Below are 57,671 nucleotides of genomic sequence, written 5' to 3' on the forward strand. Positions count from 1 at the left end.
GTGTGGACCGCCAACCAGGCCCACCTCACACTGCTCAACGACATCGCCACCGAGTACAAAGCCGCCCACCCGGACATCACCGAGATCAAGTTCGACTCCGTCCCCGCCGACGGCTACACCACCACCCTCACCACCCAGATCGCCGGCGGCAACGCACCCGACCTCGCCTGGCTGCTCGAAGAATCCGCCCCCGACTTCGTCTCCTCCGGCGCCCTCGCCCCCATCAAGACCAAGATCGACAAAGCCGACGAACTCCTCCCCTCCGCCACCAAACTGTGGGAGAAGGACGGCGAGCTCTACGCCTACCCGTTCTCAACCTCCCCCTTCGGCCTGTTCGTCAACACCGACCTCGTCACACAACTACCCACGACCTGGGAACAAGCCGTCGCAGCGGCCGCGGGCAAGAACCTCGTGTTACCCGACTTCAAATACCAGAACTGGGCCGTGCTCTCGGCGATCTGGCGCGGCTGGGGCGCCACCGCCTGGAGCGACGACGGCAAGACCTGCGGGTTCGCCAGCCCCGAGATGAACGACGCCATGACGTTCATCCACAAGGCGATCTTCACCGACAACGCCATCCCCGGTCCCGGCACCACCGTCGACTTCTTCGCCGGCAACGCCGCCATGGCCGTCAGCCAGATCTCCCGCGCCGGCGGACTGAAAGACGCCAAGTTCGGCTGGACCCTCCTGCCCCTGCCCAAGGGCCCCAAGGGCGACTACGCCGTCATCGGGCAAGCCGGAGTCGGCGTGCTGAAACGCTCGAAGAACGCCGACGCCGCCGCCGACTTCCTCGGCTTCCTCACCAACACCACCAACTCCGCGAAACTCGCCCAGTTCTTCCCACCGGCACGCTCGTCGCTGCTCAACGCCCAAACCCTGGCCAAGAGCAACCCCCTGATCAAACCCGAACAACTGCAGGCGGTCGTCATCGACGGCATCAGCAAGGGCGTCGTCAAACCCAGCCACCGAGGCCAGGAAGAGCTCAACCAGACCATCCGCGCGGCACTCGACCCGCTGTGGAAGCCGGACGCCAACATCGGACAGGTACTCGACGGCGTGTGCGCGAAAATCAAGCCGTTGCTGGAACAGCACCCGTGATGTCGGACGTGTTCATGCAAAGCGTTTCCAACGCGGGAAACAACGTCTTCACCCACTAGCTGCGCTTTCCACTTGCTTTGCCCACCCAAAGGGGTCGCGGCGTTGATGAGTTACGTTGGACTGATAGATTCTTCTGCCGGAAACGACCTGCCACAACTGCGGTGGCACCAGCCGTCTGCCCATGCCGGAATCGCCGAGGTGCCCGGTGCGCCAGGTTTGTTCCACACCACGAATGCGAACGGTTCCGGCAGCAAGCCGCTCCGGCGTGCCGCCGACCGGGTCCGGGAGCTGGTCGAACTGCTGGGCGTGCAGGACGTCACGGTGCGCCCCGACGCCTACGTCGAGGTTTTCGGTCACGACTCCACCGTGGCCTACCCGCAGGTCGAGGTGGGCGGTGACGTCTTCCCGGTCCACGTCAAGGCCGCGCGGAACCGGCCGTTCGACGGCGCCGGGGTGGCGAGCGTCAACGTCGTGTCCGGTGTGTGCCTGTTCAGCGATCGGCGGCTGCGGGTCCTCGACGTGACCGGACGTGACGTGGGCCTGTTGCGACCGCGGCCGGAGCCCCTGGCGGAGAAGATCATCGAGCTTCGGGTCGACAGCCGGCTCTCGCTCTACGAGTACGAGTCGAGCCTGCGGCAGATGCGACTGGTCCGCGGGATTCTGGCGGGCCTGCCGACGTCGACGCCGGTCTCGGTGCTGCTCGACCTGCCCAGGGCCCAGTACTACCTCTTCCTCGCCGACGCGCTGAGGCGCTGCATGGTCGGCCCCGAGCTGGCTCAGGCGTGGTTCGACGAGGTGGACACGCGCAGGCAGCGCGTGGCGGAGCTGATGGCCGATGAGATCACCCGCCCCGGCACGGGCGGCGTCACGATCCGGCTGGCGACCGCGTTCGACGGCCTGGCCGACCACGTGCGCTCGGTGGTCGCCACGGGTGGTGTTCCCGAACTGGAGGACTGCGTGGCCGTGGTCGACGCGGGTGGTGATCATGTGTGGCGGTTGCTCAGGACGGTGTGGAGCCCACGCACGTTCCACGAGCTCGGACACGCCGGCTACACGATCGAGAAGCTGCGGGCGTCGCTGACCGTCGAGGGGGCTCCGCCGAGCCTGGGCCTGATGGTCGACAGCGTCTCCGAGCGACGGGGCCACGCCGCGGCCGAGTCGGTCCAGCGGGACCTCGCACGCCGCCATCCCGGCCTCTCGTTCACGATGGCCGGTCTGTACTCGCTGGAGAAGCTGATGGCGGCTGGAGACTCCCGGCGGTCGAGATCGTTGTTCTTCAACGACCCCGGCACGGTCGCCGTCGGTGCCGCGGGCGAGGAGGTGGACCTCCTGCGGCTGACGCGGGACAGCCACCGCCGGAGCACGACCTGACTCGTCACCCACAGTCATCCGCACGTCGTGGTGGTGCTGCTCAGCCGCGACCAAGTGAATCATTTGCCGTAACGGGAAAACCCGCGGTGCGTCCTCTATGCGGTCCGCCGGGTCCAAGCGCAGGCCGGTGCAACGGGACAACCCGCATTCGGGCGGTTCGAACCCGAGAACCGAAATTCACACTTTGCGGTGCTTTCTGGTTATTCGTGCACTTCTCCGGACTACGGTGGCCGTTGTCCGGGGACGGGAGCTTCCCGTTCCGTTCACGTTCATCCGGAAAGATGGTTCAGCGAATGCAGAAGAACGCCCTCGAACGCGTCTCGGTCGTCTTCGCCCTGTTCGACCGCAACGGGGACGGCCACCTGCAGGCCGAGGACTTCGAGATCATGGCCGACGACGTCGTGGCGGCGGCACCGCGGTCCAGCGACGGGGCCAAGGACGCGATGCGCAGCGCGTTCGAGCGCTACTGGTCCACCCTGGTCACCGAGCTGGACACCGATCGCGACGGGTCGATCACCTTCGAGGAGTTCGCGGACTGCGTGCTGGAACCGGAGCGGTTCCACGACACGGTCGGCGAGTTCGCCGAGGCGCTCGCCGCGCTGGGTGACCCGGACGGCGACGGGCTCGTCGAACGGCCCGTCTTCCTGGCGCTGATGACCGCGATCGGCTTCGAGCAGGACGCCATCCACGCGCTGTTCGACGCCTTCGGCCCGTCCGAGTCCGACCAGATCACCGTGTCGACCTGGGTTGCCGGGATCAAGGACTACTACAGCCCCACCAAGACCGGCATCCCGGGCGACCAGCTGGTCGGCGGCAGGGCCTGAGCGACGGACGGGCAGGAGAGGAACACCTTGGTCCCCACCATCGGACTCGCTGTCGGCCGCGGCACCGGGCCGGAGCTCGCCGACGTGTTCGAACGCGTCCTCGCCACGCTCGGAGAAGCGTGGTCGGTGCGCATCGGGCTCACCCGTTCCCCACGGCTCTACCACTCGTACTTCTCCCTCAGGGCCGAGGCGAGCGGGGTCGAGGAGGTCCGGCTGCTCACGGAGCAGGACGCCCGCCACTACGAGGAGTTCTGCCGCGAGCAGGCACGCGCGGGCACCACCGCGATCTTCCGCACCGCGATCAACGCGCAGTCGCTGTACCTGGTCCGCGAACGGCTCCAGGCGGTCAAGGTCGACCTGATCGCCGGGCAGGGCACGGAGCTCCTCCTGGTCCGCGACGAAGCACAGGGCTTCTACACGGGCGAGAACCACCACGAGCCCGGCATCGTGCGCCGTACCACGACCTTCAGCGCGGAGATCACCGAACGGGTCGTCCTCACCGCCCTCCGGCAGGCCGAGCGGTACTGGCCCGGCGAGCCGGTCGGGCCCGTCGTCATGGCGTACAAGTTCCACCTGCTCGACGGGGCGCTGGGCGAGTGGGTGGCCGACATCGGCGCCCGGCACGGCGTGGAGCTCCGGCTGGCACAGCCGGACACGGTCAACCGCAACATCATCGAGCACGGCCTGCCCGCCCGCAGCGTCGTCATCGGCGCCAACGAGTGGGCCGACATCATGCACGTCGTCCTGCTGGACAGGCTGGGCTGCGAGCGCCAGGAGAACCGCTGCACCGAGAACGTCCACCTGCACCCCGCGGTGAGCAACCTGGTGGAGTACCAGACGGTCCACGGCTCGGCCGACGACCTGGAGGGCCTGGGCGTCGTCAACCCGACAGCGACCATCCGGGCGGCAGCGGCTGTCGCGGAGCGGCACGCCGGCTGCGCCGGAGCGGTCGCGCGGGTGGAAAGCGCTCTCACCGTTGTGTCGAACCAGGGTGTCCGCACCCCTGATCTCGGCGGGCGGCACTCGACCGGCGAGGTGGTGGCCGCGGTGCTCGAACTGCTGCGGGAGCCGGGCCCGCGGGGCCGGCACGCGGCGGTGGCGCGGGCGGGCGAGGAATGACGGCGACGGCGCTCGTCGTCATCGACCTCCAGAACGACTTCTGCTCGGGCCCGGCCGTGGCCGCCCGCTACCGCGGCGATCCCGCGGTCCTGGACGCCGTGACCGCCAACGCCGCCCGCGCCGTCACCGTGGCGAGGGAACGTGCGGTGGAGGTCGTCTTCGTGCGGTTCCACGGCGACGTCGAGCACCAGGGGCCGAGCTGGCGGCGGCGTGACCAGGTGCTCGGCAAGCTCCCCAAGTGCCGGGAGGGCACCTGGGGAGCCGAGTTCCACCGCGTGCGGCCCGCGCCGGGTGAACACGTGTTCACCAAGAACGCGCGGTTCGACGCGTTCCTCAGCGCGGGCTTCGAGGAGCACCTGCGGCGTACCGGCGTCGAGCACCTGGTGTTCGCGGGTCTCTACGCCGACGTCTGCGTGGACACCACGGCGCGAACGGCGTTCCAGCAAGGCTTCCACGTGAGCGTGCTGACCGACTGCACGACGAGCCTGCACCTGGCGGACGAGACGGTCCAACGGTTCATGAGCACCGTCTACGGCGCCCGGCTGACGACGCTCGACGACCCGGAGGTGTGGTCGGTGCCCGCCGCCGCGCGGTGCGACCAGGAAAGGCAGGACAGGTGCCCGGTACCGAACACGGCAGCCGGACCGTAGAACACGGGGTCGCGCGCACCGCGTTGATGGTCGCCGCGGCCCGCGCCATCGAGACCCACCGGTCCGACTCCCTCGCGCGTGACGACTACGCCGAGCACTTCGTGCGTGCCGCCGGCACGTGCGAGGGCTGGCCGCTGCGCCCGCACGAGGTCCCGGCCGGTGACGCCGACCCGTTGTGGGGCAGGCTCGGGCGGTACTTCGGCCTGCGCACGAGGGTGCTCGACGACTTCGTCCTGCGGACGGCCCGTGCCGGAGCACGGCAGGCGGTGCTGCTGGGCGCCGGTCTGGACACGCGTGCCTTCCGCCTCGACTGGCCGCCGGACTGCGTCGTGTTCGAGCTCGACCAGGACCCTGTGCTGCGCTTCAAGCAGGACGTCCTCGACGGCCTGCGGCCGGTTCCGCGGGCCCGGCGCATCCCGATCGCGACCGACCTGCGCGGCGACTGGAAGACACCGCTGTGCGCCGCGGGGTTCGACCCCACCGCTGCGAGCGTCTGGCTCGCCGAAGGCCTGATGCTGTACCTGCCCAGCGACGCGGAACGCCGCCTGATCGACGTCGTGGCGAGGCTCGGCGTGCGGGGCAGCTCCATCGCGTTCGAGGTCAAGCTCGGCAGCGAACGGCCCGAAGTCCGTTCCAGCGCTGTGTACTCGGCGGCGAAGCAGCGGATCGGCGTCGACCTGCTCACGCTGTTCGACGCGGAACCGCGCCCCGACTCGGCCGGGTACCTCGCGAGCACGGGCTGGGTCACGAGAGTGACGACGCCGTTCGACTTCACCAGGAGGTTCGGGCGCGGCCCCGAGCCGGAGACCGACGACGCGCTGGCGAGCAACCGGTGGATCTTCGCGACGAAACGCTGAGCGTGACGGTTCTCCGTGCTACCAGCTGAGCGGCATCGGTTCCCACGTGGTCCGCACCAGCGGGTCCTCGACGGTCAGGTGTTCGCCTGACCGGTGGTCGGCCGCACCCTCGACGACGCGGCGCAGCACGGAGGCCGCCTCGGCAGCGGGTGTGCCGCGTCCGGCAGCACAGCTCAGCACGGTGACACCGTGTCCGCGGTGCTCCGCCGCCAGGCCCTCCGTCAGCTTGACCACCGCGGCCGCCGACACCGAGGAGGCGGTCGCGTGGTACGACCCGTCTTCTCCCCGGTGGCTCACGACGTTGACGATTCGCCCCCGCTTGCGCGGCACCATCCGCCTGAGCACCGCGGCCGTCGTCAACGCCGTGCCGCGGAGGTCGACCTCGACCGCCCGCCACCAGTCGTCCTGACCGATCTCCCAGGCCGCACCGGTCACACCGACGTTGTTCACCAGCACGTCGAGCGGTCCGAACGCGGCTTCCGCCGCGGCCACCGCCGCCTCCACCGAGGCCGGGTCGGTGCAGTCCACGGTCACCGCGGCGACGGCGAGCAGTTCGCCGCGGACCTGCCGCAGTGCCGCGGAGTCCGGCCCGGTGATGACCACCGCCGCTCCGGCGCGGCACAGCTCCTCCGCGAGGACGCGGCCGAAACCCGTCGCACCACCCGTGATCAGCACCCTCATCGCGTTCCTCCGGCACGGCCGTCGGTCAACTCGCGGACCAGCGCCTTGCCCATGGCGGAACGCGGAATCCGGTCCACCGCGCTGATCGAGCGGATCTTCTTGTAGGGCGCGACCCGGCTCGCCACGAAGTCGGTCACCTCGGACAGCGCCACCGGCCCGGTCAGCACGACGAACGCGACGGGGATCTCGCCCGCGACCTCGTCCGGTGCCCCGGTCACGACGGCGTCGGCGACGTCGGGGTGGCTGAGCAGCACGGCTTCCAGTTCAGCAGGCGCGATCTGGTGTCCCTTGTACTTGATGAGCTGCTTGATGCGGCCGATGATCGTGACGTGGCCGTCCGGCTCGCGCCGGGCGATGTCACCGGTGTGCAGCCAGTGCTCCTCGTCGGCGAGACTGCGCACGGTGCCGTCGTCGTCCAGGTAGCCGGGTGACACCTGCGGGCCGCGCACCCAGATCTCCCCCGTCTCCCCGCCCACCCCGGTCTCCGGGTCCACCAACCGGATCTCGGTGTCGGGCAGCGCCCTGCCGATCGAGGCCGGCACCGGCGGGCTGCCGTCGGGCGGGGCGAAGGTGCACCCCGCCTCCGTCATGCCGTAGCCCTGCACCACCGGCACACCGAGCACGCGGGCACAGCTCCGGGCGACGTCCGCGGGGAGCGGGGCGCCACCTGAGTAGACCAGGCGCAGGCTGCTCGTGTCGCGGCCGCCGGTGCCGCCGAGCCGGGCGAGCTCCGCGAGGAGGCTCGGCACCAGGTACGCCACGGTGACCTTCCGCGTCTCGATGACCTCCACCAGGTCGCTGACGCTGAACGGGGTGTGGACCGTGACGAGCGTGCCGCCCGCGCGAAGCGTGGGGTTCATCGCCATCTGCATGCCGTAGATGTGCCGGAACGGTGTCGTGGCGAGCACGACGTCGTCGGCGGTGAGCCGGTGCACCGCGTCGATCTGGTCCAGGTTGGACACCAGGTTGCGGTGCGTGAGCACGATCTGCTTCGGGAGCCCGAGGGAGCCGCTCGACGTGGCGAGCAACGCCGGCCGTTCGTCCCCGGCGGCCGGGGACGCGTCGGCGGCCAGCCCGTCGAGCCACCGGTGCCAGCTGATCGTCCCGTCGCCGGACGGGAGCTCGTCCACCACGACGACGCTGCGCACGGACGCGGCCGACGGGAGAGCGGACAGCTGCCGCCACGCCTTCGCCGAGGTGACCACGTGGGCGGCACGGCACCGTTCGAGCACCGGCTGCCACTCCTCCGGGGTGCCGAGCGGTTCGAGCGGGAGCACGACGCCACCGGCGAGCAGGGTGCCGTGGTAGGCCACGACGAACTCGGCCGTGTTGTCGCACACGAGTGCAACGACCTCGTCCGGACCGTGGAGCCGGGGACGCAGCGCGGCGGCGAACCGTTCGACGGCTTGCTTCAACTCCGGATACCGGTAGGAACGTCCGCTGCTGTGCTCGATGAGCGCTGTGCGCCGGGAGGTGGTGTCCTGCCAGACCGACTCGGCGAGGTTGCTCGTCCAGTGCCCGGATGTCGTCATGCCTTCTCCTGCTGCTCGCACACGGCCACGTCGAGGAACCCCGCCGCTCCAGAACGCGGCCCGGTGGGACGTTGCCGACACTAGGGGCAGGACCGGGCAGAACACCCCTGTGGACTTCCGCAATTGTCGCTCGTCCGGGCGCGGCGGCTCCTGTGCCCGGCACCCGCCGGGTCGCTGCGCGAGCGACGTTCCAGCGCGTGGAACGAATGGCAGACAGCACGCGTCCGCAGACACACAATCAGCCGGTGGGCGTCGAAGAGCGCAGCACCTACCGCCGCTCGGTGGATCACGTCCTCCAGGTCGTGGTCACCGGTGGGGTTGCGGCAGGCGGGCACCGATGACCACGCAGGTGTTGCGCGGTCCCCGTCCCATGCCGGTCACCTGGCGAGTTCGTCTCAACCCCATCACCCACTGGAGCTCGCATGTCGACGATCCACGACGTCGTCACCCACGACGTGACCCTGCCGGGCAGGCTCGACGCGGCAGCGCTGGAGCGAGCGAGCGGGTTGCTCCACGTCGGGTTGTCCGAGTCCGCCCGCGGTGAGCTCGAACGCTGCCGCAGGTTCGTCGACTCGGTCGTCGCCGACGGGCACGAGGTGTACGGCGCCACCACGGGGTTCGGTCCGCTGGTGACGTTCGCCGGCCGGGAGACCGCGGCCGAGCAGTGCGACAACACTCTGCAGCACCTCACCGCCGGCCAAGGTGCCGACCTGCCGATCCCGGTGGTGCGGGCGACGATCCTGGCTCGGCTGGCGTCGCTGACGAAGGCCAGGTCCGGCGTGACACCGTCTGTTGTGGACGGTCTGATGGCGGTGCTGCGCACGACGTTCACCCCGGCGGTGCCGACCTACGGGTCGGTCGGGGCCAGCGGCGACCTCGTCCCGCTGGCCCACGTCGCGCAGGCGCTGCGCGGAACCGGACACGCCTATGTGGACGGTGTGCGGCTGCCCGCGGCCGAGGCGCTGCGGGCGGCCGGTCTCACGCCGCTGGTGCTCGACGGGCGCGACGCGCTCGCCCTGGTCAACGGCACCTCGCTGACCGCCGCCACCGCGGGCCTCGCGTGGCGGTCCATCGGCCGGTCGCTGCACGCCGCCACCGCGTTGAGCGCGTTGCTGGCCGACCTGCTCGGCAGCACCACCGCGTTCCTCGACCACCGGCTGCTCGCCGCGTTCGGCCACCCGGCCGCCGGTGAGGTCGGCGCACGGATGGCCACGATGCTCGACGGAACGCGTCCGACCGGGCTGCGGCCGTTGCAGGAGCCGTACTCCATCCGCTGCACCCCTCAGCTGCTCGGCGCCGCGACGTCGGCGCACCGGTACGCGGGCGAGGTGGTGCACGACGACCTGAACGGGGTCAGCGACAACCCGTTGTTCTTCGTCGACGACGAGGCGGTCGCGCACGGCGGCAACTTCTTCGGCCAGCCCTGCTCGTTCGTGAGCGACCTGCTCACCACGGTCGCGGTGCAGGTCGGCAACCTCGCCGAGCGGCAGCTGGACCTGCTCGTCGACCCCAACCGGAACACCGGGCTCCCGCCGATGCTGTCACCGCGTCCCGGTGTGCACCACGGGGTCCAGGGCGTGCAGCTGGCGTCGACGGCGATCGTGGCGGCGATGCGCCGGCAGGCGATGCCCGCCAGCGTGCAGAGCCTCCCGACGAACCTGCACAACCAGGACGTCGTCCCGTTCGGCACGCAGGCCGCACAGAACGCGTGGGAGACCGCGCGGTTGCTGCGACACCTGCAGGGCGGGCTGGCGGTCGCGTTGCGGCAGGCGGTGCACCTGCGCGACGGCCGGCCCACCGCGCCGTTCTGCATCGGCCTCGCCGACCGGCTGGCCGACGCGATCCCGCCGATCGAGCAGGACCGGCCGCTGGACGCCGACGTGCGCCTGGCCGCCGACGTCGTGGACGCCCACCTCGCCGGGACAGCCGGCTCCGAAGATTCCTGGACGTGAGACCCGGCCTCGGCGTGCTGTCGGTGCTTCCCGGCGGCGGCACGGCCACAGCATGGAACAAGGGCCTCTGAGCCGCATCAACCGTGGAGGTCAGGCATGAACGTGGCAGTGAACGGCGCTACCCAGGTGGACAAGCGGATCCGGTTGACGCCCGAGATCCTCGACTACGTCCTGCACTGCACCGAGCAGCCGGTGCCCGTGCAGCAGTGGCTGATCGACACCACGACCGCGCTCGGACAGGTCGCCGAGATGCAGATCGCCCACGAGCAGGCGGTGCTGTTCACCCTCCTCGCCGCTGCGAGCGGGGCACGCAGGATCATCGAGGTCGGCACCTTCACCGGGTACTCCGCGCTCGCCTTCGCCAGAGGCATGCCGGCGGACGGCACCATCGACACCTACGACATCACCGACAGGTGGTCCTCGACCGCGCGCAGGGCCTGGCAGGAGGCCGGGTTCGCCGACCGCATCCGCCAGCACATCGGCCCGGCGGCCGAACTGCTCGACCGGCTGCCCCCGGAGCCGGCCGTGGACCTCGTGTTCATCGACGCGGACAAGGTCAGCTACATCGGGTACTGGGAGCAGCTGCTGCCGCGGGTGGCCGACAACGGACTGATCATCGCCGACAACGTGCTGTACGCCGGTGAGGCGACCAGCGTCCACGCCGAGGGCAACGCCGCGGCGATCCGCGCGTTCAACGAGCACGTGCGGGCCGACGACCGGGTGCAGGCGGTCATGCTGCCGCTGGCCGACGGGTTGACCATCGCGCGCAAACTCCCCGCGAGGTATGGGCGGTGATGTGAGCCTGCCGTGAGTGTCCCCGGCGAGCCGGGGACACTCACGGCAGTGCGGCGCGAACGGGCACCTCGACCAGCGATGACCGCCCGACGACGACGATCAACTCCTCGATCATGCCGGGCAGGTCGGTGGGCAGCAGGTCGAACACCTCGGCCCGCGCGTCGACCGGGTCAGCGGCGAGGTCCTCCCGGATCGCGACCAGCCGCGACAGCATCGCGGCGGTGAAGTCGGCCTGCGTGACCACTCCGCGGCTCACCAGGAAGAACTCGTCGAACAGGGCGCGTTCGGCGTCCGTGACACCGTTGCCCGCGCGGCCTCCGTGGCCTTTGAACAGCGAGGCCCCCTCGGGCACCAGCATCTGCGCCACGGTCATGTGCACCAGGCGGTTGCGTTTGAGCGCTCGCTTGAGCACGCCGTCGCGGGGCGGGCGCAGCGTGCCGAGCAGGTCGGCGACCCGCTCGTGGTCACGGGCCCACAGGCCGCTGAAGGCCGGGTGCTTCGCGGCCATCCGCGGTCGGATGGACAGGGCGTAGACCTCCGGGGTGCAGCTGCCGGCGTAGAGCAGCAGTGCGCTGTAGCAGTCGTACCACCACGCAGCCCGTGCCGTGTCGGCCTCGGAGAGGCTGCCGGATCCGTCCGAGCCGGCGAGCAGGTCCGCGAGCATGCGCCACACGCCGAACGTCACGTGGTGGCCGATCATCCAGCGGTAGAACGCCCGATCCGAGTCGTCGGCCGCCACTCTCGCGACCGGTGCGGACAACGTCGGCTCCGCCGAACAGGGGCCCACGACATCGATCAGGTCCGGCTCGACCAGCGCGTGGCCGGGCATCGGCAGACGCAGGACGTCGAGTCCGAGCGGTCGCTCCGACGCGGTCGTCATCTCGCGTCCCGGAACCCGCGGGACGGGTTCACGCCGAGCGGATCACCGACGCGCTGACGCCCCGGGAGGAGAAGCATGCTGCGTGCGCACATAGTCAATCGCCTTCTTAGCCCGATGGCGTGTCAAGAGTCGAAGAACTGTGGAACTCGGCGCGACCACCGACCAGGACGTGATCCGGGGAGTCATCGAAACCTGCTGCGCGGCAACGGCGGAAGAGCGCGTTCCACCGTCCGGGACGGGTGCGCGGCGCGATGAGGTGGAGACTGCCACCAATGCTGCACTCACGTACACAATGGACTGGCACTTGGTGCAGCTCCGGCCCGTCAAAGGCAGCGGCTGTGAGCGTAAAGGAAGACAAGTGTGCGCCCCGATGCCCTTGCCGCCCGCTTTCCCTTGGGATCACCATGACTTTTCGCCAGGCTGTTCGCGATGTCGCGTTCACGGAACGCATTCATGATCATTCATTGAGAGGAACAGCATGGTGAAGAAGTTGGTCGCCGGCGCCGCACTCCTGTGCGCGTCGCTGGTGGTGGTCGCTCCGGCCGCTCACGCCGCATCGTTCGCTGGCGTCTACCCCAACCACAACGCGGCGGTCAAAGCCTGCAAGCAGGGTGTGGCGCAGGGCCGCTGGTACGACACGTGCCGCTACCAGGGCTACCGCAACTCCGCGCAGGTCGGTCTCTGGGTCCAGCCCAGGTAGTTCGCTCCACCACACCCCGCTGACGCCTCGCCTGCGGCCGTGTCCGAGCCGGTTCGGCTCGGACACGGCACGCGACGACCTCGGAGGGTCTTCGTGATCAGGTCTGTGCAAGATCTGCGAATCGAGTGGCTGGACGATCCCGCGACGTTCTTCCGCCGCCACGCCGACGCGCTGGCGGCCATCGGCGCCAGTGCCTTCGCCCAGCCCGCACCGGTGATGGGACACCAGGTGGCCGACCGGTTCGCCAAGGCGACGCTGGCCCAGATCCTGCGCCTCGACGGCGAGATCGTGGGCTTCGGCCTGTTCGACCGGCTGCGGTCGGGGCTGTGGGTCGTCGAGGGCCGCGCGATCGCCCCCGCCCACCAGCGGGGCGGGCTGGGAACGCGGTGCTTCCGCGACTTCCTCGACACGACCGGGGCGAACGCCGTCGCCACCGTCACCCGCAACCCGGCGATCTGCCGGATGATGGCGGCCGAGTTCCGCACGGTGCTCCCGGACCTGTCGTCCGACCGTCCACTGCGGACACTGCACCACTCCGGCATCGCCACCGCCGTCCGCCATTACGCCGGGCACCTCGGCGCCGACGTCGCGGAGCTGCCGTTCATCCGCAACCGCTACCCGGGCGGGCTGTACGGGGTGCGCGATCCCGGCCTGCGCATGCCTTCGCCGGAGATCAGCCGTGATCCGTCGTGCGGGGTCATCACCGTGGGAGTGGGGCGCAAACCTCCTCAGGCTGGCGGCTGAGCGACCTCACCGCATTCCGCCGATCCGTCAACCGGGTCCGGTTCGGTCAGCAGCGCACGCACCGCCGCGGCGACCCCCGAGGGATGGGTCAGAAAGCCTTCGTGGCCACCGGGCAGGACCGCGAGGCTCTCCCCCACCACGTCGGCCAGCCTGGCCGTGATGCGGCGCAGGAAAGGTGAGCTCGCGGACCCGATCGCCGGCCGGATCCTCGTCGTCCCGGACCGCAGCTCCGCCCAGCCCTCCTCACCGATCCGGTACGCCCACGTCACGCCCGCCTCGACCGCGAGGAACGAGTTGACGTTGGCGATCGTCCGCTGGTCGGGCGGTTCCCAGCCGACGTCGGCCTCCCGGTCGAGCGGATCACGCTGCTCCGCCCCGAAGCCGGCCCGCAGCAGCGTCAGCGCCTTCCGCCAGCCCGTTTTCTCGTGCACCTGCCGCACCTCCCGGTGCAACGCGTCGAACTCGGCGCGCTCCGCCGCGTCGGCGAGACACCGCAGCGGAGGTTCGTGGGCGACGAGCACGCTCACCCGCTCCGGCCACCGGCGCGCGAGCTCCAGGCCGATGACCGCCCCGGTGCTGCACCCGTACACCGCGACCGGGGTGTCCCCGTAGACGTGCGCGGCCAGCGCCACGGCGTCCTCGGCGTGCTGCTCGATCGACACCGGCTGCAGCGGGTCCCCCACCGAGGTGCGGCTCTGCCCGCGCCGGTCGTACGTCAGCACGGAGTGCGTCTCGGCGAGCCGGACCGCCAGCGGGGCGGCACTGTGCGCGTCACTGCCGCCGCTGGGCAGCACCAGGACCGGCGGGCCGGCACCGCGGACGGTATGGCTGATGTCCGCGCCCTCGGCCCGGAACGTCCCGGTTCGTTCAGCAGGTGCCACTGCCGGCTCCGTTGCCGCCGTGGAACCGTTCGGCCAAAGCGAGATCGCCGTTGGACAGGCCGTGGCGCCGGAAGAACATCCGCGGGTTGAAGTACACCGCGACGCGCGCCGGACCGTCGACGGAACGTTGTGCGCTCAGGAACGAGTGCGCGTACATCTCATCGCCCGCATCGCCACTCATGAAGAACCGGGCACATCGCTCATAGGCCGCACGGCTTTCCGGTGACACGTCGTAGGCGTCCAGCACCTCCCGCACCATCCACTGCGCCTCCGCGTCCGAACGGCTGCGCGGGGTGAGCCCGAACTGGTGCATGACGGACTCGATCGGCCGCGCACGTCCAGGCAGGAACGAGACATACGTTCCGTACGACCAGAAACGGCGGTGGTTGGAGCGCCATTCGAGGCGGGTGCGTGACGGCACCTCCCCCTGCCAGGCCGACCGTTCCCACGCCCTGGCCGCGATCCTGGCCATCGTGGGACCGTCGTCCAGCTCGGCGGACGGCCCGAGCCGGTCCCAGCGCGCGAGCTTGTCCGGCGTGAGGGACCCGCGGTGCTGCACGTAGAGCTTCGTTCTCGCCAACGGTCCCGCGGCGAGGTCGAGGCACAGGTAGGACACGGTGTCATCGTCGTCCATCGCGTCGGCGACGACCTGCCACTGACCGGGGAACCCCAGCGCGGTGAGCACCGCGTCGGTGCGAGCGGCGGTGGCCGAGCGGCTGCCACCGGCCAGCCACAGGTGGATCTTGCCCTCCGGCCGCCTGCCAGGTACCCAGCCCAGGGTGTGGAAGGCGGCCATCGGCGGACGGTCGGCCGGTCGTGGCGCCACCAGGTGCTCGATCCGCCGCAGCCTGGACAGGTCGAGGCCGTGGACGGCGGACAGGCGCTCGCTGAGCTTGAGCGCACTGTCCCAGTAGGACCCAGGACTACCGGGTTCGGCCTGCGCCTCGACCGAGGCGCGCAGTCCCAGCGGTCGCTCACCGAGCACGACGGAGAGTTCCAGCGGTGTGCTGTCGGCGGTGAGCGTGGACCACGCGGGCGGCGCGTCGGGTGAGCGATGGCCCCACGACTCGCCCATGAGCCGCACGTCCGCGACTGCCTGGTCGGCGAGGTCGCCGAGATCGCCGGCGGCGCACAGCCCGCGCACCGCGGCCTCGGCGAGATCGGCGCACGTCTGGTTCATGGGGTGAACCTCATAGGCAGACGGGTGATCCCGTTGACCACTGCGGACACGAGGCGGCGCGGCTGCCCTGCGAGCTCGAACCGGGCACCGCTGTCGGCCAGCTCGGTCACCAGGGCGCCGAGCAGGGTGCGGCCAGCCGCCGCACCGACGCAGAAGTGCGGGCCGAGCCCGAACGCGAGATGGGGGTTCGGCGCACGCCGGGGGTCGAACCGGTCCGGGTCGGCGAACACGGCCTCGTCCCGGTTCGCCGACGCGAGCCACGCCACGACCCAGTCCCCCGCACGCAGGTGCGCACCGGCCAGCTCCACGTCCGCGGTGGCACGGCGCACGAGCTGACGTGCCGGGGTGGTCCAGCGCGCCGCCTCGTCCACCAGCCCCGGCACCAGCGACCGGTCCTCGACCACCTCCTGCCACAGGTCCGGTGTCCGCGCGAGGTGCAGCAGCAGGTGCAGCGCCGTGTTCAGCGTGGCGGTGCTGCCCCCGATCAGTGCACTGTGGACGTTCGCCATGAGCTGCCGGCGGGTGAGGGCGGCGCCCTCGACCGACACCTCCGACAACGCCCCGGGCAGGGTGTCCGGCGCGGACAGCGACGAGGGCAGCGCCTCCCTGATCGCACCGAACAACCCCGCACTGGCACGCAGCACCGTCTCGGTGGCGTCGCCGTCGGCGTGCAACGGATCGCACGGCGCGATGGTCGCGGTGGCGGCGGACACCGCCATCTCCCACGTCGTCTCCGGCAGGCCGAGCATCGGCCCGGCGGCGATCATCGGCAACCGGCGCAGGAGGACGGCCACGTCGTGGACACCCCCGGCGAGCAACGGTTCCAGCAGTCCGCGCACACCGCTGTGGACATCGTCGGCGTGCGCCCGTGCAGCAGCAGGCCCCAGCGCACGCGTGGACGGACGGCGCAGAGCGGCGTGCCGCGGCGGGTCGGTCGTCGCCAGGGTGTGGCCGCCGAGCGGGTCGGGCGTGCCGACCGAGGTGAGCAAAGTTCCGGAGGTGGAGCTGAACAGACCGGAATCACGCAGAATCGCCTGGCACTCCGCATGACGGTAGAACGACCGGAACGGCACCCCGTCCGGACCGACCTCCTCGCGCACCGGGCAGGTCCGGCGGAGGTCTCGCCACACGTCGTGATCATCGTCCACATCCACCCACCGATCTCTACCCCCGCTCCGGTCCGTCGTCCAGGGCAGAGTTGGCTGCCCTTCCGGTCACGCGGCCCCGCCGATCCACCGGACGCGGATGACCATGTCTCCCATCAGCGCCGAATCTCGGGGGTCCGCAGTGGACGATGTGGAACGCGCGATCAAGGACTTCGTGGCCGAGGTCCTCCTGGAGGGCGAGCCCGTCGAGTTCGACGAGCACACGCCGCTGCTGGAGCACCGCCTCATCGACTCGCTCAACGTGGAAGAGCTGCTCGTGTACGTGGAGCAGACGTTCTCCGTCTCACTCAGCCGCTGGCCGCACTCGGACTGGAAGACCATTCACGCCATGGCACAACTCGTTCACGACCACGCACCCGACGGCCGGCAAGCTCCCGGCGAGCAGCCGGCGGCCATCGTCAGCGACTACGAGAAATGGGTGGCCGGTTACTGGAACGAGAAGCAGAACGACCCCATCAACCTCCTCCTCGGCGAGGAGGACGGGTTGGTCCACCACCACTACGGACTCGGCGAGTACGACCCCGCCGTGCTGACCGCGCCCGACCAGGAGGACGCGATCATCCGTGAGCTGCACCGCCTGGAGTGCGCGCAGATGGACGTCGTGCTCGACGCCCTGGCACCCATGACCGCGGACCAGCGGCTGCTCGACGCGGGGTCGGGCCGGGGCGGAGGTTCGTTCAGCGCACACCGCAGGTTCGGTTGCCGGGCGGACGGCATCACGCTCTCGCAGTACCAGGTGGACTTCGCGACGAAGCTCGCGGCCAGGCACGGCTGCACCGACGAGGTGAGCTTCCACCTGCAGAACATGACGCGCACGGCGTTCCCGGACGACCACTTCGACCGGATCATCACCAACGAGACGACGATGTACGTCGAGCTGGCCGACGCGTTCGCCGAGTTCGCACGGGTGCTCAAGCCCGGCGGGCGGTACGTGTGCGTCACCTACTGCGTCAACGACACGCTCGCGCCGACGAGCGAGGCCTGCGAGGCGGTGGACGCGCACTACGGCACCCGGATGCACAAGCGCAGCGAGTACCTGGCCGCGCTGTCCGCGGCGGGCTTCTCGCCCAGCCGCGTCAGCGTCCTCAACGCCGACACGATCCCCTACTGGGAGCTGCGCGCCCGGTCCGAGCACAGCACCGGCGTCGAGAAGGCGTTCCTCGACGGCTACCGGTCGAACGTCCTGCAGTACGTCCTGATCGTGGCGGACCGGCTGCCCGCCTGACCTGCCGGCACCCCTTCACCTGGCCGAGGAGCACATGGACTTCGCACCGGACGCGGACCAGCTGTTGCTCGCCCGGCGCAGCCACGAGCTCGGCTTGGCGCTCAACGCCCCCGACGAGCACGACGACTCCGGCGACCCGTGGTTCAGCCGGCGGAAATGGCGGCGTTGCGCGGAGTTCGGCCTGCTGGGCCTGAGCGTCGGAGAACGGTGGGGAGGCCTCGGGCTGGACTCGGTGAGCGCCTGCACCGCCATCGAGTCCTTCGCCCGGGGTCATGCCGATCTGGGGTTCGTGTTCTCGGCGTGCGCACACACGTTCGCGTGCGGCATGCCGATCGCCGAACACGGAACGGAGGCGCTGCGGGACGAGGTGCTGCCGAAGCTCGTCTCGGGCGAGTGGATCGCGGCGAACGCGATCACCGAGTCCGAGGCGGGTTCCGACGTGTACGCGATGCGTTCGGCCGCCGTGCGGGACGGCGACCACTACGTGCTCAACGGCACGAAGAACTACGTGACCAACGCACCTCTCGCGGATGTGTTCGTCGTGTACGCGAGCACGGATCCCAGCAGCGGCTACCTCGGCATCAGCGCGTTCGTGATCCCCCGCCACACCCCCGGTGTCACGGTCGGAGCTCCCCTTCCCAAGACCGGGCTGATCTCCTCACCGCTCGCACCGGTCTACTTCGACGACGTCGTGGTGCCGGCGGAGAACCGGCTGGGCGGGGAAGGCGAAGGGCGGGCGATCTTCACCGGTTCGATGGACTGGGAACGCACGTGCCTGTTCGCGGCCTACGTCGGCGCGATGGATCGTCAGCTCGCCGCGACCGTCGCGTACACCAGCGAACGCCGTCAGTTCCGCCGTCCGCTCGCACGGCACCAGGCCGTCGCTCACCGGCTCGCCGACATGAAGCTCCGGCTGGAAAGCGCGCGGCTGCTGCTGTACCGCGCGTGTTGGAGCCGCGACCGGGGAACAGCAACCCCGCTCGACGTCTCACTCGCGAAACTGGCGGTGAGCGAGGCCGCGAAGCTCAACGCACTCGACGCGGTGCACCTGCACGGCGCGATGGGGGTCATGGCCGGTTCAGGGGTCGAGCAGGCGATCGCCGACGCGGTTCCCGCGGCCGTGTTCTCGGGCACGTCCGAGATCCACCGCGACATCATCGCGGCACAGCTGCGGTCATGAGGCTCGAAGAGCACGTCGCCCGCTTCGCGGAGGCCACCCCGGAGGCGCCGGCCGTGTGCGGACCGGACGGCGACGTCACCTACCGCGAGCTGGACGTGCGGGCCGACGTGCTCGCGCGCGAGCTGGCGTCGCTCGGCGTGGCGGCGGGCGACAAGGTGGTGCTGTGGGCGCCGAAGTCGGTGTTCGTCATCGCGGTCACGCAGGCCGTCCTGCGGCTGGGCGCGGCCTACGTCCCGGTGGACCCGAGCGCTCCCGCGGCACGGGTGGCGGCACTGGTCGCCGACTGCGGGCCGGCCGCCGTGGTGACGACCGGAAGCCGGCTCTCCGCGCTGCTTCAGCACACGGCTCCCCTGCCCGCGCTGGTCGCCGAGGACGATCTCGGCGGCTGGGCGGCCAGGCCCGCCGCACGGCCACCGGTGGAGCGTTCGGCCGACGCGGAACTCGCTTACGTGCTCTACACGTCCGGCTCCACCGGCACGCCGAAAGGGGTGTGCGTCAGCCACTCCGCAGCGTCCGCGTTCGTCGACTGGGCGGCCGACGAGCTGGAGGTGACCGGTTCCGATCGCCTCTCCAACCACGCGCCGTTGCAGTTCGACCTCTCCGTGTTCGACCTCTACGTGGCGTTCCGGTCGGGCGCGTCGGTCCACCTCGTCCCCGAACTGTCGCTGCCACGGGACCTCGTGCGGTTCGTCGTGAACCACGCCATCACCGTCTGGTACTCGGTGCCGTCCGCTCTGACGATGATGATGGAGTTCGGCCGCCTGCTCGACGTGCCACGGCTGCCGCTGCGGGCCGTGGTGTTCGCGGGAGAGGTGTTTCCCGTCGCCCACCTCAGGGTTCTCCGCGACCGCCTGCCGTCGGCGGCCATCCACAACTTCTACGGCCCCACCGAGACGAACGTCTGCGCCGGCTATCGGGTCGGGACGATCCCGGCTGACCGGTCGGCACCGGTACCGATCGGCACGGCCGCGGCGGGTGACGAGATCTGGGCCGTGCGCGAGGACGGCACGATCGCGCAGCCCGGCGAGGAGGGCGAGCTCGTGGTGTCCGGACCCACGCTCATGACCGGCTACCTCGGCCACGAGCCGCTGAGGGGCCCGTACGCCACCGGGGACGTCGTGCGCAGGCTGCCGGAAGGCGGGTTCCTGTACCTCGGGCGGCGCGACGGCATGGTGAAGGTCCGCGGGTACCGGGTGGAACCAGGCGAGATCGAGGCGGTGCTGCACACCCACCCGGACGTTCTGGAGGCCGCGGTGACCGTCACCGGCTCCGGGCACCTGGCACGGCTGGTCGCGTGGGCCGGCACCCGTTCCGGGCAACCACTGCGACCGGGCGAGGTCAAGCGTTTCCTGGCGGGACGCCTGGCCCCCTACCTCGTGCCCGACGTCGTGCGCACTGTCGACCGGTTGCCCAGGACGGCCAACGGCAAGGTGGACCGCCGTGCGTTGAGCGAACATGACAACCAGCCAGAGAGGCGCGAACCGTGACAGCGGATGTCTACGACGTGTGCATCATCGGCGGCGGTCCCGCGGGATCCACCACCGCGTCCTACCTGGCGAAGGCGGGCATGCGCTGCATCGTGCTGGAAGGCGACTCGTTCCCGCGCGAGCACGTCGGTGAGTCCCTGGTGCCGAGGTCCACCGTGGCCCTGGACGAGATCGGCGTGCTGGACAAGATCGACAAGGCCGGTTTCGCCCGCAAGTACGGCGCCGCCTGGACGGCCTCCGCGGACGACATCCCGCTGCCGGACGGCGTGCGGCGGCGCCAGCGAGCCCACTTCACCATCCCGCAGGTCGAGTTCCGGTTCGCGGAACGCGAGCAGACGGGTGTGGCGTTCGACTACACCTACCACGTCGACCGGGCCAGGTTCGACACGATCCTGCTGGAGCACGCCGCCGAGCTGGGCGCGGTCGTGCGCCAGCAGACCAGGGTCCTCCACGTGGACCTCGACGGCGAGACCAAGCGGGTGGTGTTCCGGCACAACGGGGTCACGTCGGAGCTGTACGCACGGATGGTGGTCGACGCGAGCGGACGCGGCACGCTCCTCGGCCGCCAGCTGAAGCTCAAGGTCCTCGACCCGGAGTTCAAGCAGTACGCCGTGCACAGCTGGTTCGAAGGTCTCGACCGGGAGGCCGCGACCGGCACCACCGGCATCGGCGACTACACGATCATCCACTTCCTGCCGCTCGCGGGCTCGTGGATGTGGCAGATCCCGATCTCGGACACCGTCACCAGCGTCGGCGTCGTCACCGAGAAGTCGCGGCTGCGTGGCGCGAACGCCGACCTGGAGAAGTTCTTCGACGAGTGGGTGAGCACGCGACCACCGCTGGCACAGGCACTCCGCTCGGCACGGCGGCTGCGCCCGTTCAAGGCGGAGGGCGACTACAGCTACTCGATGCGCGAGCTGTGCGGCGACGGGTGGGTGCTGGTCGGTGACGCGGCGCGGTTCGTCGACCCGATCTTCTCCAGCGGGGTGGGCATCGCACTCAGCAGCGCGCGGCTCGCGGCGAGCAGCATCATCGCCGCCGCCCCGACCGGATTCGCCAAGCCCGCGTTCGCGGAGTTCGAACGCAAGAGCCGCAACGCCACCCAGTGGTGGCGCAACTTCATCGCCCTCTACTACCGGCTCAACGTGCTGTTCAGCTCGTACATCCGCGATCCCGAGTACCGGCTCGACCTCGTCCGGTTGCTGCAGGGCGACTTCTTCGACGACGACGAGGAGCCGGCGGTGCTCGGCAAGATGCGCGAGAAGCTGGAACTGGTGGAGAACAACCCGAACCACCCGTGGCACGGAGCCCTCCGTTCACTGCAGACACAAGCGCAGCTCGACACCAGCCGCTGACCGAGCGACCCCCGCGTCACCAGATCACCCCTCGGCGCAGGGCCTGCAGCACCATTGCCGCCCGGTCACCCGTGCCGAGCTTCCTCCCGATGCGTTCGAGGTGGGACTTGACCGTCATGGGCGACAGCCCGAGCTTCCTCGCGGCGCCGCTGTTGGTGCACCCCTCCGCCACCAGCCGGATGACCTCGACCTCGCGCACCGTGAGGTCGCTCATGAACAGGCCTCCCGACAGGGCGCGCCTCGTCCAGTCACCCTGCGCCCGGCGGGCGTCCGGACGGACGAGCACACCGTCGGCACCCGCGTCGAGAGCGGCCGCGTGCGCCTCCTCGTCGTGCTGCGACACGACAGCCAGCACACTGCCCCACCCCAGCTTGCGCAGCGCCTTGATCAGCTGTGCGCCACGCCGTCCGGTGGCCGCGAGGTCGACCAGGGCGAGCCTTCCTGGCGGTTCGGTGAGGACCAGCCGGCGCAGCGACTCGAAGTCGGCCGCCCGGTGGACCACCCGCACGTCCACCGCGCCCAGCGAGTGCGCCACCAGGGACATGACGTGCTCGTCGCCGCTCACGATCAACGCGGAACCCCCGCGTTCGGCCGGGAGAGGCGGCCGAATCGTCATCACAACCTCCGCCGCGCAACAGATCGCGGTCATCGAACTCCTTTGTCCGGACGTTCTCCGGCGCTCCTCGCGCGGGAGGCTCGAATCGTGACACGCCCGCACAACCTCGTTTTGCCCGAAATGACAGCCGGGCGCACCCGAACCGGGACCGTGGATCTCGCGCAACTGCCGGTGGTCCGCCGGAAAACAGCGCCGGCGGGACTCGAACGGGAGCGAAGCCCGTTCCCGATCATGCGCTGAGCTGGACGACGACCGGCAGCACCCCGGCGGGCGGCGAACGATGCCCTCCCAGGGCGAATACCCGTTCGAAACGGTGGCGTGCGGGAGTGCTGTCCGTTTGCGACCAGCGCTCCCGCTCCCGCCACGACCGCGTCGGCCGGGTCGCACGGGCCGGCTGGGCGTTCGCGCAGAGATCCTGCCCGAATGGACCCGAAAGACCGGCCGGAGCCGAGAACCTCCCGCAACGGGACGCATCCTCATCGGACCCCGCGAACGTCCAACGGCCTGGAGGAGTCTCGATGATCAGCTGGGACCGGTGCGGCGACTCCACCTACGTCGGGGTCATGACCAGGTACGAGATCGAGGTGCTGCGCAGCTACACCGACGGGCTCGTCTCGTTGCTGGACCACCACCTCGCCCTGTTCGACACGACGCCGGACGGGTGTTCCTGGCCGCACCCCGAACTGGGCCGCGACGCGCGGGTCACCGCGATCCTCCGCGCCGAGATCGGCGAGCAGGAACCCGACTGGGTCCACTCCGTCTCGGCCGCCGCGTGCCTGCGCGACGTCTCGTCCCACGCCCGCCTCATGGCGTGCGCGCTGTCGTCCTCCAGCGGCGTCGTCCACCTCGCGTCACGTGCCGAAGCGGAAGCGTGGTTGCGTTGCATCCGGCTCGTCCTCGTCACGATCACCGCGATGGCGGACGAACGGGGAGAGGTCAGCGGCAAAGCCTGTGAGCCCACCGTGTCCTGGTTGACCGAGGTGTCGGACGGGCTCAGCGCGGTGCTGGACGACACCACCAGCCCGACGATGACGGCTGACCGCTGACGCCCACCACCGCGCTTGGACGGATCTTTCGCGCGATTGTCCGTTGTGGATGATCAGCTGCATTCGCTCACTTGAGCAGACCGCCGCGGAAGGCCTCACCGACGAGGTGTTCCCGCCGCCGCACACCGAACTTCGCCTTGACCCTCGTGAGCACGGTCTTCGCGACGTTCACGGTGAGTCCGAGGATCTGCCCCACCTCGGAGTCGGGGGTACCGCCGGCCACGAGCAACAACGCGTACAGCTCCCGGTCGCTGAGCACGCCGTGCGGGGCCCTTCGAGCGGACGCCGCAACCCCTTGCCCGACCGCCGTCGGCTTGACCAGGACGGACGTCGCCCCGTGCGCCATCGCGGCGCACGCCAGCTGAGCGGACCCGGCGGAGACGACCGCGACGACCTCGGTTCCGCGGAGCGTTCCGATCAACGACAGGGCGGCGTCGCCCGGCAGGTCCAGGTCCACCATCGTCAGATCGGGCCGGTCCACGGCCAGCACCCGGTTCGCCTCGCAGACGGAGTGAGCTCTGAGCACCGGCGCCTCGTGGAGGAGGGACAGCTCCGTCGTGACTCCCGCGGCGTAGGAATCATCGGGAGTGACGATCAGGACGAAAGTACGACAGGCCTTCACCTCTAGCTGATGCCGAACTTCACGGGCCGGGAGCTCTCCACCTGGCGAGCGAGCAGGCCGAGGTGGAACTCCACGGCTTCGTGATCACCCCGGTCGAAGGCGGCCATCAGCTCCGCCGCCGCGGCGGCAGCGATCTGCAGCTCCCCCACGTCGTGCACGGCACTGTCCTCATCAGCGCTCCGCAGTGCCGATCGGATCCGGCGCAGCACTTCTTCGAGCGGTTCCAGCACCCGTTCTCCGATCGCAGTGGTGGACGCCCTCATCGGCGGTGTTCGCGCAGGACCGACCGCTGTCCGCAGTGGACCTCCGGCGACAAGGCCGGTGCGACTCCGGGAGCGGCGAGGGCGCCGCGTCCCAGGCCCGGCCTGCTGGCACGAACCCGGGACGTGTACACCATGGCGCGGCATACGGCGGCCTTGTGAGCCGTCGACCACTGTAAGGGGGCCGCACGGGCCCCGGTCGCGTCCTGCCCAAACGAACACGAAATGGTGGACGACCGGCCGGACGAGGTGCTGTTCCGCCCGTCGGGACGTGACGTTCTCGAAACCGGGTCCAGCGCCATAGCATCGTTCTCGCTGAAGAGCCCACTTTCCTTCTACAGCCGGACGAATCGTCGGCGGTCAACGATCTCGGACGCGCCACCCCGGCGCGCACAGGTCGTTGCCCGCGTTGCACACCCGGCGTTCTTCCTCGTCGCTCGGCGAGGACCTGCGCTCAGCGGATCACCTCGAAGGATTGGGAGACATCGTGAGACGCATGCCAGAAGAGAGTGTGCGAGCGCAGGCGAGCACCTCGGTTCCCCTCGTGGTTCTGGACGGCCGGGTCCTGGACCTCTCGAACTTCCTGGAACACCACCCTGGCGGGGTGGCCGTCCTCCTCGCGAACCTCGGCCGGGACGTGTCCGCGGACTTCCACCACGTCACCGCTCACGCGCGCGCCGCGGTGACCCGCAAGCTGGACCAGCAGGCGATCGCCGAGGTCGCTCCCCTGACGATCCCGCCTTCCGCGAAGGACTTCGCCAGGTTCGTCGACTACGTGCGGCTCCTGCTCAACTCGTTCGACGTGCAGGCGGACCCGGCGCGCGACCCGGTCTCCGACGTCTTCTACGTCGGGCAGCTCTACAGCCACTTCGTCGGAGACCACCTCGTGTCACTGCTGACCATGCTGGCGGAGACGACGGGTGTGCCGGTGGAACCGGCGGCCCTGCAACGGCTCCGGCAGGTCTTCGAGGCCGTGCCGGGCCGGGTGGAGGCAGTGGTCGTCGAGGCGGACGCACCCACCGCGGCCGCGCTGTCCAGGCAGCTGCAGCAGCGCTGCCGGGCGCTCCTGGACGACCTGCTGCGCATCGGCTCCGAGGCGCTCGGCGAACTGCGCGACGTGAACGTCCACCGGATCACCTCCTGTCATGCGACCAAGATGATGTGCCTTGCGAACGAATGGATCAGTGAGGAACATGACCTCGTCAACGCTGAGTAGCACCGATGCGCGCACGAAGAACGCGCTCATGGACCACGTCCTGGCGTGTTCCGATCCCGAGGTGCTGCACCTCGACGGTGATCTGACGTTCTCCACCGGGTTCATGCCGCGCACGGCAGCCGACCGGCCGCTGACCGGAGCTCACGAGGCGTGGGAACAGCTCGCGCGTCAGCTGCCCGGCCTCACCACCTCCCCGCACGCGCAGCGGATCATCGCCGACCTCCCGATGATCCCGGCGGGAGTGGACGACCTGCCCGACTCCGAGCTCAAGCGGGCCGCGACGGTGCTCGGGACGATCGCCCAGTCGTACTGGCGGTTCGGGATCGGCCCGATGTACCTCGCACGCGGCGAGCAGATCTCGCCGAACCTCCCCGCCGTGGTCGAACGCCCGTGGCGGCAGGTGAACCACCGGCTCGGCCGCGCCGAGGTCACCCTCAGCACCGAGGACTGCTTCTTCAACAACTTCACCTTCATCGACGCCGGCCGCGTCGCCGGCGACGGCACCTACCGCATCGAGGACGCCAGGATCGAGCTGATCCGCCCGAAGGTGCCGGCTTTCGGCAACGAGGCCGAGCGGGTGTTCAACGCGGCGTTCGTGGAGGTCGACTCGGTGATCGCGCCGGTGGTGCGGCTCACCTGCCGGCTCGCCGAAGTGCTCGCCGAAGGCGGCCCCGATGCGCACGGCGAGATCGGCACCCTGTTGTCCGCCATCGCCGACTGTGCGCGCGGCGCCATGAAGGCCTTCCGCCGCATCAGCCCGCGCAAGGGTTCCGCGACCCACTGCGACCCGGTCGACCTGGCCAAGACCTTCGCCATGTGGGACGTGCCCGCTCCCGGCTACCCGACCGGCCCGAGCGGTTCCGCGACGCCGGTCCTGCACTTCTTCGACGCGCTGATCGGCCGCTCCCGCTACGACACCGAGCTGGGCAGGTTCGCGCACCACCTGCGGGACAACCAGCTCCCCGCGAAGCACCGGGTCTTCTTCGACCTGGTGCGCGAGCTCGACGTGCGCGGCTACGTGACGGGCCTCGCGGAGTCGGCGCCCGCGCGGTACCGGGAGGTCTCCGCGGCGTTCAACGAGGTCGTGTCGTCGTTCGCCGGTGACGACGGCTTCCTCGGCGTGCACAAGGGCAAGGTCATCGACTACCTGGGGGTGGGCACCGTCGTCGGCCGCAACCAGTCCACCGCGCACGACCAGATCTTCATCGCGGACGCCACCTGGACCGGCATGGCGGACAAGCTCCAGCAGGCGCGCGACGAACGCACCACCCGCGCTGTGGACCACAAGGGAGGACCGTGCTTCCCCTGAGCACCTGATTCCACACCGGAGCGGCCGCGGCTCCTAACCTCGAAGTCGCAGCCGTTCACGGGTACTCAGCGAGGAGGTGGTCGATGGTGCTGGCCAAGCCCGATCCGGCACAGGTCGGCGCGCAGTGGTACCGCGAACGCATGCTCTGGAACGCGGTGGCCGTCGGCAGGACGATCGTGTTGCCGCTGCGCGGCGGACTTGTCGCGTTCGAGACCACCACCTCCCACCTCCACCGGGCGCGCAAACGCCTGGAGCACAGCGGACTTGAGCTGCCTCCCACGGTGCTGGACCGGCGCGGGGGAACCGCGGTGGTGCTCGCGGAGTACGACGGTGCCGTGCTCGGCCAGTGCCAGATGCCCGGCGGCGTCCGCTACCTCATGGCGCCCAGCGCGATCGAGCTGCCGCTGGTGCACGTCGCCGCGGCCGCCCAGGACAGGAGCTGGGTGAGCTGCCCGAAGGCCGACGACCGCTGCCTTCCGTCCGCGAGCTCGGTGCTGGCGGCCTTCACCGCGGTGGTACCGCCCCACCTGCACGCGACCGGCCCCGCCGCCGCACGGGCGCGGACGCTCATCGGCTGACGCCGCGGCACCCGTTCGCCGAAGGCAGAGATGTCTGCCTGTTCGGTTCTCGTTCTCCCTGGGCACCGCGATCTCCAGTTGAATGCGATGTCACCGCAGTGCGGCAGAAACCATGGAGTTCTCGCATGTCTTACGGTTTGGGCGTCGACATCGGTACGACCTACACAGCCGCCGCGGTGTCGGACGCCTCGGGCACCCGTGCCGTCCCGCTCGGCCGCGACCTCGTCGTGTCGTCCGTCGTGTTCGCCACCGAGGGCGGCGAGCTGATCACCGGTGACGCCGCGGACGGGGAGTCGAGGAAGCAGCCGCTGCGGGCGTCCCACTCCCACAAGCGACGGCTGGCCGACCCGACACCGTTGAAGATCTGCGACGTGGTGCGCTCTCCCGCGCTCCTGATGGCCGCGCAGCTGCGTGACGCGGTCTCGCTGGCGACGGCGATCCAGGGACGGGCACCGGGGTCGGTCGTCCTGACCTGTCCCGCGGTGTGGGGCCCGTACCGCCGCGAGCACTTCTCCGAGGTGTCGCGGCTGGCCGGCGTGCCGGACGCCGTCGTCGTCACCGAACCCGAAGCCGCGGCCATGCACCACTCGGTGGAACGCCGGCTCGGCGAGGGCGAGATCGTCGGTGTCTACGACCTCGGCGGCGGCACCTTCGACGCCACCGTGCTGCAGGCGCGGCGGCACGGCATGGAGATCCTCGGCACCCCGGAGGGGGTGGAGAGGCTGGGCGGCATCGACTTCGACGAGTCGCTGCTGGCGTTGGTGGACCAGCGGGTGGACGGCGAGATCACCCGGCTCGACCCGGCCGACGCCGGGCAGGCGCGGGTCCTGCTGTCGGTGCGGGAGGCGTGCCGCGGCGCGAAGGAAGAGCTGTCCGCCGCCACGGAAACCGTTCTGCGCCTGCACCTGCCGGGCGGCACCCGCGAGGTGACCGTGACCCGCGCGGAGTTCGAGCGGGCCATCGCACCGCAGCTCGCGCTGACGACGGACGCGTTCCGCCGCACGGTCGCGTCGGCCGGGTTGAGTGCGGACGACCTCGCGAGCGTGCTGCTCGTCGGCGGGTCGTCCCAGATCCCCCTGGTGGCCGACCTGCTGTCCAAGACCGTCGGCAAACCGCTCCGCGTCGGGCTGCACCCCAAGCTCGCCGTCGCCCTCGGAGCCGCGGCCCTGGCGCGCACCGCACTCCAGCGCTCCCCTGCCACACCGCCCGCTCCCCCGGCTGCCCGCCCGCCCGCGGCGCTTCCCCAGCCGGTACCCGGCCGTCCGGCGGGGCCATCGGCTCCAACGGGCGTGCCGGGCCCCGTGAACACGCCGGGTCACCCGAACCCGCCGATCCCCGCCGGCCCGCCACCGCTCGCGGGCCCGCCGATCCCCGCGGGCCCGTCGTTGCCCGTGGCCCCGCGTGCCGCCAGCGTCCAGGAGCTTCCGGTGCGGCGGCGCACCTTCGGGGCGACCCCGCCCGCCAAGACGTCCCGCGGGCGGAGGACTCCGGTGATCGCGGCAGCGGCCGTGGCGGTGTTGTGCGCCGGTGGGATCACCACGGCGGTGCTGACCTCGGGAGGGGACAGCACCGAGCCGCCGGTTCCCGCCGCGGCGAACGGCACCAGCGGTTCCCCGGCCCCCTCCGGTACGCCGTTCCTGCACGACGGCCGGGACGTGGCGCCGTTCCACAGCATGATCGGCTCTGAGGCCAACTGGGCGGGCACCGCGCTGACCGCGGACGGCAAGGCCTCCCAGCCGGCGGTCGCGGTCCGCCCCGCCGACGTCAACGGCTCGAAGGACGGGCGGCAGGTGACGTGGACGGGCAAGGGCGCGGCGCAGTTCTACGTCCAGAACCCCCAGGGGCGCCTCGACGCGACGTCCTATGTGGAGTCGGGCACCCTGACGTTCGACGTGGTCGTCGTCAAGGCGCCCACCGCCGACGTGTCGCTCGCCGCGCACTGCGGCTACCCGTGCGCGGCGCAGCTCAACGCCACCAGGTCGTTGCGGCGGCTGCCCGTCGGCCAGAAGGCGACGATGCGGATCCCGTTGAGCTGCTTCGCGGGCAAGGGCCTGAACCCGGCCGCCGTCGACGTGCCGTTCCTCGTGCACACCACCGGCACGTTCGAGGCGAAGTTCGCCGAGGTGCGGTGGGACCGTTCGGGGACAACAGGTTCCACGCCCGTGACCCCGTGCGCCGACCTGTCCTGAGCGGTCGCTCCCGGAAACGACCGACCCACCTGACGTGACCAGCGGTTCCAGCCGGAACCACTGGTCACGTCGGCACGTCAGCCCACCGAGGCGAGACCCTCCTCCGCGGCGACCCGCGGCATCCCGCTCCTCATGAGCAGTTCGAGGTCGGCGGCGGTGAGGGTGCGCGAGGCCGCCGTGGTGGCGAGCCGCTGCGCGAGCCGGTGCACGTCCCTGGCGGTCCGGCCGCGGCTGTGCGGCAGGAGGTCGCGCAGTGCGGCCGTCACGTCCGCGGGCACCTCGTGCCCGCGCCGGGTCAGGTGCCGCACGACCATCGCCGCCAGCTGGTCCACGTCGTAGTCCTCGAACGCCCACCGCTCAGCGAAGCACCCGCTCAGCTCGGAGGAGAACTCCAGCAGGCGTGCCAGTGCGAAGTCCTCACCGCTGAGCAGGACGACGGGCCCGGCCGGGTTGCGCCGGGTCACCTCGACCAGGGCCTCCAGCACCTCGATGCGGCGTTCCGCGGAGTCGGCGGACCACTCGTCGTCGACGTCGAGCAGCAGGACGCCGCCCCGTGCGTCGTCGAAGGCCGTGGCCATGAGGCTTACCGCCTGTCCCGGCCAGCGCGGGCACAGGTCCGTGCCGAGCGACAACCGCGTCACGTGACCGGAGTCGATCAACCGCAGCTCCGCCAGCGCCTGCGCGTAGTGCGTGGCCACCGCGCGCCGTCCCATGCCCTTGTTGCCCGACAGCACCACGTTCGCGTGCCGGCCGACGCCCTTGTTGCGGGCCTTGAGCCCGCACAGCTGCACCAGGGTGCGACCGAGCGCCTCGCGCACGCCGGTGAGCCCGGACATCGCGACGACGCGCTGCCAGCCGAGCGTCGCCTCCACGGCGGCCACGGGATTGGTGGCCGCGTCCGGCCCGGCGCCCCTGGGCGCCACCTCACCGAGCGCGGCGACCTCCGCGGCGAGGTCCTGGCCGGTGAGCCTGTTCAGCTCGGTGTCCTTGTCCGGTGGGGCCAGCGCCAGCCGGGACGCCTGGTTGTTCACCATCGACTCGAACAGCTTGCGGGCCACGCGGCCGTTGCCGAACGTGTCGTTCTTGGGCACGCGCTCGAAGTAGTCGGTGAGCGCGGCCACCGCGTCGTCGGTCAGCTCGTAGTAGTGCTTGCGGCACAGGTTGGTGGTGATCGTGACGAGCTCGTCGACGCTGTAGTTGGGGAACTCGATGGTGCGGGAGAAGCGGGACGCCAGACCGGGGTTCGAGGCGAGGAACTGCTCCATCAGCTCGGAGTAGCCCGCCACGATCACCACGATCTCGTCGCGGTGGTCCTCCATCATCTTCATGAGCGTGTCGATGGCCTCCTGACCGAAGTCGGGACCGCTGCCGCCCGACCCGCTGGACAGGGTGTAGGCCTCGTCGATGAAGAGGACGCCGCCCATCGCCTTCGTGACGACCTCGGCCGTCTTGATGGCCGTCGCACCGATGTACTGGGCCACCAGGTCGGCCCTGGCGACCTCGATCATGTGCCCCTTGGCGAGGATGCCGAGCTCCGCGAGGACGGAGCCGTAGAGCCGCGCGACCGTCGTCTTGCCCGTGCCGGGAGGACCCGCGAAGACCAGGTGGCGGCTCATGGGCGGCATCGGCAGCCCCATCTGCTGGCGCCGCTGGGACATCTTGATGAGGTTGATCAGACCGAGCACCTCGTGCTTCACGCCGTCCAGGCCGATCAGCGAGTCGAGCTCGGCCACCGGGCCGTCCAGGTCGGCGCCCATCGCACCGCCGAGCGCGGACGACGCCGGGGCGTCGGTTCCGGAGGGGTGCTCCGGCGCGGCGGGCCTGGGGGCCGGGCCCGCGGACTGCGCGGGACGCTGGGAGGCCTGCTCGCCGGTGACGATCCCCGTGACGGACAGCCGTTCGTGCTCGACCGCGCGGCGCACCGGGCTGCCACCGCTGCCGGTGACAGTGCAGTCCGCGACGGTCACCGCCTCCTCGGTGTCCAGCAGGACGCCGTCGCCGGCGCTGTCGGTGATCTCGCACCCGCGCACCTCTCCGCGCGCACCGCTGAGCAGGTGCACGCCGTGCCGGCGGGCGGACCGCACACGGCACCGCACCGCTTGCAGGACGCCACCCGCACCGGCGCTGAGGCCGTCTCCCACCGCCGCGACCACCTCACTGTCCTTCATGGACAGAGAGGCTTCGTTCGCGTGGACACCACCACCGCGGACCAACGTGGAGGCGAACTCCCCCCGTGCGCCGCTCAGCACGGTGACCAGGTGCTCCGCCGTGCCGGTCACGCGCACGTCCGTCACCTCGGCCTGCGCGGACTCCACCAGCGAGATGCCCGGCGCGTCGCCGACGTCGATCACGGCGTCGGCGAGCAGGAGCCGGGACTGGCCCTTCACCAGGACCGCGGGGCCGGTCTCGGCGGTGACGCGGAAGCCCTTGAGCTCGACCGACGCCCCGGAGTCCACGAGCACGGCTCCCCGGTCGCTGCCCTCGACGGTGAGCTTGCCGAACACGGCCCTGGACGCGGTGTCCACGACGACGCCGATGGGGCTGTCGCCGACGCGGCAGTCGTCGAACCGGGGTGAGGCACCACCGGTGACGTAGACGGCGTTGCGGCCGGCGGAGGTGAACTGACAGCCCCGCAGCCGTGGCGAGGCACCGCCCGCGATGTGCGCGGACTGCACGCCGGCGCCGGTGAACACGGAGTCGGTGACGGTGACGTCGCCGGTGCTGCGCACGTAGAGGTCGAGGCTCGCGCTCTGGCTGATCCTGACCCCGCGGATGTCCGCGTTCGCCTCCTGCTCCACGACGAGCGCGGGCTTGTCGGACTCGATGATCTCGCAGTCCTCGACGACCAGCCGCGCGCGGCCGTTGGCGCAGACGCCGTTGCCACCGGCCTTGCGCACGGTGACCCGGCGCAGGGAGAGGTTGCCCTGCTCGGTGACCACGACACCGGACGAGGCGTTGCCGACCACCTCGGAGTCCTCGACCGTGCTCGGCACGCTCGACGTGACGACGATGCCCGCACCGCCGGTGCTGGTGATCGCGCACCCGCGCAGCACGAGGCTCCCGTGCCCCTGCACGAGCACCGCCCACGACGCGGCGGACACCCGGCAGTCGTCCAGGGCGACCTCGCCGGCCCGGATGTCGACGCCCGCCGCGCCGGTGTCGGTGCACCTGATCACCAGGCCGGAGAACTGCGCCGCCGCTGCGACCACGACCGCGACACTGCCCGTCTGGCTGACGAGCTCCACCGTGCCGGGTCCGTCCTCGGCGGTGATGGTGACCATCCGCTCGATGACGAGGCTCTCCTCGTACCGGCCGGGCAGGACGCTGATCGTGGCGCCGTCGCGGGCTTCCCGCAGCGCGGCGCCGATCGTCGGGTAGGCGCCTGGCCGGTCGGTGGCGACCACCAGAAGTTGCCGGTTCATCAGCTCTCCTCGTGGGTCGTGGTCCTGGTGAGCCCCGGCCGCTGGACGAAGCGCGCCAGCGACGACTCGGGGACCCGTGCCTCCTGCTTGCCCGACTCCCAGGTCTGGACGCAGCGCCGCAACGAGTTGAGCGCCAGCTCGTCCAGCGCCTCGCGGTTGCGGTCGACCTTGCCCGTGGGGTCGATCTCACCGGCCGCGAGCTCGCGCAGCAGCAACCGGCCGCGCGCACCGTCCGCGGGAGGGTTCAGCTCCAGCACCTTGAAGCTCGTGCCCGGCACGAAGAGCACCCGGTCGGTGACGGGATCGACCTCCGGTTCCAGGAGTTTCGTCCGCCGGGCCGTCATCGACCAGACGAGCACGTCGACGTCGTTCTGCTCGGACTGGCGCGCACAGGGCGCGCTCAACGCGTTGATGAAGCCCCACTCGGTGAGGAGCTTGCGACCGCCGTAGAAGTCGAGCTCCTGCTCGGTCAGGGAGGTGGAGAACACCGCCGGTCCCCGGTGGGACGGCAGCCTGCTCAGCCCGGACACCACGCAACGCGCGAACGGCACGTGCGGACCGACCCCGCCCGTCCGCAGTGACTGGTCGAGGCCGTCACCGCTGGCCGACAGGTACAGCCGGATCGCGACGGCGTCGGTCAGCACCGAGCCGGACGACCGCTCCAGCGCACCCTGGAAGCCGGGGTGTTCCGACAGCACGCGGTTCACGGAGTTGGCCACGGCCGCGTACTCCTGGCTGAGCGTGCGGCGCAGCCAGCCCCGTTCCTCCTCCAGCCCGCGCTGCGGCACGAGCGCCGCCGCCGCGGCCGCCGGGGTGGGTTGCACGGCCGTCACCACCGGGCGTGCCGTGGGCTGTGGCGGTGCGGGTTGCGCTGGTGACGGGCCGTCGGCGGAAGGCGGTGCGGGTTGCGCCGGTGACGGGCCGTCGGCGGGAGGTGGTGCGGGCGCTCGTTCCTCGGCCGGGGCCGCGGGAGGCGGTGCGGTGACCGCGGTGTCGGCCACACGTCCCGGTGACGGCGCGGCGGAGGGCTCGGCGACCGCGCTCAGATCGGGCGCGGAAGGCTCGGCGACCGCGGTCAGGTCGGGTGCGGAGGGCGGGAGCAGCGGTGGGGAAAGCGGCGGCGCGCTCGCGGTAGGTGCGGAGACCGGCGCGAAGTCCGGCAGCGGACCGGGAGGCGCGGACGGCGTCTCGCGGTCGGACGGCAGCGGTGCCCCGGAGACCAGCGGGGACGCCGGTGTCGTGACCGGGGGGTGCGCCGGAAGCGGATCGGCGACCAGCTGCCCGTTCTCGAGCCGGACCGTCGCCGTTTCGAGCGACGGCTCCAGGGCGAACGGCGCGTCGGTCGGCGCCGTGGTGAACTCGCGTGCGGAGTGCGGTGAGACGAGGGGCTCGGATGCGACCAGCGGCGGAACCGCCGTGGCCGGGGTGAGCGGCACCGCCGTGACCGGGGTCAGCGGTGCACCGGTGACGGGGGTCAGCGGTGCAGCGGTGACGGGGGTCAGCGGTGCAGCGGTGACGGGGGTCAGCGGTGCAGCGGTGACGGGGGTCAGCGGTGCAGCGGCGGCGAGCTCGGGCGTCGGCTGGTGTTCCACGACGCCCCACGCCTTGCCACCGACCTGGTTCCGCCGGCGCGCGACCGTCAGGGCGGGCACCAGTTCGCTCACCCGCCGCGTCTGCGAGTCGAGCCTGCCCATGAGGTCCTCGGCAGCGCGCCGCACCTCCGGCGCCACGGTGTCGACGCCTTCCTCGAACAGCACCAGGTGCCGGTCGCCGTCCGGTTCGGCCGTCCTGACCGCCGCACCGTGCGCAACCTCCTGCTCCAGCCGCACCCAGAGCCCGGACGGGACGACCTCCAGCAGCACGTCCTGGGTGTACCGGTAGACGGCCGGTTCGACCTCCTCGATGCCGAACAGCGGGTCCCGGTAGCTCAGCAGGGTCGGCACCGGTGCCGGCTGTCCCTGCTGTGCGGGGAAGTAGGCCACCTCCAGCGCGAACGGCTGCCAGCCCGGCGTGCCGTCGGACCGCAGCGTCACGATGTGGGGATCGGTGCGGGACCCGACCGGCAGGCCGTTGTAGCAGGTGATCTGCTCACCCAGCGCGTCGGCGACGTGCTGGCCGTACGGGCCGCCGTCGGGCAGCGTCATCGGGCCGAACCGGACCACTCGCAGTTTGGACCGCAGGTCCTGGGGCAGCCAGCTCCAGAAGCGGGTGATGTCGTAGAGCGTGATCGGCGGGGCGCCGGGGCAGCCCAGCACGATCGTGCAGACGTCGGGCTGGCACGGCAGCGTCTCGATCAGCCGCTGGCGGTGCGGCATCAGCAGGCTCTCCGAACCGCGCGGACGCAGCCACGCCCCGCCCGGCAGCGGTTCGCTCACCCCGCTCGCGCTGGTCGGCATCAGCTCGGCGAGCGGCGACACGGTTTCCCAGGTGGGCCTGGGAAAACGCTTGCCGTCCCGCTTCGGGGGCTTTCCCGGCTGGAACCGCACCCACCCGGTCCCCCATCCCGCGTCGACGAAGAGCGAGCCGCCGACGCCCGGCATCACCGTGCCGTCGGGTGCGATCACGGTGCGGCCGAGCCGTTCGGAGAACCACTGGCCCGCGAGCACCGTCGTCTCCCTGGTGCGGCCGCCGATGACCAGCCGCACGCCACGTCGCTTGCGGGGCAGCAGCTTCGCCGCCGACTCCCACGTCGAGAACGAGCTGGACACGGGCAGGTCGACCACGACGAGCTCGTGGTCGGGGTCGGCGGCGAGGTTCAGCGCCATGTCGCGGACCTCGTCGCGCAGGACACCGCGCGGGTGCACCACGAGGGCGTTGCCGATCGTGTGACTGATCATGTCCCGGTCACCACCGCGGTGATCCGGCCTCCTGGTCAGCAGGGTCACTCAGCCACGTCCTTTCACACTCACGCCCACGGCGCCCCGGCTGAGGGCCGGACCGTTGGGGATCTGCGCCAGCACCCCGGCGGCGACCGGTACCGGTGCCACACCGCCGAACCCGAGTGCGCTGATGCTGTCGTCGTCGGCCAGCCGGTACTTCAGGCCGCGGTCCGTGATGAGGTAGCGGTCGGGCTTGGCACCGGCGCCCTTCGGTGCGGGCACCGACGCGGCGAGCACACCCGTGCCGGGCTTCGCACGCACCCCGATCCGGTCGTTCATGCCGAACCCCGCGTCCGCGCGGTCGACCGTGACCGCCTGGCTCGCGACGTCCACGCCGACGGGTTGCTGGCGCAGGCAGAACGCGCGCTCGCCGGCCGGGACCGGCTTCGCGGCCAGCAGGTCGGGAACGCGCTTCACGAGCGAGTCGTCATCCGAGTGCGGGGCGCTCGCCAGCACCTCGGACCCGATCTCGACGGCGGCGCCACCGTTCTTGGCCTGCAGCAGCACGGCCTCCGTGCGTGACACCGGCGCCAGGCCTTCTTCGCGCAGGACCGAGAAGTTCTCGGCTCCGTTGCCGGCCACGTGCCGGAACACCGTGCCGACCGGGCGCGCGGTACCGCCGACGGTCACGTTCTTCTTGCCCTGCTGGGGAATCACCGCCGGTCCCACCTCGGGGCCGTCCGGCAGCGAGGAGAGCCACGCGGGCGGCGCGACGGGCGGCTTGCCACCGCCGAGTCCGAGCGCCAGGGGCACGAGCGGGTCGGTGAGCCGCAGCTTCTGGTTGGCCCACACCACGTACTGCTGCCCCTCGGAGGAGGCCACCCACAGGTACTCGTTCGCGGCGACGGGGGCCGACGGCACGTCCGGGTCGACGTTCATGCTCATCAGCCCGGTGCCGTCCGCCTCGACGCCTCCGCTGCGCGGCAGGCACAACAGCCAGGGCCCGGCCATCAGCGAGGAGGCCGGGGGAACCGGGTCGGGCGCGTCCGGGATGCCGATCGGCTGGCCGCGTTGCAGCTCTCCGAGCGACGCCCGTGAGATGGACTCGACCTTGGCCCCGGCGCCCTTGAGGAGCAGCGCGGACGCGTGGTTGAGCACGGGGACGAGCTGTCCCTGCTCGTACACGAACCGCGCGCCGCTCTCCTTCTCCACGAGGATGGCGTTGGGCTTCTTCCACGCCGTGTTGCCGCCGGGGTTGATCAGGCCGTACACCCAGAACGCCACACCGATCAGCAGCGCCAGCACCACCCCGAACACCAGGCCCATCAGCGCGCGCCGCGCGGGTGCCTCGCTGTAGTTGGTGTCCCCCAGCAACAACGCCGAGCTCATCCGGCCGACGAGCGTCTGGTAGGCGTGGACGTGGTCCTTCTTGGTCTGCACCGCTCACCCCGCCAGTCCGCGGGCCCAGGCGAAGAGGCCCAGTGCGTGCAGGACGAACGGCACCAGCGCGAGGCAGAGCAGGTTCTCCACGACGTCGCTCAGGTGCGGCCAGATCGGCAGCACCCTGCGGTAGGACGGGCGCAGCGCCGCGAGCACGAGCAGCAGGGCCGCGAACAGCAGCATCAGCACACCGAGGAAGCGCTCCAGGTCGTTCATCCCGGACAGCATGTGCAGGGCGGGCAGCACCGCGCCCCACGTGCCGGCCAGCGCGAGGGACGTGCGCTGGCCGACGTTCAGGAACTCCCGCGAGCGCAGCAGCACCAGGGCCGCGAAGAGCCCGCTCAGGGTGTAGTCGAGCCAGCCGGGATCGGCAGCCAGGTAGACAAACCCGACCGCCAGCACCGCCGACGCCCCCGTCGCGAGGACGCTCAGGTAGCGGTCGGCGGTCCCGGTCTGCTCGATCACCTGCGCCGCGGGCATGGGTTCGACGTCGATCTTCATCTCGTCGGCGTTGCGGGGCAGCTGCGGGCCGCGCAACCGGGCGATCCTCGTCGCGAGCTTCGGCGCGAACAGCAGCAGCGCGAAGAAAGCGGTCATCAGCGAGGCCGTGACCTCCAGGCGGGTCAGGTCCAGCCCGAGGTGCAGCCACACCGCCAGCACCATCGCCACGCCCGCGACCGCCGCGCACCCGAACGGCACGATCGGCAGCTTCCGCGCGAACAGCCGCTGCACCAGCAACAACACCACGGACGTGGCCGCGAGCGTGACGCCGCTGATCAGCACGCCGTCCGGGTCCAGGGCCAGTGCCCCGTCCACTCCGGCGACACCGATCAGGCCCGCCAGTCCCGCGTACGCGCAGCCCGCCGTCCCGACCAGGCCCGCGAGGACACCGTCCTCGATCGTGCGCGCGACGAGCACGGCGGCCAGGCACAGCACGAACGCCAGGGCGCCGGCGGTGATCGTCGCGGCGGCCGTGCCCGAGTTCTCGAACAGCGAGAAGGCGATCGCGAGGAGCACGAACCCGCTCAGGCTGAGGAACAGCCTGCGGTTCACCGTCTCGTTCCAGCGGTTGCCCTGCCGGTTGACCGCCGTGGCCATGCCCTCGGCCACGTCGTCGAAGTCCAGCTCCGGCAACGGGTCCTCGGCGCGGGAGAGGTGGAACTGCTCGCCGTCGAGCCAGTCGAGCGTCTCCGGCGTGCCCTCCGGGTCGAACGGGGCACCGCCGAGGCGTTGCAGCACCCACGAGCCGTACAGCTCGCCTTCGTGACCCCGGTCGTGGTCGCGCACCACGTGCCGCACCAGCGTCGGCAGCAGCACCGCCACCGTCGTCGAGATCGGCACGGACAGGTCCGCCTTGCCGCTGGGGCCGTGCACGGTGATGCGACAGAGTTCGGAAGTCGTCGTCACATGCCCTCGTTCCGCGCGAACGCGCCGACACCGGCCGGCTCGTCCTGCGACTTGTCGACCGGCACGAGGCCGGTCTGGATCAGCTTGATGCCACGCCGCGTCACCAGCTGGGCGCGGCCCGGCGGGAGGATGCGCGGAGCGGCCTCGCCCAGGAACTTCCCCTCCTCCTTGGGGTAGGAGAAGAGCAGCGCGGGCGAACCGAGCTCCCACAGCCTGCGCATGACCGGGTCCATCATGCCGCGCAGGGCGTTCGCGCTGCTGCGCGCGACGATGAGGTGGAATCCGATGTGGACACCCTGGGCCAGCAACGGCAGCAGCGTGTCGAGCGGTGTGCCCATGCCGGTGCCCGAGGACATCAGCTCGTAGTCGTCCACGACCACGAACAGCTGAGGACCCTCCCACCAGTCACGCCGGCGCAGCTGCTCGGACGAGATGTCCGGGCCGGGCACCCGCTTGTGCAGCGACACGGCCGCCTTGGTGGCGAGGTCGGTCAGCGCGTCCGAGCTGACCACGTGGCCGATCTTGTACTCGTCGGGCATCATGCCGTCGAGGTCGCGGCGCGAGTCCGCGACGAGGATCTTGGCCTCGCCCGGACGGCACCCCTCGACGATCGACCGGATCACGAGCCGCAGCGCGTTGGTCTTGCCGGTCTCCGCGTCGCCCATCACGAACAGGTGCGGGATGGCGTTGAAGTCGTGCCACACCGGGTTCAGGCGCTGTTCGTCCAGGCCCAGGCACACCTTCAGGCCGCCGTTCTGCGGTTTCGGCAGGTCGACCGCAGGCAGCCGGGTCGGCAGCAGCCGCACACCGGGCGCGCTGCGGCCCGGCCAGAACGTCCGCACCTCCTCCACGAAGGACTTGGTGGCGCTCGCCAGGTCCTCGGTCGCCGAGGACCCGTCCAGCCGCGGCAGCGCGGCGAGGAAGTGGAAACCGGAGCTGGTGAGCCCCCGGCCCGGCTGGTTGGGCACGGTGGCCGCCTTGCGGCTCTGCACCTCGGACTCCATGGAGTCACCGAGCCGCAGCTCGAACCGCGTGCCCAGCACGTCGCGCAGCCACGGCCTGATCTCCGACCAGCGCGTCGAGGACACCACCAGGTGCACGCCGAAGGAGAGGCCGCGGGCGGCGATCTCGGTCAGCTTGGTCTCCAGGTCACCGAAGTCCTGGCGCAGGGTGAACCAGCCGTCGATGATCAGGAACACCTCGCCGTGCGCGTCCTCCACGCGTCCGTCACGCCGTGCGGCGCGGTAGTCGGCCATCGACTCGAAGCCGTGTTCGGCGAACGCCGCCTCGCGCAGCTCCATGACCTGCACGACCTCTTCGAGGGTGCGCACCACGCGGTCGCGTTCCATGCGGGTCGCGACCGAACCGACGTGCGGGAGGCCGCTGATCGACATGATGCCGCCGCCACCGAAGTCGAGCCCGTAGAACTGGACCTCCTCGGGGGTGTGGGTCAGCGCCAGGCCGAGGACCAGCGTGCGCAGCAACGCGGACTTGCCGCTCATCGGGGCGCCGACGACACCGACGTGGCCGTCCGCCCCCGACAGGTCCGCCACCAGCAGCTCGCGCAGCTGCTCGTAGGGCAGGTCGACCACGCCCACGGGCACCCTCAGGCGGCCGCGGGTACCGGGGTCGTCCACGCACATGCCCAGCTCCGGGTGCGGCACCACGCTGGGCAGCAGGGCGTCGAGGCTCGGTGACGTGGAGAGCGGGGGCAGCCACACCTGGCGGGCGGCGGGGCCGGCACCGGCGAGCCGGTTGATCAGCACCTCCACCACGCTCGGGGCGTCCTCCGCGGGCGCTTCCGCCTTCTCCTGCTTGGCCTCCAGCTCCACGGGCTCGCTCTGCCGCAGCTCGTGCACGCGCGGGCTGGGCTGGGTGTAGAACGGCACGATCTCGCCCGCCGCGCGTTCCTCACCGCTGACCGCCCCCTGCTCGGGCGCGCTCGTGAGGCAGGGCCCGGACACGTACGCGCCTTTGAAGCGCGTCAGCGTGGTCGTGTCGAACTTGAGGTAACCGTTGCCCGGACCGGGAGGCAGCTCGTAGGCGTCGGCGACACCGATGACGCTGCGCGACTCCATGGAGGAGAAGGTGCGCAGCGCGATGCGGTAGGACAGGTGGCCCTCCACGCGGTGGATCCGGCCCTCGTCAAGACGTTGCGAGGCGAGCAGCAGGTGCACGCCGAGACTGCGGCCCAACCGTCCGATCGAGACGAACAGGTCCATGAACTCCGGCTTGGCGCTCAACAGCTCGGAGAACTCGTCCACGATCACCAGCAGCGTCGGCAGCGGCGGCAGCTGGCCGCCGGTCATGCGCGCCTTCTCGTACTCGAACAGCGACGAGTACCCGCTCTCGCGCAGGATCTCCTGGCGCCGCGTCATCTCACCGTTGATCGAGTCCTGCATGCGGTCGACCAGCGGCAGTTCGTCGGCGAGGTTGGTGATCACCGCCGAGGTGTGCGGCAGCTTCTCCATGTTGAGGAACGTCGCGCCACCCTTGAAGTCCACCAGGACGAAGTTCAGCGTCTCCGACGAGTGCGTGGCCGCGAGCCCGCACACCAGGGTGCGCAGCAGCTCGCTCTTGCCGGAACCGGTGGCGCCGATCAGCATGCCGTGCGGTCCCATGCCGCCCTGCGCCGACTCCTTGAGGTCGATCTCCACGACCTCGCCGTCCTCGGTGACGCCGATCGGCACCTGGAGGCGGGCCCGCTGCGGGGTCTTCTGCCGCCACAGCCCGTTGACGTCGAACGTGTGCAGGTCGCGGATGCCCAGCAGCGAGGGCAGTTCGAAGTCCGTCTCGAAAGGACGGTCCACGACGTCGACCGTGCCGCTGGTGCGCTTCGGTGCGATCAGGCGCGCCAGGGCGTCCGCCTGCACCACGCCGAACGAGTCGTGCCAGGCGGTGCCGCTCTCCTCGCCGACGGGGTACGTGACCTCGCCGTCACGGCAGGTGAGCCGCAGCACCTTCGCGCCACCGGGCAACGCGCCGGTGGCGTCGAGCAGCACCGTGTTGCGCAGGCCGGGGCCGAGCAGCGGGGAGTGTTCCGGGATCGACGCCAGGTGCGCGACGACCACCACGAACGGTTCCACCACACCGGGCAGGACGGACTTGTCGTGGTCGCCCCGGTCCGTGACGTCCTGCCCGAGCAGGTCGATCAGCTCGTCGTGGTCGCAGGTGAGCATCCGCAACGGGCCCGCGGCGTCGCGGGCGGTCGGGTGCGCGAGGTGCGGCAGCCACTTCACCCAGTCCCAGTCCGCCTGGTTCGAGGGTGCCGTCAGCACGGCGATCCGCAGCTCGTCGGGCGCGTGGAAGGTGACCAGCTGACCGATCATCGCCCGCACCAGGCCGACGACGGCGTCCGGTTCGCCGGCGAGCTCGACGCTCGTGAAGCTGCGCAGCCCCACCGAGATCGGGATGCCGGTGACGGTCCGGTAGGTCTCGCTGAAGCGCCGCAGCGAGATCGCCGACAGCGGTTCGAGGTCCTCGATCGGCTTCGTCGACGGCGGCAGGAACTCCATGGCCGCCTGCTGGGTGCCGAGCCCGATCCGCACGCGGGCGAAGTCGTCGTGACTGCCCCGCCGTTCCCACAGCCGCGGCCCGCTGGCGACGGACCACAACCACGACGGGTCGGGGTTGTCCCACGCGACGGCCGCGCGCTGCTCGTTGCTCGTCTCCCTGGCGCGCCGCCGCAACTGCCCGATGTAGCGCAGGTAGTCGCGGCGTTCCGCGTCGAGCTTGCGCTTGCGCTCACCCGCGTTGCGCAGGAGCTGGTTGATCGCCATCGCGACCATGCCGATCGACATCGCGCCGGCCATGATGAAGATGAACGGCGACCCTCCTCCCGAGCCCATGGAGGAGAAGATCAGGATCATGGCGATCGGCCCGAGCGCCATGGGCAGGAACATCAGCACCGAGCTGAAGTCGCGCGGGGCGGGTTCGGGCATCACCGGTGGTTCCTGGAGCTCCTCCTGACCCTCCGGCATGGCGGGCCCCTCGACGCGAGGCCCCCGCTTCGCCGTGACGGTGCTCATTCGATCACCCCCGGTGCCGCCTTCTTCCTGCCGCCGTCCGCCCACACCCCGGTGTCCTGCTTGAGCAGGTCCGCCGACGTGCGCTCGTCTTCCTCGTCCTGTTCGTCGTTCTCCTGCACGGGTTCCTCGGGTTCAGGGGCGTCGAGGCCGGCGCACCCCAGCTCCGGCACGTGCGGGTTGAACCGGGGCAGGTAGGCCGACATCTCGATGGGCCGGGCCGTCGTCTCCGCCTGGAGGCGCACAACGCCCTCGCGGCCCGCGCTGTGCCCCCACGCCGTCGAGTCGCGCAGGGTGTAGTCGGGCTTCTCCGGCGCGCGTTCGGCTTCCTCACGCAGCGCCCCGGCGGCGGGCAGCCAGGGCAGCCCACCCGACGCCCCGGCGTCCCACGCGCTGAAGTCCTCCTCCCCGCCGACGGGGACGAGCGCCACGCGGTCGTCCCCGAACCCGGCGACCGGCGCCCCTGCCACCGGGAGGTCGGCGCCGAGCACGGGCACGCCGACCAGAGCCTCTTCACGCCGCCGCTCCCCCGCACCGCCCGCGGCCGCCGGGGCGACCGGCAGCACCGGTGCCGGGGGAACCGCGAGCTGGGGTGCGGGGGGCTGAGACACCGGGCGTTCGGCGACAGGAGCTTGGGGCACCGGCGCCGGGAACGCCGGGGCGTTGGACGCGGGCACCTCGGCCGCCGGAGCCTGTGGCACCTGTGGCACCGGCACCTGGGCTGCCGGGACCTGTGGCACCAGGTCCTCGGCCGCCGGGAGGTGGGACGCCGGAACCTCGGGCTTGGGGGCCTGTGGCACCAGGCCCTCCGCCACCGGGACGTGGGACGCGGGAGCCTCGGCGGCCGGAGCCAGTGGCAACGGCACCTGCGGCAGCGGCGCCTGGGCCGCCGGGACCTGTGGCACCAGGTCCTCGGCCACCGGGAGGTGGGACGCCGGAACCTCGGGCGTGGGGGCCTGTGGCACCAAGCCCTCCGCCGACGGAACCTGCGGCACCGACCCGTCCTGCGTCCACGGCTCGGGCCACGCACGCGGCGTCTCCGCACCACCCGGATCACCCGTGGGCACCGCGGACGCGAACTCCCAGGGAGCCGTCTCACCGTCCACGAGCCCGGACGCGTCGGAACGTTCGGCCGCGCCGGCACCACCCGCTGCACCGCCCTGTCCGGGCACCATCGGCATAGGCGGCGCCATCGGCATCGGCGGCAGCATCGGCGCGGCGGCGCTCGGCGGCGCCGCACTCCACTGCTCCGGCGCGCCCTTCTCCTGGCCGGGCGTGTCCGGCTCACCAACACCGGGCAGCTGGACGCCCTCCCAGGGCTTGGCCTCCCCGCCGATCAGCCCGGCAGCATCCGGACGCTCCGCAGCACCCGAACCACCACCCGTACCCGCACCGGGCGCACCCGGCGGCATCATCGGCATACCGGCTCCCGGCATCGCGGGAGTGTTGTGCTGGGACGAGGCCCACTCCTCCGGCGCACCCTTCTGCTGACCAGGCGTGTCCGGCTCACCAACGCCGGGCAGCTGGACGCCCTCCCAGGGCTTGGCCTCCCCGCCGATCAAACCGGCAGCATCCGGACGCTCCGCAGCACCCGAACCACCACCGGTACCCGCACCAGGCGCACCCGGCGGCATCATCGGCATACCACCACCCGGCATACCGGCACCGGGCATCGCGGGGATGTTGTGCTGGGACGACGCCCACTCCTCCGGCTTACCGCCGACCTGACCGATGGCCTCCGGCTCACCAACACCGGGCAGCTCAACGCCCTCCCACGGCTTGACCTCCCCACCGATCAAACCGGCAGCATCCGGACGCTCCGCGGCACCCGACCCACCACCCGTACCCGCACCAGGCGCACCCGGCGGCATCATCGGCATCCCGCCACCCGGCATACCCGCACCGGGCATCGCGGGAGTGTTGTGCTGCGACGACGCCCACTCCTCCGGCTTACCGCCGACCTGACCGATGGCCTCCGGCTCACCCAGACCAGGAACGTCGACGCCCTCCCACGGCTTGACCTCCCCACCGATCAGCCCGGAGGCGTCCGGACGCTCGGCAGCACCCGACCCACCACCGGTACCCGCACCAGGCGCACCCGGCGGCATCATCGGCATACCGCCACCGGGCATACCGCCACCCGGCATCCCGGAGTTGTTGCGCTGGGACGACGCCCACTCCTCCGGGGTCGACGGCAGCTCGGGGACGTTGCCGTGCGGATCGCCCAGGCCGGGAACCTTCGAGCCCTCCCACGGCTTGACCTCCCCGCCGATCAGGCCGGAGGCGTCCGGACGCTCCCCAGCGCCCGAGCCACCGCCGGTACCCGCACCAGGCGCACCCGGCGGCATCATCGGCATACCGCCGCCGCCGAGGCCGTTGCGGTCGTCGCTGCCCGCGCCAGGTCCCTTGCCCGCGGTCCAGTCCTGGGGCTTGGGCACCTCGCCCGGCTTGAACTCACCCGGCTTCAGCTCACCGGGCTTGAAGTCACCGGGCTTGAACTCGCCCGGCTTGAAGTCGCCCGGTGACCCGCCCAGACCACCGGGCGTCTTGGCACCGGGGAACTCGCTCGGCTTGAACTCGCCGGGCTTGAACTCACCCGGCTTGATCTCGCCGGGCTTCAGCTCACCCGGCTTGAAGTCACCCGGCTTGAACTCACCGGGCTTGAACTCACCGGGAGGCGCGACCTTGCCACCGGGCGGCGTCTTGCCGCCGGGGAACTCGCTCGGCTTGAAGTCACCGGGCTTGAACTCACCCGGCTTGGGCACGTTCCCGCCGTTGCGGCCGGACGCGGGCGGCTTGGAGGCCACGAACGAGCCGGGAGGCGGCGGAACCGCTCCCTTGCCGCCGGGCAGGCCACCCCCGCCGGGACCGTTGCCGGGGTTGAACTCACCCGGCTTGAGGTTGGGCGGCGGCACGTTCCCGCCGGCGGACTTGCCGCCGGGGAGCTGGGGAGCGTTGAACGAGCCCGGCTTGAACGAGTTCGGCGAGGGCGTGTTCCCGCCGGCAGCTCCCGACCCCGGGGACAGGATGCCGTTGTTGTCCAGGATGCCGTTCTTGAAGTCGCCGGGGCCCGCCCCGGGGTTGAACTCGTTGGGCTTGGGGGCGTTCCCGCCGAGGCCACCGGGCGAACCGGGACCGCCGAGGCTGCCGGGGTCGAACTTGCCGGGCGGCGGCATGGCGGTGAAGTCCCCAGGACCGCCGGAACCGCCGAAGGCGTTGCCGCCACCGGGCATGCCCGGTGTCTTGCCACCGGGGAACTCCGGCGTCTTGATCTCCGGCGTCTTGATCTCCGGCGTCTTGATCTCCGGGTTCTTGATCTCCGGCGTCTTGACCTCGGGGACGGGCGGCGGCTTGATCTCCGGAACCTTGACCTTGGGGACGTGTGGCGGCGGGATGCCGGGGATCTTGATGTCGGGGACGTCCGGAACCTTGATCTTGGGGGGTTTCGGGCCGCCCCCACCGCCCAGCGGGTCCGGCTTCGGGATGCTGGTGAGCTGGGTGTCGTAGGACTGCTTCTCGTACTCCGCCGCGAGGGTCTTCAGCACCTGCCGCATGTCGCGGTCGAGGAGCTTGACGATCTCGGGGAACTTGCTGATGTGGACGAGGTTTCCCTTGTCGCTCTCGATGATCACGTCCTCGCCCTTGATGGCGGCGATGCGCTGCGCCTCACGGGCGTAGAACTGGTCGATGTCGTGGACCGTCTGGATGGCCCACGCGAGGTAGTTGCCGGCCGCCCACAGCTGTTCCGGCACCGGGGAGAGCCGGGCCCGGCCGCCGTCGATCTGCGTGGCGTGGGCGGTGAACGCCTTGGAGAACTCGTCCATCAGACCCCTGAAGGCCTTGGCGGCCTCGCCACGCCACGGGCCGCCCTCCCCGGCCAGCGCCTTGGTCTGGTCGGCGATGCTCTTGCCCGTGGAGGCGAGGACCTCCTTGACCATGCGGAAGCTCAGCGCGGCGTCCCACAGGGTCTGCGGGTCCGAGGCGGCGCTCGTCCCCAGCTCGTTCCGCTCCTCGGCACCGATCGCGGCCGAGCCGGTGATGCGGGCCATGATCTCTTTCCAGCCCCACGAGTCGTAGTCCGATTTGGACGAACCCGAGCCATCACCGGTCGCCACCACGGCACCGCTGTCCTTGACTTCGACTTCCTTGCCGCCGGGCTTGGGCGGATCTTCAGCCATGGTGGTGCCTTCGTGTTGCGCGGGTGCACGGCCCGCGGTGCCGACAGGGGTGAACGCGACGCCGGGGAACGGGTTGCTCGGATGACGCCTTAGGCGGCGGGGGTGGGTCCGGTGATCGCCTTGCTGATCTCGGCCTTGGCACTGGCGATGTGCTCGTTGAGGTCCTTGCCGGTGGCGCGGTTGAGCTCCTCGGCGGTGTCATAGGCGTGCGCGAGCTTCTCGAGCTCGTCGGCGACCGCGGTGATCGCGTCGATGGCCTTGCGGAGGAACTCGCGGGTCGTCGGCTGGATCGCCCCGCCCGTGCCGCCGCCGACGACCTTCACGTGCAGCTGGTGCGCGTCGTAGAAGATGCCGGGTGCGACCTTGACCTTCTCGATCTGCTCCAGCGCGGTCTTGAGGTTGGGGATCAGCGAACGGACGTTGGTGGCGAACGTCTTCAGCGCCTCGGTGCTGACGCGGATGCCGCGGCCGGAGTGGTCCTTGTTGCGCGGCACCTTGGGCGGCGGGTACTTGTTCGCGAAGTGCTCTCCCTCGGGACCGCCCCAGTCCTCGATGCCGTCCCTGGGCCCCTTGGCGTCGTACTCCTCGGGGTTCTTCTTGGCGTCCTCGTACGACTCCTTCTTGTCGCTCTCGCCCGGGTGGTTCTTCTCGTAGTTCTTCTTGACCACTTCCTTCTCGTGGTCGGTCAGCTCCCGCGTAGTACCTGGCATGCTCACAGCCCTTCTCTTCGACCGGTGTCACCGCGGAACGGGGCGTCGCCGGGACGTCCGGCGACGCCCCGGGGACCTACTTCACGCTGTAGCCGCCCCAGGCGTTCATGCCGGTGTGCTCGATCTTGAGGTAGCCGCCGGTGATGTTGTTGAGGGCGATCTCGGCCGAGTTCAGGCTGTGGGGCATGCGCGCGGCGGCGGCGTCCCACTGGGACTTCGCCACCATGTACTGGTCCTTGGCGCCGTCCTGCCAGTCCCCCAGGCTCTTGAGGATCTGCTGGTGCATGTTCTCCAGCTCGGTCTGCAGGCGCTTGGTGACCGCGGCCATCTGGTCGCGGACCGAGTCCGCCATGCCGCGGTCGAAGGTGTAAGTGGGCAAAGCACTGTCCTTTCGGTGGCTGAGCGAGGTGGGGGTGTGGCGGCGATCAGAGGCCGGCCAGGCCCGGACCCACGGGGATGCTCGACGCGGTCTCGGTGTTGGAGCTCTCACCGGCGGTGATGACCTGCCGGTTGCCGTTCATGACCTCGATCATCTCGCCGAGCTTGTTCACGATGAACGTGCAGTCGTCCATCCAGGCCCGCATCGAGGTGTCGAACGCCGCGGAGGCGTCACCGGTCCACGTCGACTTCAGGGTGTCGAGCGCGCCGCTGACGGTCTGGACACCGTTCTTGGCCACGCTCTGCGTGGAGCCCAGGTGGCCTGCCGCCGCCTGCATTCCCGGGGTAGTAGTTGACACTCCGGCCATTGGCTGTCTCCCTATGTGAACGAGCTAGTGGTCGCTGACAAACGAAGCTTGCTCAAGCAGCGCCCCGCCGAAGAAGAGCTTGCTCCCCCTCGCCGAGCCAATCAGCACTCCGCGGAAGTTCTTTCCCTTCCACACACCCTTGGTGGCGCGTTCGCCCTCGCCTTTCCACCGAAGCCGGCAACCGCCCCGGATGAAGACGAACCGCAGGTGACGGGCTTGTCTCGATCCGGACAAGAAACGTTTGCGATCAACCGAAGAAGATCACCGGCCAGCCGACCTCACCATTCCCCGGACGATTACCAATGCGAAGCAGGCATTGCACGAAAGCAGCGAGAACAGCAAAAGATCGCGCACGGACGACAAGCACCGAATCCGGCGCTCTGCTCGCCGAACGCACCAGGAATGGGCGAACCGGTCACCACCGGGCCGCTCATGACGATATCGGCGATCACTCGTCCGGTCGAATGACGCTGCCCGAAAGCACACGAGCTTTTGACAGCGAGGGCACACCCCGCGGCGTCACCGGGGCGGGCTCGCCGACGTCGTACGACGCGAGCAGCTCGCCGACCCTGCGCGTGACGCGGTCGTGCACCATCAGCTCGACCTCGCTGGAGCCGGTCTCCGCCACAAGGTAGTGCTCGTCGTCCGTGCCGCACCAGGTGAGAGCGGGGAAGCCCGTGGGCCGGCCCCGGCCGGAGAACCCGATCCTGCCGGTCGCGGGAGGTCCGTCCGCGGCGCCGGACCGGGCAGGGGACCAGCGGCCCTCCCACAGCAGGTCGGTGATCGCCACGGCCAGTTCGTCGGGCCTGATCGCGGAGAGCCACAGTTCGCCACCGGCGAGCACGGCGAGCACGGCCTCGTCCGCGTCGCGGGCGGCGAGCGCCTGCAGCGGGTATCCGACGAAGGCGACCAGGTCGACCGCCTCGCGGTAGTTCCCGAGCAGGTGCAGCATCCGGGTCAGGCGCGCGTCGGCGCGGCGCCCGCGATCGGCCATGCCGCGGTTGACGAGCTCTCGGTAGACCTCTTCGACCAGCACGGCTCCGCACTGGGACCGCCCCTGGGTCTTCGGCACCATCAAGGGGTACGGCATCGGGCCGGGGCAGACGTCCGCCCACAGCACCTCGAAGTCGTACGTCGACAGCGGGAACTGCGGCATGCGCATCCCACGAGTCAACACCGCGACAGGCCCCGACCGGGCGACCGGCGCACGGCTGCGCCCGTTCGATCGCCCGATCTTTCCCACTCGGTCAGCAACCAGGCGCCGCGGTCACGGAATTCGGGCGAGCTCGCTCTCCACGTCGGCGCAGCGGGTCGGCATCGCCAGCTCGTCGAAGACGGTCCACGCGTACTCGAGCAGCTCGCGCGCCTCGTCATGCGCACCCGCGTCGATGCAGCACCGGCCCTCCCACAGCGCCGCATCGGCCGCGAGCCCCGTGGCCCCCACCTCCTGCTGCATGACGCGGGACCGAGCGAACAGCGGCACGGCCTGGTCGCACCGGCCCATCGCGTGCAGGCAGCGGGCCATCCCCTCGACGAGAATGGCCGTCAGGCGGTTGCGGGGCTTCGTCGCCTCGCCCGCCCGGCCGCGGCGCACCGCTTCCTCGTGCAGCGCCTCCGTGAGAGCAAGCGCCTGCTCGTGCTGTCCGTCGAGCAACAGCAGCGCACCGAACCGGTAACGGACCGGCAGCTGCACGGCCCAGAAGTCGTAGGAAGCGGCAAGTTCCACGGACTCCCGTGCGTGCTCCATCGCCCTGGCGCGGTCGACCTGGGAGTACTCGTAATAGGAGGCGTAGGCCAGCGCCCACATCCGTTCCAGCCGGTCGCCGGCCACCTCGGCGCGGCCCAGGGCGAGCAGGTGCTGTTCCAGCGCGGCCTTGGTGTCGGCCACCATGGAATGCGCCCACCCCAGGAAGTTGAGCTGCTGCGCCTCGGCGGTCACGTCGCCCAGCGCCCGTGCCGCCTCGACACCGGCGCCGAAGACCTCGACCCACTCGACCACCTGCCAGCGGTCGTCGGAGTACCAATGCATCGCCTGCGCGAGCGCCAGCACCTCGCTGTGCCAGCCCGTGCGCACCGCTTCCCGGAGCGCGGCCAACCAGCTCGGCCGCTCCTGCTCCAGCCACGACCGCGCCTCGTCCAGCGAGTCGAACACCTCGTTGCCGGGTTCCTCCGGCCAGAACATCGTCCCCGCCGCTGTCGCCATGTCCAGCAGGTGCCCGAGCACCGCCTCCGTCGTCACAGAACGATCAGCGTCGTCGTCCTCGGCCTCCCAGCGCTCACGCGCGAACAACCGCAGCAGGTCGTGGAAGCGGAACCGGCCCTCCGCCGGGCCCGCCAGCACCATGCTCGCGTCCACCAGCTCGTCGAGCAGCTCGAACGCCTCCGACTCCGTCAGACTGCCCGCCACCTGCGCCAGCTCGACACCGAAGTCCGCACCCGGCACCGCCGCCAACCGCCGGAACAGCCTCCGGCCCTGCGGCGACAACCCCCGGTACGACACCTCGAAGGCCGACCGCACCTGCAGATCCCCCGCGGACAACGCGGTCAGCCTCGTCCGCTCATTGCGCAACTGGTTCACCAGGTACCGCAACGACCAGTGCGGCCTGCTCGCCAGGCGGTTGCCCACGATCCGCAACGCCAACGGCAGGTTCCCGCACAGCTCGATCAGCTCACCCACGACACCGGGCTCGGCCCGCACCCGGTCCACACCGACGACGGCCTCCAGCAACGCCTCCGCGTCCCCGTCGTCGAACGGCTCCAGGTACAGCCAGCGCACCCCTTCCAGCCCCGCCAGCGTGCGGCGGCACGTCACGAGCGTCCGGCTGCCGGGAGCCGCCGCGAGAAACGGCCGGACCTGCGCCTCCGAGGCCGCGTTGTCCAGCAGCACCAGCACCTTCCGCTTCTCCAGCAGTGCCCGGTACCGCCCCGCCTGCTCGTCCACCACCGCGGGGACGTTCCCCGCCCCCGTGCCCAGGGCCTGCAGCAACCGGTCGAACACGACCTGCACGGGCAACGGCCGCTCGTCCATCCCGCGCAGGTCGACGGCCAGACACCCGTCCGGGAACTCGTCCCGCAGCCGGTGCGCCGCGTACGCCGCCAGGACGGTCTTGCCCACACCGGGTTGCCCCACGATCGCCACGGTCGGATTCACCCGCAACAGCCGCTGCAGCTCGTCGAGGTCCGCCACCCGCCCAACCGGGTGGGAGGGCAGGGGCGGCATCTCGGCCGGGCCGGGGGGCGACGTCGCCGGCCGGCGCCTGCGGGCCCGTTCCGCGACCTGCAGGAACTCCGCGCGCTCGTCGCCACCGAGGCCGAGCGCGTCCGCCAGCTCCTCGGCCGACCTCCGCTGCGCCGCACGAGCCCGGCCCTGCTCCAACTCCCGCAACGCACGCACGCTGACACCGGACCGCTCCGCCAGCCCCTGCTGGCTCAACCCGGCGTCGCGCCGGTACCGCAGCAACAGCTCACCGAAGGTCGACTGGCCATCCGAGACGCGCATCGGCCCAAAATAGCCGCCGCCGTTGGGCCGACCGAGCGGACTACACCCGTTCAGCCCAGTCCGTCTTCATCACACCCGGACGTGCGCTGCTCCACCAGCCCGGCCAGCTCGGCGTCCACCCGTTCCCGATCGGTCCGGTAGACCGGACCGATCAGCAGCTCACGGGCCAGGAGCAGGCAGCGCCGCGCGCGGTCCGGTTCGCCCGCCGCGCGCCACGCGAGTCCCTCCCTGATCGCCTGGTCCGCCTCGCGGTGGGTCGCCCCGCTCTCGGCGGACAGCCGGCGCGCCTCGCGGTGGCTCCGGGCCGCCTCCCGCCACCTGCCGAGGCCGGCGAGGCAGAGACCGATGTTCTCCATCAGCAGCATCACCACCCAGCGCACCACCTCCGGGCCGGCCTCGTCGCGGTGGTGGCGCGCCTCGGTGAGCAGCGCCTCGTGCACCGCGAGCGCGTCGTCGTAGCGGCCGGCCTCCTGCAGGGCGACCCCGAGGGTGCTGCGCATCCAGTACCGCAGCTCGAAGAAGTCGTACTCCGCCGACAGGTCGTGGGCCGCACGGAGGTGCGCCATGCCGTTCTCGCCCTGCCCGAGCCGGGTCAGCGCGACTCCGAGGTAGCAGTGCGCGTAGACCTGCCCGCGGTGGTCGCCGATCTCCTCCGCGAGCGCCAGCGCACGGGAGTTCGTCCGGACAGCGAGCTCGTTGTCGTTGCGGCACAGGTACTGCGCCCAGCCGAGCTGGTTGAGCATGTCCACCTCGGCCACCCGGTCGCCGAGCTGCTGTGCGGCCTCGAGACCGAGCCGGTAGACCTCGTCCCAGCGGTAGTCGAACTCCTGGCCGTCCGCGAACCAGTGCATGGCCTTCGCCAGGCCGAGCACCTCGGCGTGCCAGCCGAGCGCCGCCGCTTCGCGCTGCGCGGCCGACCAGTTCGTGCCCTCCCGCACCAACCAGTCCCCCGCGTGCTCCTGGGAGGGGAACGGCGAGCCGTCCGCACCGGCCGGGCCGCCGTGGAACGTCGACGCGCCCGCGGCCGTCGCCATGTCCAGCAGGTGCCGGAGCGTGCGCTCGCGCAGCAGCTCCCGCACCTCCCCTGGTTCCTCCTGGGCCAGTCGCTCGGCGGCGAAGAGCCGGAGCAGGTTGTGGAACCGCAGGCGTCCCGGCGTCCGCGCGGTGTCCAGCAGGGACGCCTCGACCAGTTCGTCGAGCAGTGCGCCGACCTCCTGCTCCGGCACATCCGTGGCCACCGCGGCGAGCGCCTCGTCGAAGTGCTCGCCGGGGATCACCGCGAGGCGCCGGAGCATCCGGCGGGCGAACGGGGACAGCCGCCGGAACGACACCTCGAACGCGGACCGCAGCTGGAGGTCGCCCGCCGACAGGGAGCTGAGCCGCATCCGCTCGTCCCGCAGCTGGGACACGAGGTAGGACAGCGACCAGTGCGGCCGCGTCGCCAGCCGGTTGCCCGCGATGCGGATCGCCAGCGGCAGGTTCCCGCACAGCGCCACGAGCTCGGCGGCCGCACACGGTTCCCCGCGCACGACGTCGTCGCCGGTGATGGAGGCGAACAGGGCCACCGCGCTCTCCGTCTGCAGGGGCGAGAGCGAGACCCAGCTCGCGGTCGTGAGCCCGGCCAGGACGCGGCGGCACGTCACCAGCGTCAGGCCGCGGTTACCCGTGCCGAGCAACGGCCGCACGTGCGCCTCGTCGACCGCGTTGTCCAGCAGCACGAGCACCCGCCGGTCGCGCAGCAGCGCCCGGAACAGCTCGACGCGGTCCGCCTCGGACTCGGGAACGCCCCTGGCGGGCACGCCGAGGGCACGCAGCATCCGCTCCAGCGCCTCGTCCGGCGCCATCGGCCGGCCACCGGAACCGCCCAGGTCGAGCGCGAGACACCCGTCGGGGAAGTCGCCGGCCAGCCGGTGTGCCGCCGCGACGGCGAGCGAGGTCTTCCCGACACCGGGCGGTCCGGTCACCACGACGACACCGGCGGGGACCGCGGTGCCGAGTGCGGTCAGCTCGCGCAGCTCCTCCTCCCTGCCGATGAGCTCGGTGACGGCGGGCAGCGCGTGGAGCATCGTGGGTTCGACCGGCTTGGCCGTGCGGCGGCGGCCCTCCCTGGCCAGCAGGAGGAAGATCTCCCGGTCCTCGCCGGTCAGCCCGAGTGCGTCCGCCAGGACCGCGGCCGAGCGCTCCTGGGCGGAGTTCGCCCTCCCCCGCTCCAGATCGCGCAGGGCGCGCACGCTCATTCCGGACGAGCGTGCGAGATCGGCCTGTGACAAACCGGACGCCCGCCTGAGCCTGAGCAGCACCTGACCGAAGGCGGGAATCGCGTCATCGGAGACGCTCACGGTCGACATTCGACAGAAAATAGTGACTTGACAATTACTTGAGGTTCGCGCGAATAGCCATCACAATCAGCTATCCGAGCGCCTCCCATCAGCGGAAACGTCGATCAGTCAGAGCCGTGCGCGCACCGGGGCGCCATTCGGGGTGATTCCGGTCTGCACGTCCGCACCATGATCGATGTACGTTCGGACACGACGTCCGCGTCACAACGGTGGATGAGCACGTGCCGCGTTACTCTTTTCCGGTGAATTTCTCCGGGGCCGGGGAAACTCTCACCCGCCGTTCTCCGGCTCCCACCGCACCACCCTGAGCTCCGCCGCACGCCGCCCGCGCGCGTGCAGGTCGGCCACCTCGTCGCCGGCCATCACCAGCGTCTCGCGCAGGAAGTCACCGGTGAGCCGCAGCGCGGCGGGACCACCGGGGTTGAACAGCACGTCGACGCCGTCCGCGAGCAGCACCACGAGGTCGTCGAGGTCGATGCGCCGCCACTGCGGTGAGCTGACCCGCCTGCGCTGCGCCTCGCCGGTCGCCACGACGACGCACGGGACGTCGTCCGGCGACAGGGTGACCAGCGGCCGGCCGTCCCCGTTCACGGCGATGTCGAAGAGGCTGTCGCGGAGCATCAGCCTGAGCTGCTCCGTCTCCGCCCTGCCCTGCGACACCAGCCGGAACACCGCGTCCAGCGGGTCCGACGGCGCCCCGCTGTCCGCGGGCACGTGGTCCGGGTTGGGCCGGAACTTGCCGACCCCTCCGTCGTCCGCCAGGGGCCAGACCCCGACGACCGCCTCCAGCGGCGGGGGCTCGTTCTCGTGCCGGGGACTCCACGCGGGGTCCATCAGCAGGAACCAGTTGCCCAGCGCGCTGTGCTCCGGCCGGCCGGCGGTCGAGTCGGTCATGGTGACCATCCTCGCCGCTCATGCGGTCCGTCCGCCGATCACGAACCGCACGGGCAGGTGTTGCCGGTGAATCGGGCATCCGCTCACGGCCCGTGGTCACGCGAGGTCGCGGAGTGTGCGGCGAGCGGGCCGAACACCTCGTCGAGTGCCGCCACCACCGCCTCGGACGCGCCCGCGTCCGGCACGAGCCGCAGTGCCTCCTCGCCCAGCTCGTGCCGGCTCAGCTCGACCGCCACGGTGGTCTCCGCCGAGCGCGCGGAGGCCGAGGCGTGCCCGGTGATCCGCACCTCGACCTGCTCCGGCCGCACCACCAGCCCCAGCCGGGCCAGCTTCGCGCTTTCGGCGGCCAGCTCGGCGGTGAACAGGGCGGCGACCGCTTCGGCCCGAGCGCGCCCGAGCCGCAGTCCCAGCACCGAGCCCGGCAGCGCCCCGCCGAACCCGGTGATCGTCACCTTCGGCAGGGGCACGCCTTTCACCGTCCGCCACGCCGCAGCCCTGGCGACCTTGCGAGCGGCGGCGCGCACCGCCCGTTTCCGCGCGGGGAGCAGCGTGCGGTCACCGGGTGCGAACCGCAGGCCGACCTCCTCGATGGCGTTCGTCGCGAGGTCGGCGAGGGGCACCTCCGGCAGCGGGACCCCGTCGACCGGCCCGACCTCGCCGAACGCCCCGCCGTCCTGCACGCCGCGCGTGGCCAGGTGGCGGTACACGTCCACGGTTCGCTTCGCCGCCAGCACGGTGACGCCGGTGCCCCTGAGCTCCTGCCACCTCGTCCTGAACCGCTCCGCCTGCGTCGGCCCCCGTCCCCACCGCGACGGTGCGCCGTCGATCTGGCACTGCAGCAGGGTCACCTGCGCCGACGGGGCGGGCGCGGCACGCCTGAACACCTCGGTCGCCGCGACGAGGCCGGCGAAGACGTCACCGCTCACCTCCACCACGTCGCCGATCTCCAGCGGGCGGTCGGTCCGGCGTGCGGCCCGGAACCCGCGCGGAGTTCCGTGCCCGTCGAGCTCCCAGGCCGGGCCCGTGGTCGCGGCCCAGGGGGTCACGTGGGGGACCTGGCGGTGGGCAATGGTGCCGTCGGCGTTCCGCACCGGCATCGAGCGGAAGTAGTACCCCCGTCGTTCGGGGACGTCGATCCGGGCCTGCGTGGCCATGTCGTAGGAGTCGAGCTCGTCGAGCGGGAAGAACTGCCCGAACTCACCCAGCACCTCGTTGGCCATGACGCGGGTGACGAGGTCGCCTGCCCCCGGTGGCGGTGGCGGGAAGGAGGCGAATCCGGCTGGCCCCAGCACGAGGTCGCCGTCCTCCGACAGCGAGACCGTGCCGGACGAGACGTGCACCCACCGGGCGATGCCGCCCTCGGCCAGGGAACGCCCGAACTCGGCCGACGGGGACGACGCGCCGCCGAGCACCACGAGCACGACGTGGCGTCCCCCCGCCCCGCCCGGCGCCCTGCCGAGCGCGGCGCGCACCTCCCGGTCGGCGCGCAGCACCTTCCCCAGCGCCGCGTCGGACAGGTGCTGCACCACGCCGTCCCGTCGCACCGCCCGGTACCCGCCCCGGTCGGCCGCGCTCACGAACACGAACAGCGGCAGGTCGTCCCCGCCACTCCACGGCGACCTGCCGTTCCTGGTGCCGAACCTGCCCCGCACCCGGACGTGCCGCAGCGCCGTGGCGGTGGCCGCATCCGCCCAGGCCCGCACCCGTTCCCGCTGCGCCGCGTCCGCACCGGACCACACGTGCACGGCGACGGACCGTCCGTCACGGTTGCGGAGGAAGTCGGTGTGCAGGTCACCGGCCCTCAGCCGGGACACCTCGACGAACTCGGCACCGCCCGCGATCGTCCCGTCCGCCACCACCCTCGGAGCGCCCTTCGCGGCGTAGACGTCGTGGAAGAACCCGTGGGCGCGCATGGCACCCGCGAAGTCGAAGCCGAAGCCGCCGAAGTTGTCGCGCGCGCCCGCGTCACGGCCGAGCAGGACGACCGGACGCCACGGGTCGGCGCGCAACGCCGCCACGAACCCCGGGTCCCCGAGGAGCATGCGGAAGAACCGGGCGCCGTCGAGTTCCAGCGCGGACCCCGACCGCAGGTCGACTCGGGCGTAGGCCCCGTCCCTCACGTCGCTCGACACGAGGAGTGGCCGCCTCGGTGCCCACGGGTGGCCGCCCTGGTCCGCGTGCTCGGCCGCGACGGCGAACTCGTTCAGCACGGCGGTCTCGCTCAGCGGATCACGCCCACCGCCCCGCGTCGGGAAGCCCAGCACCGGACCGCGCGCGACGTGCACGACGTCCGAGGTCCGCGGCACACCTGTCTCGGTGAACCTCGCGTTCTCGGACACGGCCAGCATGGCGCGTTCGTAGAAGCCGATCCGGCCGGCGTGGTCGAAGCTGTGGAACGGACCCGCGAGGTCGCGCAGCCGCCGCAGCAGCAGGGCGTTGTCCCGCTCCACGCCCGCGGCGGTGGTCAAGGTGTGGGTGAACAGGAGCAGCGTGGGGCGCACCGGCCCGTCGGTCAGCTCGGCGAACAACGACGAGCCCGCGAGCAGGGGCGCCAGCTCCTCCGGGGTGTGCACCGAGGTGGCGCCGTCGGAGAGGCGCCCGGTGAACCCGCCGTCCGCCCTGGTCAGCAGCACGGGCGCGGGCCGGGTCCGTGATCCGCTCGTGGCAGCGGCCCACCGA

The 57,671-nt window shown here is 71.2% G+C and carries 43 protein-coding genes (1 of these 43 running past the window's edge); 20 read left to right on the plus strand and 23 right to left on the minus strand.

The annotated features are described in order from the left end of the window. The 6 genes from ADL03_RS18700 to ADL03_RS18725 all read left to right on the plus strand — a co-directional run. On the plus strand, nucleotides 1–1,098 hold a 1,098-nt coding region (locus tag ADL03_RS18700; protein ID WP_053734773.1), incomplete at its 5' end, for a sugar ABC transporter substrate-binding protein. Nucleotides 1,099–1,203: 105 nt separating this feature from the next. Further along, nucleotides 1,204–2,469 carry a hypothetical protein gene (locus ADL03_RS18705; protein ID WP_157528924.1) on the plus strand — a complete coding sequence of 422 codons (1,266 nt, stop codon included), beginning with the start codon at nucleotides 1,204–1,206 and terminating at the stop codon, nucleotides 2,467–2,469. Nucleotides 2,470–2,762: 293 nt separating this feature from the next. After that, complete coding sequence (locus ADL03_RS18710; protein ID WP_053734775.1) at nucleotides 2,763–3,293, plus strand: EF-hand domain-containing protein; 531 nt, start codon at nucleotides 2,763–2,765, stop codon at nucleotides 3,291–3,293. Between the two features lie 27 nt (nucleotides 3,294–3,320). Continuing rightward, complete coding sequence (locus ADL03_RS18715) at nucleotides 3,321–4,412, plus strand: isocitrate/isopropylmalate family dehydrogenase (protein WP_053734776.1); 1,092 nt, start codon at nucleotides 3,321–3,323, stop codon at nucleotides 4,410–4,412. Continuing rightward, the gene (locus tag ADL03_RS18720; protein WP_053734777.1) at nucleotides 4,409–5,062 is read left to right on the plus strand and encodes a cysteine hydrolase family protein; all 654 of its coding nucleotides are present in this window, start codon (nucleotides 4,409–4,411) and stop codon (nucleotides 5,060–5,062) included. The genes ADL03_RS18715 and ADL03_RS18720 overlap by 4 nt, the downstream gene beginning before the upstream one ends. Next, nucleotides 5,029–5,919, plus strand: a complete 891-nt coding sequence (locus tag ADL03_RS18725) for a class I SAM-dependent methyltransferase (RefSeq protein ID WP_197288447.1) — start codon at nucleotides 5,029–5,031, stop codon at nucleotides 5,917–5,919. The genes ADL03_RS18720 and ADL03_RS18725 overlap by 34 nt, the downstream gene beginning before the upstream one ends. Nucleotides 5,920–5,937: 18 nt before the next feature. Here the strand turns inward: ADL03_RS18725 and ADL03_RS18730 are convergent, their stop codons facing one another. Next, nucleotides 5,938–6,600: an SDR family NAD(P)-dependent oxidoreductase gene (locus ADL03_RS18730; protein WP_082373258.1), complete on the minus strand. Its 663-nt coding sequence runs from the start codon at nucleotides 6,598–6,600 to the stop codon at nucleotides 5,938–5,940. Then, entirely contained in the window at nucleotides 6,597–8,132 is a 1,536-nt protein-coding gene (locus tag ADL03_RS18735) for an AMP-binding protein (protein ID WP_053734779.1), read from the minus strand. Before ADL03_RS18735 ends, ADL03_RS18730 begins: the two co-directional genes overlap by 4 nt. A 422-nt stretch (nucleotides 8,133–8,554) precedes the next feature. Between ADL03_RS18735 and hutH the strand changes: the two genes are divergently transcribed. After that, nucleotides 8,555–10,084 carry a histidine ammonia-lyase gene (gene hutH / locus ADL03_RS18740; RefSeq protein WP_157528926.1) on the plus strand — a complete coding sequence of 510 codons (1,530 nt, stop codon included), beginning with the start codon at nucleotides 8,555–8,557 and terminating at the stop codon, nucleotides 10,082–10,084. 96 nt (nucleotides 10,085–10,180) lie between these two features. Beyond that, nucleotides 10,181–10,879 (plus strand): O-methyltransferase, encoded by a 699-nt coding sequence (locus ADL03_RS18745; protein ID WP_053734780.1) that lies wholly within the window; start codon nucleotides 10,181–10,183, stop codon nucleotides 10,877–10,879. Between the two features lie 40 nt (nucleotides 10,880–10,919). Here the strand turns inward: ADL03_RS18745 and ADL03_RS18750 are convergent, their stop codons facing one another. After that, a complete protein-coding gene (locus ADL03_RS18750; protein WP_053734781.1) occupies nucleotides 10,920–11,759 on the minus strand; it encodes a hypothetical protein in 840 nt (279 codons plus the stop codon). A gap of 478 nt (nucleotides 11,760–12,237) precedes the next feature. Here ADL03_RS18750 and ADL03_RS18755 point away from each other — a divergent pair, with 478 nt between their 5' ends. After that, a complete protein-coding gene (locus tag ADL03_RS18755) occupies nucleotides 12,238–12,459 on the plus strand; it encodes a hypothetical protein (RefSeq protein WP_053734782.1) in 222 nt (73 codons plus the stop codon). A gap of 105 nt (nucleotides 12,460–12,564) precedes the next feature. Continuing rightward, the gene (locus ADL03_RS18760; protein WP_053734783.1) at nucleotides 12,565–13,203 is read left to right on the plus strand and encodes a GNAT family N-acetyltransferase; all 639 of its coding nucleotides are present in this window, start codon (nucleotides 12,565–12,567) and stop codon (nucleotides 13,201–13,203) included. Here ADL03_RS18760 and ADL03_RS18765 read toward each other — a convergent pair. Genes ADL03_RS18765 through ADL03_RS18775 form a run of 3 tightly spaced genes read right to left on the minus strand, consistent with a single transcriptional unit; the run spans nucleotide 13,188 to nucleotide 16,394 of the window. Then, the gene (locus ADL03_RS18765; protein WP_053734784.1) at nucleotides 13,188–14,084 is read right to left on the minus strand and encodes an alpha/beta hydrolase; all 897 of its coding nucleotides are present in this window, start codon (nucleotides 14,082–14,084) and stop codon (nucleotides 13,188–13,190) included. The two genes, ADL03_RS18760 and ADL03_RS18765, sit on opposite strands and share 16 nt — an antisense overlap. After that, nucleotides 14,071–15,264, minus strand: a complete 1,194-nt coding sequence (locus ADL03_RS18770; RefSeq protein ID WP_053734785.1) for a hypothetical protein — start codon at nucleotides 15,262–15,264, stop codon at nucleotides 14,071–14,073. The genes ADL03_RS18765 and ADL03_RS18770 overlap by 14 nt, the downstream gene beginning before the upstream one ends. Further along, nucleotides 15,261–16,394 carry a cytochrome P450 gene (locus tag ADL03_RS18775; RefSeq protein ID WP_157528928.1) on the minus strand — a complete coding sequence of 378 codons (1,134 nt, stop codon included), beginning with the start codon at nucleotides 16,392–16,394 and terminating at the stop codon, nucleotides 15,261–15,263. The genes ADL03_RS18770 and ADL03_RS18775 overlap by 4 nt, the downstream gene beginning before the upstream one ends. A gap of 157 nt (nucleotides 16,395–16,551) precedes the next feature. On the opposite strand from ADL03_RS18775, the gene ADL03_RS18780 reads away from it, so the two are divergent. From ADL03_RS18780 to ADL03_RS18795, 4 genes are read left to right on the plus strand one after another with little or no spacing between them, the layout of a single operon-like run. After that, on the plus strand, nucleotides 16,552–17,655 hold the full coding sequence (locus ADL03_RS18780) for a methyltransferase domain-containing protein (protein WP_231642005.1): 1,104 nt from the start codon (nucleotides 16,552–16,554) through the stop codon (nucleotides 17,653–17,655). Nucleotides 17,656–17,689: 34 nt separating this feature from the next. Further along, nucleotides 17,690–18,835, plus strand: a complete 1,146-nt coding sequence (locus ADL03_RS18785) for an acyl-CoA dehydrogenase family protein (protein ID WP_053734787.1) — start codon at nucleotides 17,690–17,692, stop codon at nucleotides 18,833–18,835. Next, on the plus strand, nucleotides 18,832–20,322 hold the full coding sequence (locus tag ADL03_RS18790; protein ID WP_053734788.1) for an amino acid adenylation domain-containing protein: 1,491 nt from the start codon (nucleotides 18,832–18,834) through the stop codon (nucleotides 20,320–20,322). The genes ADL03_RS18785 and ADL03_RS18790 overlap by 4 nt, the downstream gene beginning before the upstream one ends. Next, nucleotides 20,319–21,677 carry an NAD(P)/FAD-dependent oxidoreductase gene (locus tag ADL03_RS18795; RefSeq protein ID WP_053734789.1) on the plus strand — a complete coding sequence of 453 codons (1,359 nt, stop codon included), beginning with the start codon at nucleotides 20,319–20,321 and terminating at the stop codon, nucleotides 21,675–21,677. Before ADL03_RS18790 ends, ADL03_RS18795 begins: the two co-directional genes overlap by 4 nt. A 16-nt stretch (nucleotides 21,678–21,693) precedes the next feature. Here ADL03_RS18795 and ADL03_RS50820 read toward each other — a convergent pair whose 3' ends face one another. Then, nucleotides 21,694–22,293: a LuxR C-terminal-related transcriptional regulator gene (locus ADL03_RS50820; RefSeq protein WP_053734790.1), complete on the minus strand. Its 600-nt coding sequence runs from the start codon at nucleotides 22,291–22,293 to the stop codon at nucleotides 21,694–21,696. A 518-nt stretch (nucleotides 22,294–22,811) separates the two neighbouring features. Here ADL03_RS50820 and ADL03_RS18805 point away from each other — a divergent pair. Beyond that, a complete protein-coding gene (locus ADL03_RS18805; RefSeq protein WP_053734791.1) occupies nucleotides 22,812–23,339 on the plus strand; it encodes a hypothetical protein in 528 nt (175 codons plus the stop codon). A 67-nt stretch (nucleotides 23,340–23,406) separates the two neighbouring features. Here the strand turns inward: ADL03_RS18805 and ADL03_RS18810 are convergent, their stop codons facing one another. Together ADL03_RS18810 and ADL03_RS18815 are read right to left on the minus strand one after the other, a co-directional pair. Continuing rightward, nucleotides 23,407–23,865, minus strand: a complete 459-nt coding sequence (locus tag ADL03_RS18810) for a hypothetical protein (protein WP_197288449.1) — start codon at nucleotides 23,863–23,865, stop codon at nucleotides 23,407–23,409. Nucleotides 23,866–23,963: 98 nt separating this feature from the next. Next, complete coding sequence (locus ADL03_RS18815) at nucleotides 23,964–24,191, minus strand: hypothetical protein (RefSeq protein ID WP_053734793.1); 228 nt, start codon at nucleotides 24,189–24,191, stop codon at nucleotides 23,964–23,966. A gap of 526 nt (nucleotides 24,192–24,717) precedes the next feature. On the opposite strand from ADL03_RS18815, the gene ADL03_RS18820 reads away from it, so the two are divergent. From ADL03_RS18820 to ADL03_RS18835, 4 genes are all read left to right on the plus strand, one after another. Continuing rightward, nucleotides 24,718–25,437 (plus strand): cytochrome b5-like heme/steroid binding domain-containing protein, encoded by a 720-nt coding sequence (locus ADL03_RS18820; RefSeq protein ID WP_082373261.1) that lies wholly within the window; start codon nucleotides 24,718–24,720, stop codon nucleotides 25,435–25,437. Between the two features lie 28 nt (nucleotides 25,438–25,465). Further along, on the plus strand, nucleotides 25,466–26,746 hold the full coding sequence (locus tag ADL03_RS18825) for a hypothetical protein (protein ID WP_053734795.1): 1,281 nt from the start codon (nucleotides 25,466–25,468) through the stop codon (nucleotides 26,744–26,746). Nucleotides 26,747–26,829: 83 nt separating this feature from the next. Beyond that, nucleotides 26,830–27,324 (plus strand): hypothetical protein, encoded by a 495-nt coding sequence (locus tag ADL03_RS18830; protein ID WP_053734796.1) that lies wholly within the window; start codon nucleotides 26,830–26,832, stop codon nucleotides 27,322–27,324. A 125-nt stretch (nucleotides 27,325–27,449) separates the two neighbouring features. Then, nucleotides 27,450–29,513, plus strand: coding sequence for an Hsp70 family protein (locus ADL03_RS18835; protein WP_082373263.1), 2,064 nt, complete (start codon nucleotides 27,450–27,452; stop codon nucleotides 29,511–29,513). A 77-nt stretch (nucleotides 29,514–29,590) separates the two neighbouring features. Here the strand turns inward: ADL03_RS18835 and ADL03_RS18840 are convergent, their stop codons facing one another. The 9 genes from ADL03_RS18840 to ADL03_RS18880 all read right to left on the minus strand — a co-directional run bounded on the left by ADL03_RS18840 (nucleotide 29,591) and on the right by ADL03_RS18880 (nucleotide 48,260). Then, nucleotides 29,591–32,935, minus strand: coding sequence for a right-handed parallel beta-helix repeat-containing protein (locus tag ADL03_RS18840; RefSeq protein ID WP_053734798.1), 3,345 nt, complete (start codon nucleotides 32,933–32,935; stop codon nucleotides 29,591–29,593). Beyond that, nucleotides 32,935–35,772, minus strand: a complete 2,838-nt coding sequence (locus tag ADL03_RS18845; protein WP_082373266.1) for a hypothetical protein — start codon at nucleotides 35,770–35,772, stop codon at nucleotides 32,935–32,937. The genes ADL03_RS18840 and ADL03_RS18845 overlap by 1 nt, the downstream gene beginning before the upstream one ends. Before the next feature lie 48 nt (nucleotides 35,773–35,820). Further along, on the minus strand, nucleotides 35,821–37,194 hold the full coding sequence (eccB, locus tag ADL03_RS18850) for a type VII secretion protein EccB (protein ID WP_053734800.1): 1,374 nt from the start codon (nucleotides 37,192–37,194) through the stop codon (nucleotides 35,821–35,823). 3 nt (nucleotides 37,195–37,197) lie between these two features. Further along, on the minus strand, nucleotides 37,198–38,601 hold the full coding sequence (eccD, locus tag ADL03_RS18855; RefSeq protein WP_053734801.1) for a type VII secretion integral membrane protein EccD: 1,404 nt from the start codon (nucleotides 38,599–38,601) through the stop codon (nucleotides 37,198–37,200). Further along, entirely contained in the window at nucleotides 38,598–42,629 is a 4,032-nt protein-coding gene (eccCa, locus tag ADL03_RS18860; protein ID WP_053734802.1) for a type VII secretion protein EccCa, read from the minus strand. Before eccCa ends, eccD begins: the two co-directional genes overlap by 4 nt. Beyond that, nucleotides 42,626–46,804: a hypothetical protein gene (locus ADL03_RS18865; protein ID WP_053734803.1), complete on the minus strand. Its 4,179-nt coding sequence runs from the start codon at nucleotides 46,802–46,804 to the stop codon at nucleotides 42,626–42,628. The genes eccCa and ADL03_RS18865 overlap by 4 nt, the downstream gene beginning before the upstream one ends. A gap of 89 nt (nucleotides 46,805–46,893) precedes the next feature. Then, nucleotides 46,894–47,514, minus strand: coding sequence for a hypothetical protein (locus ADL03_RS18870; protein ID WP_157528930.1), 621 nt, complete (start codon nucleotides 47,512–47,514; stop codon nucleotides 46,894–46,896). Between the two features lie 76 nt (nucleotides 47,515–47,590). Next, entirely contained in the window at nucleotides 47,591–47,893 is a 303-nt protein-coding gene (locus tag ADL03_RS18875) for a WXG100 family type VII secretion target (RefSeq protein ID WP_156213856.1), read from the minus strand. A gap of 46 nt (nucleotides 47,894–47,939) precedes the next feature. Next, complete coding sequence (locus ADL03_RS18880) at nucleotides 47,940–48,260, minus strand: WXG100 family type VII secretion target (RefSeq protein WP_082373264.1); 321 nt, start codon at nucleotides 48,258–48,260, stop codon at nucleotides 47,940–47,942. A 15-nt stretch (nucleotides 48,261–48,275) separates the two neighbouring features. Between ADL03_RS18880 and ADL03_RS47165 the strand changes: the two genes are divergently transcribed. Next, the gene (locus tag ADL03_RS47165) at nucleotides 48,276–48,728 is read left to right on the plus strand and encodes a hypothetical protein (protein WP_157528932.1); all 453 of its coding nucleotides are present in this window, start codon (nucleotides 48,276–48,278) and stop codon (nucleotides 48,726–48,728) included. Here the strand turns inward: ADL03_RS47165 and ADL03_RS18885 are convergent. The 5 genes from ADL03_RS18885 to ADL03_RS18905 all read right to left on the minus strand — a co-directional run. After that, the gene (locus ADL03_RS18885) at nucleotides 48,709–49,422 is read right to left on the minus strand and encodes an ESX secretion-associated protein EspG (protein WP_053734806.1); all 714 of its coding nucleotides are present in this window, start codon (nucleotides 49,420–49,422) and stop codon (nucleotides 48,709–48,711) included. The two genes, ADL03_RS47165 and ADL03_RS18885, sit on opposite strands and share 20 nt — an antisense overlap. Before the next feature lie 105 nt (nucleotides 49,423–49,527). Further along, the gene (locus tag ADL03_RS18890) at nucleotides 49,528–51,759 is read right to left on the minus strand and encodes an NB-ARC domain-containing protein (RefSeq protein ID WP_053734807.1); all 2,232 of its coding nucleotides are present in this window, start codon (nucleotides 51,757–51,759) and stop codon (nucleotides 49,528–49,530) included. A gap of 50 nt (nucleotides 51,760–51,809) precedes the next feature. After that, nucleotides 51,810–54,107 carry a helix-turn-helix domain-containing protein gene (locus ADL03_RS18895; protein WP_053734808.1) on the minus strand — a complete coding sequence of 766 codons (2,298 nt, stop codon included), beginning with the start codon at nucleotides 54,105–54,107 and terminating at the stop codon, nucleotides 51,810–51,812. A gap of 261 nt (nucleotides 54,108–54,368) precedes the next feature. Next, a complete protein-coding gene (locus tag ADL03_RS18900; RefSeq protein ID WP_197288450.1) occupies nucleotides 54,369–54,992 on the minus strand; it encodes a type VII secretion system-associated protein in 624 nt (207 codons plus the stop codon). Between the two features lie 83 nt (nucleotides 54,993–55,075). Then, nucleotides 55,076–57,671: the 3' end of a protein-glutamine glutaminase family protein gene (locus tag ADL03_RS18905; RefSeq protein WP_053734810.1), read on the minus strand. The gene runs 14,567 nt beyond the window's last position; only the last 2,596 of its 17,163 coding nucleotides appear in the window; its start codon lies off the right edge, out of view; it ends in the stop codon at nucleotides 55,076–55,078.

The sequence above is a fragment of the Nocardia sp. NRRL S-836 genome, from assembly GCF_001279525.1.
GTDB lineage: Bacteria > Actinomycetota > Actinomycetes > Mycobacteriales > Pseudonocardiaceae > Lentzea.

Bases quoted from the DNA above. Each gene is read 5' to 3' on its own strand.
- ADL03_RS18705 (WP_157528924.1), top strand. From the start codon at position 1,204: ATGAGTTACGTTGGACTGATAGATTCTTCTGCCGGAAACGACCTGCCA.
- ADL03_RS18710 (WP_053734775.1), top strand. From the start codon at position 2,763: ATGCAGAAGAACGCCCTCGAACGCGTCTCGGTCGTCTTCGCCCTGTTC.
- ADL03_RS18720 (WP_053734777.1), top strand. From the start codon at position 4,409: ATGACGGCGACGGCGCTCGTCGTCATCGACCTCCAGAACGACTTCTGC.
- ADL03_RS18730 (WP_082373258.1), bottom strand. From the start codon at position 6,600: ATGAGGGTGCTGATCACGGGTGGTGCGACGGGTTTCGGCCGCGTCCTC.
- ADL03_RS18735 (WP_053734779.1), bottom strand. From the start codon at position 8,132: ATGACGACATCCGGGCACTGGACGAGCAACCTCGCCGAGTCGGTCTGG.
- hutH (WP_157528926.1), top strand. From the start codon at position 8,555: ATGTCGACGATCCACGACGTCGTCACCCACGACGTGACCCTGCCGGGC.
- ADL03_RS18745 (WP_053734780.1), top strand. From the start codon at position 10,181: ATGAACGTGGCAGTGAACGGCGCTACCCAGGTGGACAAGCGGATCCGG.
- ADL03_RS18750 (WP_053734781.1), bottom strand. From the start codon at position 11,759: ATGACGACCGCGTCGGAGCGACCGCTCGGACTCGACGTCCTGCGTCTG.
- ADL03_RS18755 (WP_053734782.1), top strand. From the start codon at position 12,238: ATGGTGAAGAAGTTGGTCGCCGGCGCCGCACTCCTGTGCGCGTCGCTG.
- ADL03_RS18770 (WP_053734785.1), bottom strand. From the start codon at position 15,264: ATGAACCAGACGTGCGCCGATCTCGCCGAGGCCGCGGTGCGCGGGCTG.
- ADL03_RS18785 (WP_053734787.1), top strand. From the start codon at position 17,690: ATGGACTTCGCACCGGACGCGGACCAGCTGTTGCTCGCCCGGCGCAGC.
- ADL03_RS18790 (WP_053734788.1), top strand. From the start codon at position 18,832: ATGAGGCTCGAAGAGCACGTCGCCCGCTTCGCGGAGGCCACCCCGGAG.
- ADL03_RS50820 (WP_053734790.1), bottom strand. From the start codon at position 22,293: ATGACGATTCGGCCGCCTCTCCCGGCCGAACGCGGGGGTTCCGCGTTG.
- ADL03_RS18805 (WP_053734791.1), top strand. From the start codon at position 22,812: ATGATCAGCTGGGACCGGTGCGGCGACTCCACCTACGTCGGGGTCATG.
- ADL03_RS18820 (WP_082373261.1), top strand. From the start codon at position 24,718: ATGCCAGAAGAGAGTGTGCGAGCGCAGGCGAGCACCTCGGTTCCCCTC.
- ADL03_RS18825 (WP_053734795.1), top strand. From the start codon at position 25,466: ATGGACCACGTCCTGGCGTGTTCCGATCCCGAGGTGCTGCACCTCGAC.
- ADL03_RS18830 (WP_053734796.1), top strand. From the start codon at position 26,830: ATGGTGCTGGCCAAGCCCGATCCGGCACAGGTCGGCGCGCAGTGGTAC.
- ADL03_RS18835 (WP_082373263.1), top strand. From the start codon at position 27,450: ATGTCTTACGGTTTGGGCGTCGACATCGGTACGACCTACACAGCCGCC.
- ADL03_RS18840 (WP_053734798.1), bottom strand. From the start codon at position 32,935: ATGAACCGGCAACTTCTGGTGGTCGCCACCGACCGGCCAGGCGCCTAC.
- ADL03_RS18845 (WP_082373266.1), bottom strand. From the start codon at position 35,772: ATGATCAGTCACACGATCGGCAACGCCCTCGTGGTGCACCCGCGCGGT.
- eccCa (WP_053734802.1), bottom strand. From the start codon at position 42,629: ATGAGCACCGTCACGGCGAAGCGGGGGCCTCGCGTCGAGGGGCCCGCC.
- ADL03_RS18865 (WP_053734803.1), bottom strand. From the start codon at position 46,804: ATGGCTGAAGATCCGCCCAAGCCCGGCGGCAAGGAAGTCGAAGTCAAG.
- ADL03_RS18870 (WP_157528930.1), bottom strand. From the start codon at position 47,514: ATGCCAGGTACTACGCGGGAGCTGACCGACCACGAGAAGGAAGTGGTC.
- ADL03_RS18880 (WP_082373264.1), bottom strand. From the start codon at position 48,260: ATGGCCGGAGTGTCAACTACTACCCCGGGAATGCAGGCGGCGGCAGGC.
- ADL03_RS18885 (WP_053734806.1), bottom strand. From the start codon at position 49,422: ATGCGCATGCCGCAGTTCCCGCTGTCGACGTACGACTTCGAGGTGCTG.
- ADL03_RS18890 (WP_053734807.1), bottom strand. From the start codon at position 51,759: ATGCGCGTCTCGGATGGCCAGTCGACCTTCGGTGAGCTGTTGCTGCGG.
- ADL03_RS18895 (WP_053734808.1), bottom strand. From the start codon at position 54,107: ATGTCGACCGTGAGCGTCTCCGATGACGCGATTCCCGCCTTCGGTCAG.
- ADL03_RS18900 (WP_197288450.1), bottom strand. From the start codon at position 54,992: ATGACCGACTCGACCGCCGGCCGGCCGGAGCACAGCGCGCTGGGCAAC.